Genomic DNA, 57,671 nt, shown 5'->3' with positions numbered 1-57,671 from the left:
GCGCTGCGCTCGGTCAGGCGGTGGCCCGCGGCGAGAGCGAGCCGACCGCCCCGCTGTCCGCGGAGGACGCTGCGGTGCTGGCCGCCGCGTGGGCCGACGTCCTCGCCGACGTCGGCACCGCCCTGGTCTTCCGCACCGACGTCGAGCGCGCGTAGGCACGCGCGCTCCGGAACGGCCAACGGCCGGCCCCCGCGATGCGGGAGCCGGCCGTTGCCGTTCGTGCCCCGTCCCTGCGGACGGGGCCCTGCTCAGTAGGAGCGGGCCGGGCGCGGAGGACGGCCGCCGGAGCGTCCGTCGCTCGAGCCGCGGTAGCCACCGGACCGTCGGTCACCGCCGCGATCCCGATCGCCGTAGGAGCGCTCGCCCGAGGGGCGGTCGCCGTACGAGCGCTCGCGGTCGCCGGAGGGCCGGCCGGCCGAGCTGCGATCCCGATCGCCGTAGGAGCGCTCGCCCGAGGGGCGGTCGCCGTACGTGCGGTCGCGGTCGCCGGAGGGACGGCGCGGGCCGCCACGGTAGCCACCGGGGCGCTCACCGGAGTGCCGGCGCCCACCGGAGCTGCCGGCCGGACGGCGCGACTCGCGCACCGGGCGGACGATCGGCTCCACGAACGTGCCGCCGGCGACGAGCTCCGCGATCGGGGCGTCGCCCGGGCGGATCCGCGACACCTGCGGGTCGAGCTTGGCCTGGCGGAAGCGGCGCTTGGCCTGGCCCACCTGGTCGGGCAGGAGCAGCGAGACCACGACGCCCGCGGCACCGGCGCGCGCGGTGCGGCCGGAACGGTGCAGGTAGGTCTTGTGGTCTGCCGGCGGGTCGTAGTGCAGGACCAGCGACACGTCGTCGACGTGGATGCCACGCGCGGCGACGTCGGTGGCCACCAGCACCGGGCTGCGGGCGTCGGTGAACGCCTCCAGCGCGCGGCGCCGGGCGGCCTGCGGGAGCCCACCGTGGATGGGCTCGGCCGCGATGCCGACCTGCTGCAGGTTGCCGGCCAGCCGGTCGGCACCGTGCTGGGTGCGCACGAAGATGATGATCCGGCCCGGACGGGCGGCCATCGCCTCGGTGACCTTCAGCTTGTCCGGGAAGGACACGCTGTAGGCCAGGTGCTCGGCCTTCGGGCCGTTGTCCTCGGCCTTGACGACCTCGTGGCGGGCCGGGTCCTTGAGGTAGCGGCGCACCAGGGTGTCGACCTCGCCGTCCAGCGTGGCCGAGAACAGCAGCCGCTGGCCGTCGTTCCGGGTCTGGTCGAGCAGCTCCTTGACCACCGGCAGGAAGCCGAGGTCGGACATGAAGTCGGCCTCGTCGATGACCGAGACGACGACCTCGGAGAGGGTCGCCTCGCCCTGGTTGATCAGGTCCTGCAGCCGCCCGGGGGTGGCGATGAGCACGTCGACGCCGCGACGCAGCTGCTGGATCTGGCGGTACATCGAGGCACCGCCGTAGACGGCGGCCAGCTGGACGCCGTTGGCCTGCCCCAGCGGGGCCAGGTTGTCGTGCACCTGCTGGGCCAGCTCGCGGGTCGGCACCAGGATCAGGCCACGCGGTGCGCGGCGACCCTGCTGGGCGTCGGCACCGAGCCGGGCCAGCAGCGGGAGGCCGAAGGCCAGCGTCTTGCCCGAGCCGGTGGCGGCCTTGCCGAGCACGTCGCGCCCGGCGAGGGCGTCCGGCAGGGCGGAGGTCTGGATGGCGAAGGGGTGACGGATGCCCCGGCGCTCGAGCGCGGTGACCAGCGGCTGGGGCAGGCCCAGCTGGGCGAAGGTCGGGCCGGTGGGCTCGGGCGCCGCCTCGGCCGCGGGGGCCTCGGTGGCGGGCGTGTCGAGGACGGCGGCCGCGGCCGGGGCGTCCTGGAGAGCGGGGGTGTTCTGAGCGTCGACAGAGTCGAACGAGGACAAGCGGGGACTCCGATACAGATCGGCGCGCGTCCCGTGGTGATGCTGATCGCCGGATGCCCGGCGTCCACACTGGTGATCGGCGGCGTCTGCGGTGACGCGTGATCTGCACGGATGCGCTGTGCCCGGGCAGGACCGCCCGGGAGGATGACCGGCGTTCACCGGCACGATCAGGTTAGCAGCGACGGCGTCCGGATGATTCCCGCGAGCGGGTGACCCTCCTCGCCAAGGGCCTCCGGCCCCCGTGCCGGGGCCGGAGGGTGGGGGCCGGATCAGCCGCGGAGGGCCTCGAAACGGGGACGGAGCACGTCGGTGAACACCCGGGCGCGCACCGCGTCGTCGGCGAACCCGGCACGCAGCGCCCGCTCCGCGACCGCCTGCACGTCGTCCCAGCCCCACCCGAACGTGTCGACGACGGCGGTCAGCTCGCTGCTCGCCGACACCCCGCTCATCAGCCGGTTGTCGGTGTTGAGGGTCACCGTGAAGCCGGCCCGGTGCAGCCGGTCGACCGGGTGGTCGGCCAGCGTCGGGTAGGCGCCGGTCTGCACGTTCGACGACGGCGCGACCTCCAGCGGCACCTGCTCGTCCCGCACCCGCTCGGCCAGCGCGCCCAGCGGGCCGTCGGCGGGCACCTCGTCGGCGATCCGCACCCCGTGGCCGAGCCGCTCGGCACCGGCGCCGTCCAGCGCCGCCCGGATCGACTCGATGCCGGCGGCCTCCCCGGCGTGCACCGTGCGGTGCGCACCGGCGCGGTCCAGCAGCTCGATCGCCGCGGGGATGCGGTCCGGCGGGAAGCCGTCCTCCGGCCCGGCCAGGTCGAAGCCGACCACCCCGGCGTCCCGGTGCCGCACGACCTGCTCGGCGACCTCCACCCAGCGGTCGGCCTGGCGCATCGCGCACAGCAGCGTGCCCACGACGATCGGGTGCCCGGCAGTCGCGGCCTCCCGGCTGCCCTGGGCGTAGCCGTCGAGCATCGCCTCCACGACCTCGTCCAGCGACATGCCGCCGGCGGTCAGCAGCTCCGGCGCCATCCGCACCTCGGCGTAGACCACCCCGTCGGCCGCCAGGTCCAGCGCGCACTCGCGGGCCACCCGCTGCACCGCCTCCGGGCGCTGCATCACCGCGACGGTGTGCGCGAACGTCAGCAGGTAGCGCTCCAGCGACCCGGAGTCGGCGGCCTCGCGGAACCAGCGGCCCAGCGCCTCGGGCTCGTCGGCGGGCAGCTCGCGGTAGCCGATCTCCCCGGCCAGCTCGATGACCGTCTGCGGCCGCAGCCCGCCGTCCAGGTGGTCGTGCAGCAGCACCTTCGGGGCGCGGGCGAGGGTCTCGGCGTTCAGCGGTGCGGCGGGCATCCCGGCAGGTTACCGACGCCGGCCCACCCGGCTCCGCGGTGTCCGGACCGGTCCGGCGGCTACCGGTCGATGCGGTCCTGCCAGCGGAAGGTGCGCACGCACAGCAGCAGGCCGACGACGCACCAGATGCCCAGCACCAGGGCGACCCGGCCCAGCTCCCAGGTCCCGGCCGGCTCCTGCGCGGCCAGCGCGTCGGGGAGGAACACCGAGCGCAGCCCCTGCGCCATCCACTTCAGCGGGAAGACCGCGGCGACCGTCTGCAGCCAGGTCGGCACCTCGCTGAACTGGAAGAACACCCCGGAGATGAACTGCAGGACCAGCGCCACCGGGGTGACCGTCGCCGAGGCGGAGCGGCCGTTGCGGGCCAGGCTGGAGACCGCGATGCCCAGCAGCGTGCAGGCCGCCGAGCCCAGCGCGGCGACCCAGGCGAAGGTCAGCCACTCCGTCCCCGACGGGAGGTCGACGTCGTAGAAGACCACCCCGATCACCAGCAGGATCGCCACGATCGCCACCGTGACGACGAAGACCTGCACGACCTTGCCGACGAAGTAGGCGCTCTTCGGCATCGGGGTGCCGGCCAGGCCCTTAAGGGTGCCGTCGCTGCGCTCGGTCGCGATCCCGATGGCCATGTTCTGCAGGCTGGCGCCGAGGATCCCGGCGGCGATCACCCCGGCCATGAAGTACTGGGTGAAGCTGACGCCGGAGCCCAGCTCGTAGTCCAGCACGGCGCCGAACACCAGCAGCAGGATCACCGGGAACATCAGCGTGAAGACGACGGACTCCCGCTGCCGGAAGAACTCCTTGAGCTCCACCTCGGCGCGGGTCCGGCAGACGCCGGCGATCGAGGGCAGTGAGCGCTCCGTGGGAACGGTCATGCGACCGGCCATGACGTGCCTCCTCGCTCCGCTCGGCCGTTCGCTCCGCTCCTCGCTCGCTGGCGCTCGCTGCGATGCTCACTCACGGACGGTCTCCGATCATCTTCAGGTAGACGTCCTCGAGGGTGGGACGGGCGACGGCCAGGTCGGGCACCTCACCGGGGAAGCGGCCGGCCAGCTCCGCGACGAGCGCCGTCGGGGCGGCGGTCTCGACGGTGCGCCGGACGCCGTCCTCGGTCCAGCTGACGACGGCCGGGGCGTCCCCGCGCCCGCCCAGCGCCGACGGGACGGCGACCTCCACCAGCCGGCCCTGGGTGATGACCCCCACCCGGTCGGCCAGCTCCTCGGCCTCGTCCAGGTAGTGCGTGGTGAGCAGCATCGTGGTGCCCAGGTCACGCAGCGAGCGGATCAGCGACCAGAACTGCCGGCGGGCCTCGGGGTCGAAGCCGGTGGTGGGCTCGTCGAGGAAGAGCAGCCGCGGCCGGCCGACGATGCCGAGCGCGACGTCCAGCCGGCGGCGCTGCCCGCCGGACAGCGTGCGCCCGCGCGACCCGGCCTTCTCGGTGAGCCCGACCAGCTCCAGCACCTCGGCCGGGTCCCGCGGGTCGGGGTAGTAGGCGGCCTGGGCGCGCAGCAGCTCCAGGCAGGTCAGCTGGCTGTCCCCCGCGCCGGACTGCAGCACGATGCCGAGCTCGGCCTTCCAGCGCCGTCCCCCGGTCGCCGGGTCGACCCCGAGCACCCGGACCTCGCCGCCGTCCCGCGCGCGGTAGCCCTCCAGCACCTCGACGGTGGTGGTCTTCCCCGCGCCGTTGGGGCCGAGCAGGGCGAAGATCTCCCCGCGCCGGATGTCCAGGTCGACGCCGTCGACGGCGTTGCGGTCGCCGTACCGCTTCACCAGGCCACGGATGCTGATGGCGGCGTCGGGATCGAGCGGGCTGGCCGGCTGGACCGCTCCGGGCGCTGGTGCGGCGGGCGTTCGGGTCACGAACGGTCAGTGTCCTCTCCCCGGCTGAACGGCCACGCCACCCCTCCCCCGATGATCATGGAGCCGGCGGGACGACCCGCCGTCCCCCGGCGGCGCGTCGCCACGCCCGCTCCATGACCACGGGTGCAGCCGGTGGGTCAGGCGGTGATGCGGTCCAGGAGGAGGGGCAGGGGCTCGTCGGCGGTGTCGACGCCGATCGCCCCCTCCAGGGCCTCCAGTGCACGCGGGATGCGGGCGGCGTCGTCGGTCTGCAGCTCGAGCAGCGGCTGGCCGGCGGTCACCTGCTCCCCCACACCCGCGGTCCAGGTGATCCCGGCCGCGGCGGACACCGGGTCCTCCTTGCGGGCCCGGCCGGCGCCCAGCCGCCAGGCCGCCACCCCGAGGGAGTACGCGTCCAGCCGCGTCAGCGTGCCGGTGGCCGGAGCGGTCACCACGTGCCGTTCGGCCGGCTGCGGCAGCGGGGCGTCGGGGTCGCCGCCCTGCGCGGCCACCATCCGGCGCCAGACGTCCATCGCCCGGCCGTCGGCCAGGACGTCGGCGGGGTCGACGTCGTCCCGGCCCACGCCGGCGAGCATCTCCCGGGCCAGGGCGAGGGTCAGCTCGACCACGTCGGCCGGCCCGCCGCCGGCCAGCACCTCCACCGACTCGGCGACCTCGACCGCGTTGCCCGCCGACCGGCCCAGCGGCCGGTCCATCGCCGTCACCAGGGCCACCGTGCGCACCCCGGCGGCCTCGCCCAGCCCGACCATCGTGCGGGCCAGGGTGCGGGCGTCGGCCGGGTCCCGCATGAACGCGCCGGACCCGGTCTTCACGTCGAGCACCAGCGCATCGGCGCCCTCGGCGATCTTCTTGCTCATGATCGAGCTGGCGATCAGCGGGATCGACTCGACGGTGCCGGTGACGTCCCGGAGGGCGTAGAGCACCTTGTCCGCCGGCGCGAGGTCCGAGCCCGCGGCGCAGATGACCGCGCCGACGTCCCGGAGCTGCGCCAGGTAGGCCTCCTCGCCGACGTCGGCCCGCCACCCGGGGACCGACTCCAGCTTGTCCAGCGTGCCGCCGGTGTGGCCGAGCCCGCGGCCGGACAGCTGCGGCACGGCCACCCCGCAGGCGGCGACCAGCGGGGCCAGCGGCAGCGTGATCTTGTCGCCGACGCCGCCGGTGGAGTGCTTGTCGGCGGTCGGGCAGCCCAGCGAGGAGAGGTCCTTGCGGACGCCGGAGTCGATCATCGCCTGGGTCCAGGCCGCGAGCTCGTCGGCGGACATGCCGCGGAAGAAGACCGCCATGAGCAGCGCGCTCATCTGCTCGTCGGGCACCACCCGGTCGGTGTAGGCGCCGACGACCCAGCGGATCTGCTCCGGGGTCAGCGGCCGGCCGTCACGCTTGGCCCGGATGACGTCGATGGCGTCGAACGGCTGCGTCACGCCGACCACCCCTGGCGTGCCGCGGCAGCCGTGAGGTCCTCGGGACCGAACGCGTCGGGCAGCACCTCGCGCATCGGCACGATCCCCAGCGACACCGTCTCGATCATCATCTCCGCTCCCCCGTGCTCCCAGAGCAGCTGCCGGCACCGGCCGCAGGGCATCAGCGGCTGCCCGTCCCCGCCCACGCAGGCCACCGCGACCAGCCGGCCACCGCCGGAGCGGGCCAGGTCGCTGACCATGCCGCACTCGGCGCACAGCCCGAGCCCGTAGGAGGCGTTCTCCACGTTGCAGCCGGTGACCACGCGCCCGTCGTCGACCAGGCCGGCGACCCCCACCGGGAACTGCGAGTAGGGGGCGTAGGCGTGGCGCATCGCCTCCCGGGCCGACCCGCGCAGGGCGTCCCAGTCGATCTCGGGCACTAGTGCTCTCCTCGTCGGTAGACCAGCCCGTCGGCCTTCGGCGGCCGTAGCCGTTGCGAGGCGAGCGACAGGACCAGCAGCGTGGTCAGGTGCGGGGTGAAGGAGACGATGCCGTCGGGCAGCTCCTCGATGGTCAGGAAGGCGGCCAGCGCGGCGGCGGCGAAGGCAGCCGCGATGACCGCCTGGGTCCACTTCCCGCGGACGGCCTGCCAGACGGCGACCGCGGCCAGCAGGAACGCCACCAGCAGCAGCAGGGCCACGACCGCGGTCTGGCTGCGCAGCTGCAGCGCGTCGGCGAAGCCGAACAGCCCGGCGCCGGCGGCGAGGCCACCCGGACGCCAGTTGCCGAAGATCAGCGCGGCCAGGCCGATGAAGCCGCGGCCGTTGGTCTGTCCCTCGCGGTAGATGTTCGCGATGAAGACCAGGAAGACGCCGCCCAGGCCGGCCAGCGTGCCGGAGATGACCACGGCGATGTACTTGAGCCGGTAGACCGGGACGCCGAGGGAGTCCGCGGCCGCCGGGTTCTCCCCGCAGGAGCGCAGCCGCAGGCCGAAGGCCGTCCGCCAGAGCAGCAGGTAGGCCGCCGGGACCATCAGCACGGCCAGCACGGTGAGCACGCCGACGCCGCTGCTCACCCCGCGGAGCAGCCCGGCGAGGTCGCTGACCAGGAACCAGTGCCGGGACTCCAGGTCACCGAGCAGGTCGGGCCCGGAAGAGAGCACCGGCAGCGAGAAGCTCGGTGGCCGGCTGGACAGCGCGGGTGACTGGGTGACGCCGCCGCCCGCGGCGTTGTCGGTGTAGAGCAGCTCGGAGAGGAAGCGGACGACGCCGGCGGCGAGGATGTTGATCGCCACGCCGGACACGACGTGGTCGACGCCGAAGGTGACGGTGGCGACCGCGTGCAGCAGGCCACCGAGTGCCCCGAAGAGCGCGCCGCCGACCAGTGCACCGACCCAGCCCCACTGGTAGCCGGCCCAGCCGGCGCCCCAGGTGCCCAGGATCATCATGCCCTCGAGGCCGATGTTGACCACGCCGGCGCGCTCGGCGAACAGGCCGCCGAGGGCGACCAGCAGGAGCGGTACGGCGAGCAGCAGGGCGGCGCCGAAGGTGGAGGACGACGTCAGCGCCTGCTGACCGGAGATCACCCGGACGGCGGAGAACAGCACCAGCAACCCGACCAGCAGCCAGGTCACCCGGCGCGCCCGGCCACCACCGAGGAACAGCTCGGTCACCGGGCCGCGGCCGGGACCGGCGGTGGGTACGGCGGTCGCGGTGCTCATGCCCCTGCTCCCTGACGGCTGTCGGTGCGGCCGGGCTCACCGGACGCGTTGCGGACCCCGACACCGGTGCCGGTGCCGGTCGTGGGGCCGACGTCCGGTGGCGGCCCGTCGCCGGGCCCCTGCCCGCCGCCGGTGCTGCCGTCACCGGAGGTGGGCGGTGCGACGGCGTTGCCGCGCTCGGCCTGCTGCCGGGTCACCCGGCGGGCGATCTCGTTGGCGATGACGACGGCGAGCACGATCGTGCCCTGGATGATCGTGACGACCGAGGCCGGGATGTCGGCGAACTGGAGCGGGATCGCGGCCCGGTCCAGGAAGGCGAACAGCAGCGCCCCGAAGGCGATCCCCAGGGGGGAGTTGCGGCCCAGCAGCGCCACGGCGATGCCCAGGAAGCCCAGGCCGGCGGTGAACTCGGTGTTGTAGTCGTGCGCGTCGCCGAGCAGTTCGGGCAGGCCGATCAGCCCGGCGATGGCACCGGAGATGAGCATCGCCTTGAGCACCATGCCGCGGGCGTCGACCCCGCTGGCGGTGGCCGCGGACGCCGACATGCCGGTGGCCCGCAGGTCGAAGCCGAACCGGGTGCGCTTGATCAGCACGGCCACGGCGATGCCGACCACCAGGGCCACGACCAGGAAGCCGTAGAGCTCCGAGCGCGGTTCGGCCAGGCCCAGCCCGGTGAGCACGCCGTTGAGGCCGGGGAACCAGCCGGACTCGGGGATCTCGCTGGTGGTGATGATCGAGGCGCCCTCCGGGGAGCCCCGCAGCGGCCCGGTGAGCAGGTAGGACGCCAGCCCCAGGGCGATGAAGTTGAGCATGATCGAGCTGATCACCTCGCTCACGCCCCGGGTCACCTTCAGCACCGCGACGATGCCGGCCCAGAAGGCCCCGACCGCCATCGCGACGACGATGATGAACAGCAGGTGCAGGGGCCCGGGCAGGGCGACCGCCGCGCCGGCGCCGGCGGCGAGCACCGTGGCGATCCGGTACTGGCCCTCCACGCCGATGTTGAACAGCCCCATCCGGAAGGCCACCGAGACGGCCAGCCCGGCCAGGAAGAGCGGCACCGCCCGGTTGAGCACGAGGACGATCGCCTGGGTCTGCTGGGCGGGCGAGTCGCCGAAGTCGAACATGACGCCGACCGCGGTGGCCGGGTTCTGGCCGATCAGCACGATGACGGCGGCGGAGAGGGCGAGCGCCACGACCAGCGCGATGGCCGGGGCCATCAGCGACAGGCCCAGCCGGCGGAGGGCGGTCACGCCGCACCCACCGCGTCGTCGCCGCGGACCGCGCCGGTCATGTGCCCACCGAGTTCCTCCGGGGTGACCCGGCGGGGGTCCAGGGTCGCGACCAGCGCCCCGCGGAGCATGACGTGCAACGTGTCGGACAAGCTGATCAGCTCGTCCAGGTCGGCCGAGACCAGCAGGATCCCCATCCCCTCCGCGCGGGCGTCCTTGAGCAGTTCCCAGATCACCGACTGGGCGCCGACGTCGACACCGCGGGTCGGGTGGGCGGCGACCAGCAGCCGTGGGTGGGCGCTCATCTCCCGCCCGACGATGAGCTTCTGCTGGTTGCCCCCGGACAGCGCCACCGCCGCGGTGTCCGGCCCGGGTGCCCGGACGTCGTACTCGGCCATGATGCGGGCGGTGTCCGCGCGGGCAGCCCGCCGGTCGATGAACGCACCCTTCACCGCCGGTGGCCGGGTCTGGTGCCCGAGGATCCGGTTCTCCCACAGCGGCGCGTCCAGCAGCATCCCCTGGCGGTGCCGGTCCTCGGGGATGAAGCCGATGCCGCCCTCGCGTCGTCGGCGGGTGCTCCAGTGCGCGATGTCCTCGTCGCCGAGCCAGAGCTCACCGGCGGCCAGCGGCCGCAGCCCCATGATCGCGTCGACGAGCTCCGCCTGGCCGTTGCCCTCGACGCCGGCGATGCCGACGACCTCGCCCTCCCGGACGGAGAGGGTCACGTCGTCGACCACCGACCGGCCGCCGGCGACGGCGGCGACGGTGACGCCGCGCATCCGGAGCACGGGGGTCTCCCGCACCGTGGACTCGCGGACGGCCGCGGCGGGCAGCTCGGCACCGACCATCATCTCGGCCAGCTCCTTGGCCGTCGTCGTCCGCGGGTCGGCGGTGCCCACGGTCGTACCCCGGCGGATGACGGTGATCGAGTCGGCCACCTTGCGCACCTCGTCGAGCTTGTGGGAGATGAAGATGACGGTGAGGCCCTCGCGCTTGAGCTCGGCGAGGTTGCCGAACAGCTCGTCGACCTCCTGCGGGACCAGGACGGCGGTCGGCTCGTCGAGGATCAGGGTGGTGGCACCCCGGTAGAGGACCTTGGCGATCTCCACCCGCTGCCGGTCACCGACGCCGAGGTCCTCGACCAGGGTGTCGGGGTCCAGGCCCAGCGCGTAGCTGTCGGAGATCTCCTGGATCCGGCGGCGGGCCGCGCCGCGGTCGAGCCGGCCGCCCTTGGTCGGCTCGCTGCCGAGCACGACGTTCTCCAGCACGGTGAAGTTGTCGGCCAGCATGAAGTGCTGGTGGACCATCCCGATGCCCGCGGCGATCGCGTCCGCCGGGCTCCGGAAGGTCACCGGCTCCCCGTCGAGCAGGATCTGCCCCTCGTCGGGGCGGTGCATGCCATACAGGGTCTTCATCAGCGTCGACTTGCCGGCGCCGTTCTCCCCCACGATGGCGTGCACCTCACCGCGCCGGACGCGCAGCTCGATGTCCTTGTTGGCCACGACGCCGGGGAAGCGCTTGGTGATGCCGCGCAGCTCGACCGCCAGTGGTGCCGACTCGTTCAACGGGATCTCCATGGTGGGCGCGGGACCGGGGCTGGTGACCGGAGGTCTTCCGGCCAGGAGCGCGTCGGACGACGTCCGGTCCGACGCGGAGACGGTACACACGGAAAACGGCGGGCTCGGGAGCGTGTACCGCCCCCGAGCCCGCCGCGTCCGTGTCGCTCAGGACGAGCGCGTCACGGGATCGCCGGGACCTCGATCTCGCCGTCGATGATCTGCTGCTTGAACTCGTCGATCTGGGCCTGGATGTCGTCGATCTGCCCGCCGGACGTGGACAGGCCCACGCCGTCGGTGGACAGGTCGTTGACGATGTCCGTGCCACCCTCGACGGCGTCCTCGGAGTAGTCGGTGATGAAGGACTCGACCGCGTTGTCGACCCGCTTCAGCATCGAGGTCATGATCACCGCCTGCAGCGCCGGGTCACCGACCGTCTCGTACTGGTCGGAGTCGACCCCGATGGCCCGGCCACCGGAGGCGGCCGCCGCCTCGAAGACGCCCTGACCGGAGCCGCCCGCCGCGTGGTAGACGATGTCGGCGCCGGCGTCGAACATGCCCTGGGCGACGATCTGCCCGCGGGCCGGGTCACCGAAGCCGGAGAAGTCACCGGCCGGGGAGATGTACTGGGTGTCGATGATGATGTCCGGCTTCACCGCCTGGGCCCCCGCCACGTAGCCCGCCTCGAACTTCTGGATCAGCGGGTTCTCCACGCCGCCGACGAAGCCGATGTGGCCCGTCTCGGACTTGAGCGCGGCAGCCGCGCCGGCGAGGAAGGAACCCTCCTCCTCGGCGAAGAGCAGACCGGTCAGGTTGTCGGCACCCAGCTCGGTCACCGACGAGTCGACGACGGCGAACGTGGTCTCGGGGTACTCGGCGGCGATGTCGCCGATGATCTCGCCGTAGGCGAAGCCGACCCCGATGACCGGGTCGTAGCCCTGCTCGGCCAGCTGGGTGAGCAGCTCGGCGCGGTCGGAGCCGTCGTCGTTGGGCGAGAGCTCCTGCACCTCGCCGCCGAGCTCCTCGATCGCGGCCTCGACGCCGGCGTAGGCCGAGTCGTTGAACGACTTGTCGCCGCGACCGCCGGTGTCGTAGGCGAGCCCGACCATCAGCTCCTCGCCGGCGGCGCTGCCGCCGTCACCGGAACCGCTGCCGGAACCGGCGTCGGTCTCGTCGCTGGCGCAGGCCGCCAGGGCCATGCTGCCGGCCAGCAGCAGTGCTGCGGCCTTCATCCCACGCACTCGGCGCAAGACGGTCTCCTCTCTCAGAGGGCTCCGCCGACCAGCGGTCGGCCGGGCCCCGGTGCGGTGTGTTCCAGGCCTGCTCCGCCGGCCGGCTCACGCGTACGAGGCGGTGCTCGGGCGTACGAGGCGGTCCAGCGGCGACGTGCGCACGCTAACCGCGGCTCGGCCACCGGAGACCCCCGGGCGAACGGATAGAGACCCGATCGTTGCCAACGGGCAACACCCGGCACACACGACGGGGCCGTCCGGGGCACACCGTCGGCCCACCGTCTCCCCGGTCGCGGGGCCCCCGCGGGTTAACGTCGGGCATGCGCCGACCCCTGCTGCTGCGCCGGCTGGTCGCCGGGCTGGTGGTGGCCGGGGTGCTGCTGACCCCGGCCGGCCCGGCCCTGGCCGAGAGCCCCCGGCCGACCGTCGACCCGTCGGCGCCGACCCCCACCGCCCCGCACCCGGACGGGCCGCCGCAGGGCAGCGCGCCGGACGGCAGCACGGTCGGCGGCGAGCGGCTGGACACCCGCGGCGTGGTGACCGCGGCCGGTGCCCCACCGCTCCCCGAGGGCATCGACGCGCACGGCTGGCTGGTCGCCGACGCCGGCACCGGCGCGGTGCTGGGGGCCCGCGACCCGCACGGCCGCTACTACCCGGCCAGCACGCTCAAGGCGCTGACGCTGCTCACCCTGGCGCCGGTCCTGGACCCCGCCCTGGTCGTCGAGGGCACCGTCGAGGACGAGGCGGTCGAGGGCAGCCGGGTGGGCCTGGTGCGCGGCGGTCAGTACCCCGTCGACCTGCTCTTCCGCGCGCTGGTCATGCAGTCGGGCAACGACGTGGCCAACGCCCTCGCCCGCGCCGCCGGCGGGGTGGGCCCGACCCTCGCCGCGATGAACGAGACCGCCGCGCAGCTGGGCGCCTACGACACCGTGGCCGGCACCCCCTCCGGGCTCGACGTCGCCGGGCAGTCCTCCTCGCCCTACGACCTGGCGCTGGTCCTGCGCCAGCTGGTCACCGACCCCTACAGCCTGGACGTGCTGCAGACCCGCACGGCGCAGATGCCGACCGTCGGCGCCTACGAGGGCTACCAGATCCAGAACCAGAACACCCTGCTGAGCAGCTACCCGGGCACGCTCGCCGGGAAGACCGGGTTCACCGACGCGGCCCGGCACACCTTCGTGGTGGCCGCCGAGCGCGACGGCCGGCGCCTCGTGGTCAGCGTCATGCAGGCCGAACGCCGCCCGGTGCACGAGCTCGAGCAGGCCCGGCGGCTGCTGGACTGGGGCTTCGCCGTCCCCGCCGGTGCCGAGGCCGTCGGCCGGCTGGTGGAGCCCGGCGAGGTCGCCGCGCAGCTGGCGGCCGCGGAGACCGCCGAGCAGATGGCGGCGGAGAAGACGGCGGCGCAGGCGGCCGCCCCCGCCGTGACCGCGGCCGCCCCGGACAGCCCGGTGGCAGCTGCCGGCTCCACCACGGACACGGCCCCCCTCGTGCCCGCCGGGCTGGCGGCCGGCGCGCTGGTCATCGTGGCGGCCACGGTCCTCGGCCGGCGCCGGGCGGTGCGCCGGGTGGCACCGCACGAGCCCTCCCCCGGTCCCCCCGGCGGCCGGTGAGCCGGGGCAGCAGCCGGCCGGCAGCCACCCCGGCGAGCGCACCGGCGCCGAGCAGGGCGAGGGCGAGCCGGCCCGGCGCCGGACCCGCCGCCCGCTCGTCGACCCGGGCCACCTCCGGCAGCGGCGTCGGCGCCGGCGGCCCGTCCGGGACGGGGGCCTGCGCCTGCTCGATGGCCGGCAGCGTCGCCGTCCAGCACGCGGTGAAGAACCAGAACCGGCACACCACGTTGATCCACACGATCAGGCCGACGAGGCCGCCGAACGTCGAGGCGGTCACGTTGCCCCCGATGACCGCCAGGTACAGGCTGCCGACCAGCTTCAGCGCCTCGAAGCCCACCGCGCCGAAGAGCGCGCCGGGCAGCACCTGCCGGTAGCCGAACGGGGTGCCCGGCACCCCCTTGAGCAGCCACAGGAACAGCAGGGTGGACCCGGCCACCGCCAGCACGATCGGCAGCGCACGGCTGAGCAGGAAGAAGCCGGGCACCTCGTCGACCTCGGTGAGCCCGAGCAGCTGGTCGGCGACGCTCGTCGCGCCGGCGGTGAGCGCGATGCTGAGGGTGCCCGCGACGCCGAGCCCGAACAGCGAGACGAGGTCCCTGGCCCGGTCGGCCAGGAACTCCGGCGGGTCGGCCCGGCCCCGCCAGACGATGTCCATGCCGATGCGCAGCTTGTCCATCGCGGCCAGCCCGATGAACACCACGCCGAGCAGGCCGAGCAGGCCGAACGTGGTGGCGCTCTCCACGGCCGTGGTGACGGTCTCGGCCAGGCTGTCCCCCGTCTCCCCGGGCACGGCGTCCCGGAGCGCGTCGAGGAGCTCGTCCTGCAGCAACGGGTCACCGCGCAGGACGAGACCGGCCACCGCGACGAGCAGCAGGGTCACCGGCGCCAGGGCGAGGAAGACGTAGTACGTCACCCCCGAGGCCATCAGGGTGGCGTGCACCCGGAGGTAGCGAGCGCCGGCGCGGACCAGGTGGTCCAGCCAGGGCCAGGCGGCGCGCCGGCGCCGCAGCAGACCCTTCGCCGCCCCGGCTGCACGGCTGACGGGGCTGGTCACCGGAGTCAGTGTGGGTGGTGCCCGGCCACCCCGCGCGACGGCGGCTGGGACCGCCCGCAGCCGCTGGTCAGTGCGGCGGGCCGGAGAGCGGGTACTCGGAGGAGACGGCCCACGCCCCGCCGGGCAGCTGCTCGAACTCGGTGAAGCCGTCGACCCGGAACTCCGCCTGCACGTCGGCCAGGCCGGCGTAGGCCATGTCCAGCATGTCGGCGGGCACGTCGTGGGCCACGGTGACGTGCGGGTGGTACGGGAAGTTCAACTGGCGGGCCAGCGGCCCGGTCCGGACGTCGTTCGCGATCAGCTCGCAGTCGGCGATGCCCCGCGCGACCGCGACGAAGACCACCTCGGAGATCGGGCGGAAGGTGCCCGTGCCCGACAGGTGCATGTCGAACGGCGGGTGCTGGGTGGCCACCCGGGACAGGTGCTCGGTGATCGCCGGCCGCATCGCGATCGGCACCTCGGTCGGCGGCAGCAGCGTCACGTGCGGGGGCACGAGGGTGGCCTGCGGGTCACCGCACTTGCCCCGCCACTCGACCAGCAGCTGCGCCCAGGGCTCGGGGACCGACACCACGACGCCGAGGACGACGGTGTCCGGCGACGACTCCGCGCCGGCGTCGAACCGGTGCACGAAGGTGTCGTCGGCGCGGAGCGGCCGGTCCGTCACGTCGGTGCCCCGACGGCGGGCAGGAAGCCGACCCGCTCGTACACCGTCGCCAGGGTGGGAGCCGCGACGGCACGGGCCCGGGCCGCCCCGGCGGCGAGCATGCGCTCGAGCTCGGCGGGGTCGGCCAGCAGCTCGGCGGTGCGCTGCTGGACGGGGGCCAGGGCGTCGGCCACGACCTCGGCGACCTCCTTCTTCAGGTCCCCGTAGCCGCGGCCGGCGAAGTGCTCCTCCAGCTGGGCGACGCCCTGCCCGGAGAGCGCCGAGTGGATGGCCAGCAGGTTGGTCACCCCGGGCTTGCCCACCGGGTCGGCGACGACCTCCCGGCCGGTGTCGGTGACCGCCGAGCGGATCTTCTTCGCCGTCACCTTCGGGTCGTCCAGCAGGTTGACGCACCCGGCCGGCGGGAGGCTCTTGCTCATCTTCTTGTCCGGCGACTGGAGGTCCAGCACCTTGGCCGCCCCCGGCGGCACGTAGGTCTCGGGGACGGTGAACGTGTCGCCGTACCGGCCGTTGAACCGGGTGGCCAGGTCGCGGGTGAGCTCCAGGTGCTGGCGCTGGTCCTCGCCCACCGGCACCCGGGCGGCCTGGTAGAGCAGGATGTCGGCGGCCTGGAGCACCGGGTAGGTGAACAGCCCCACCGACGTCGTCCCGGCGCCCTCGCGGGAGCTCTTGTCCTTGAACTGGGTCATCCGGCTGGCCTCACCGAACCCGGTCAGGCACTGGAGCACCCAGGCCAGCTGCGCGTGCTCGGGGACGTGGCTCTGCACGAACAGCGTGCTGCGGTCCGGGTCGACACCGAGCGCGATCGTCTGCGCGGCAGACACCAGCGTGCGTCGGCGGAGCACGGCCGGATCGGGTTGCTCCGCGGTGATCGCGTGCAGGTCCACGACGCAGTAGAAGGCGTCGTGGTCCTCCTGCAGGGCGACCCACTGCCGCAGCGCACCCAGGAAGTTGCCGAGGTGGAAGGAGTCCGCCGTCGGCTGGATGCCGGACAGCACGCGGGGAGCAGGCACGCCCTCCATCGAACCACGCGCCCCAGCCGGGCTCGCTCAGGCTCCGGCAGCACCCGCCGGAGCGCTGGTCAGGACGTCGTCCAGCGCGCCGAGGAAGACGTCGTCCTCCTCGGGGGTGCCCACCGTCACCCGGATCCCCTCGCCGGCGAACGGCCGGGTGATCACCGCGCGGGCCTCCAGGGCGGCGGCGACCTCGGCGGCCCGCTCCCCCAGCGGCAGCCAGACGAAGTTGGCCTGGCTGTCGGCCACCGGCAGGCCGCGCTCCCGCAGGGCGCCGGTGAGCCGGTCCCGCTCGGCGACGACGGCGGCGCAGCGCTCCCGCACCTCGTCCTCGCTCGCCAGTGCTGCGACCGCCGCGGCCTGGGCGAGGGAGGAGACGCTGAACGGCACGTGCGTGCGCCGGACGGCGTCGGCCACCGCCGGGTCCTCGGCGAGCAGGTAGCCGACCCGCAGGCCGGCCAGCCCCCACGCCTTGGAGAACGTGCGCAGCACCGCGACGTTGGGCCGCCCGCGCATCAGCTCGACCCCGTCGGGGACGTCGGGGTCGGTGACGAACTCCCGGTAGGCCTCGTCCAGCACGACCGGCGTCTCCGCCGGGACGGCGTCCAGGAAGCGCTCCAGCTCCGGGCGCCGCACCGCCGTCCCGGTGGGGTTGTTCGGGTTGCAGACGAAGACCAGCCGGGTCGTGTCGTCGATCGCCGCGGCCAGCCCCTCGAGGTCGTGGGTGTCCGCGGCGCCGCCGGGGGTGCCCGGGACGAGCGGCACCTGCTGGGCCCGGGCGCCGGCCACCTGGGCGAGCAGCGGGTACATCTCGAAGGAGCGCCAGGCGAAGGCGATGCTCGTGCCCGGGTCATTGTAGGCCTGGGCCAGCTGCTGGCAGACGGTGACCGCGCCGCAGCCGGTGGCCACCTGCGCCGGCTCGACGCCGTACCGCTCGGCCAGCGCCCGGGTGAGGACGACGGCGCCGTTGTCCGGGTACCGGTTGGTCTCCCCCGCGGTCGCGGCGATCGCCTGGACGACGGCCGGCAGCGGCGGGAAGGCGACCTCGTTGCTGGCCAGCTTCACGGCGCGGTCGACGCCGATCTCGCGGGCCAGGTCGGCGGGGTTGCGGCCGGGTCGGTAGACCGGCATGGCGGCCACGGCAGGGCGGGCGCTGACCACGGGCTCCTCCTCCTCGGTCGGACCGGAGGTCGTCCGGGCCACTCACTAGGGTTGGCGGCATGCGCGTACTCGTCACCGGTGGGGCCGGCTACATCGGCAGCGTAGTCACGGCCGCGTTGCTCGAGGGCGGCCACGAGGTGACGGTGCTCGACGACCTGTCGACCGGCCACGAGGACGCCGTCCCGGCCGGCGCCCGGTTCGTCCGGGCCTCGCTGCACGACTCGGCCCCGGTGCTGGCCGACGTGCGGCCCGAGGCGGTGCTGCACTTCGCGGCCAAGAGCCTGGTCGCGCAGAGCCAGGAGGCCCCCGAGCTCTACTGGGAGAACAACGTCGGCGGCTCCCTGGCCCTGCTGGAGGCGATGCGCGCGGTCGACTGCCGGCGGATCGTCTTCTCCTCGACCGCGGCCACCTACGGTGAGCCGGACCAGGTGCCGATCCCCGAGGACGCCCCGACCCGGCCGACCAACACCTACGGCGCGAGCAAGCTGGCCGTGGACGCCATGCTCACCTCCTACGCCGTGGCCCACTCCTTCGCCGCGGTGAGCCTGCGGTACTTCAACGTCGGCGGCGCCGCGTACGGCGTCGGTGAGCGGCACGCCACCGAGACCCACCTCATCCCCATCGCGCTGCAGGTCGCCGCCGGCAGCCGCGAGGCGCTCACCGTCTTCGGCACCGACTACCCGACCCCCGACGGCACCTGCATCCGCGACTACGTCCACGTGACGGACCTCGCCGCGGCCCACCTGCTGGCGCTGCCCGCCCCGGCCCCAGGTGAGCACCGCATCTACAACCTGGGCAGCGGCACCGGCTTCTCGGTGCAGGAGATGGTCGACGCGGTCCGCGAGGTCACCGGGCACGAGCTGCCGGTCGTCGTCGGCGACCGCCGGCCCGGCGACCCGGCGCGGCTGGTGGCCAGCTCCGCCCGGATCCGGGACGAGCTGGGCTGGGCACCGGAGCACACCGACCTGCGCGAGATCGTCACCGACGCCTGGGCCTTCGCGCAGTCGCGCCGCGACTGAGCCCCTCCCTCAGCCGGCCGCGGACTCCGCCTCGGCGTCGCTGCCGTCGCCCTGCTGCGGTGCGGCGCTGACGCTGATCCGGGAGATCCGGCGTCCGTCGAGCTCCAGCACCGTGAGGGTGCGCTCCTCGACCGTCACGGTGTCCCCGAGCACCGGCAGGCGCCCCAGCTCGGCCAGCACGTACCCGGCGACCGTCTCGTACGGGCCCTCGGGGAGCCGCAGCCCCGTCGCGCCCGCGAAGTCGTCGAGGTTGAGCAGCCCGTCGACCTCGTGCGGCCCCTCGGCCGGCTCCTCGGAGTCGGGCGTGACGTCCTCGTCGTACTCGTCGTAGATGTCCCCGATGACCTCCTCGATGAGGTCCTCCAGGGTGACGATGCCGTCGGTGCCGCCGTACTCGTCGACCACGATCGCGAAGTGCCGGTTCTCCTTGCGCATCCCGGACAACGCGGTCAGGACGCCGGCGGTGCCCGGGAGCTGCTTCACCTCTCGGGCCAGGTCGCCGACGGTCGCCGCCCGCCCGGCCGGGTGGGTGGGGAGGAACAGGTCGCGCACGTGCACGAAGCCCACGACGTCGTCCTCGTTGCGGCCCACGACCGGGTACCGCGACCAGCTGGACTCCGCGACCTGCTTGGCCGCGCGGCTGGCGGTCATGCTGGCCTCCAGGAAGTGCACCTCGGTGCGCGGGGTCATCACCTCACGCACCTCGCGGTCGCCGGCCCGGAAGACCTCGTCGATCAGCCGGCGCTCGTCGCTGGACAGCGACTCGTGGGCGGCGACCAGGTCGCGCAGCTCCTCCTGGCTGATCGACTCACCGCTGACCCGCGGGTCGCCACCGAGCAGGCGGACCAGCAGGTCGGTGGAGCGCGACAGCAGCCAGATGATCGGCCGGAACAGCTTCGCGATGGCGTTGAGCGGGGCCGCGACCACCAGCGCGAAGCCCTCGGCCCGCTGCAGCGCCAGCCGCTTGGGGGTCAGCTCACCGACGACCAGCGACAGGTAGCTGATCGCGATGGTGACGGCGACGAAGGACAGCGGGTCGGCCAGGCTGCGGGACAGCCCCAGCCCGTCGACGCCCCAGTCGGCCAGCGGCGCGGAGAGCGTGCTGGCACCGAAGGCCGCCGAGAAGAACCCGGCCAGGGTGACCCCGACCTGGACGGCGGCGAGGAACTGGTTGGGGTTGCTGACCAGCTTGTTGAGGGCCTGCCCGCGCCGGCCGGTTTCGGCGAGCGCCCGCACCTGGGACTCGCGGAGGGAGACCAGCGCGATCTCGGCGCCGGCGAAGGCCCCGCCGACCAGCACGAAGGCGAAGACCATGATGATGTTGAGCCAGACGTCGCTCACGAGCGGCGTGCTCCTCCAGAGGTGGGGGTGTGCCGGGGACACCCGGAGCCGCCCACGGTAGTGGCTGGGCGACGACAGGATCCCGGCCTCCCCGCCGGAGCCACCCCGGCGGCGGCTCCGGCCGGTGACTCTCTGCATGCGGTTACCCTCGCCTGGGTGACTGGTCGGGCTCGCCGGGGTGACGACGCCGTGCTGCACCGCCGCACCCGGCGCGCACGGTCGCTGCGGGCGCTCCTGCTGCTCGTCGCCGTCGTCGCCGCGGTGGCGCTGGGCGCGGTGCTGAGCGGCCGCACCCTGCCCGGCCTGGACGACGCGGCCAGCACCGCCGTCGTCGAGCCGGGGGTGGTCGCCGGGCCGTCGGCCGCCGGGACCACCCCGACGTCCGGCGCCGTCCCCACCCCGGCGACCACGGGCGCCGGTGAGCCGGCTGCGCAGCCCCCGTCCGCCGTCCCGCCGGGGATGACGACGCCCGACCCGACGGTCGTTGCCCAAGTGCCCGTCCCGCCGCCGGTCGTCGCGCCGTCGCCGAGCACCGCGGCGTCGTCGGCGCGACCCGCTTCTGCCCCGGCACCTGCTCCGGCTCCCGCACCGGCACCGGCACCCGCACCCGCACCCGCACCCGCTCCGGCTCCTGCGCCGGCACCGGCACCGGCAGCGGCGGTCGCCCCCGCGGCGTCCGGGTCCGAGGGGCAGGTGCTGGCCCTGGTCAACACCGAGCGGGCCACGGCCGGCTGCGCCCCGGTCAGCGCGGACGCCGGACTGGCGACGGTGGCCCGGGCGCACAGCGCCGACATGCGCGACCGCGGCTACTTCTCGCACGTCACGCCCGAGGGTCTCGACCCCTTCGCCCGCGCCCGCGCCGCCGGGTTCGGCCACGCACGGGCGGAGAACATCGCGTCCGGGCAGCCGGACGCGGCTGCGGTGATGGCCGCCTGGATGGCCAGCCCGGGGCACCGGCAGAACATCCTTGACTGCGACCTGCGCACGCTGGGCGTCGGTGTCGCCACCGGGGCCGGCGGCCCGTGGTGGACCCAGCTCTTCGGCGTCTGAGCCTCCGCCGTCCTGCCGAGGACGGGCTGGTGGCTGCCTCGACCACCGGGAGGCAGCCACCAGCCCGGGGTGATCACTGCAGCGCCGCGCGCAGCCGAGCGATCAGCAGCTCCGGGGCGCGCAGGTCGGCCGCGGTGATGACCAGGACGCGCCACCCGGCGGCCGCCAGTGCGCTGAGCCGCTGCCGGTCGCGCACGAACTGCCCGGGGCCGTCGTGCCAGACCCCGTCGTACTCCAGCGCCACCCGGCGCTCTGGCCAGCCGAAGTCGACGCGGGCCAGGAAGCGCCCACCGCTGCGCACCTCGTGCTGCGCCACCGGCACGGGGAGCCCATGAGCCGCGAGCAGCAGCCGCACCCTGGTCTCCTGTGGCGACTCCGCCCGCCCGTCCGCGGCCGCAGCAGCCCGGCGGGCCCGCGCCGAGCCGCGGCAGGTGGGCAGGGCGCCCACCGCCGCCCGGACCTGAGCGAGGTCCACGACCCGCGCGTGCACGAGCTGGTCGAGGAGGACGACCGCCTCCTCCGCCGGCGCGAACCGGGCCATGTCGACCGCCGTGCGCAGGCCGGTCGTCCAGCGGAGGAAGGACCCCTGGGCGAGCACGTCCCCCTGGAGCCGTGCGGTGCGGACGACGATGCCCGGCTCGGGGTCCCACCGGGTGCCCGGCGGTACCACCACCTCCACCGGATCGGCCGGCCCGGCCACCTCGGGCACCCCGAGGAGGTCGGCGGCGCTCCGCCCACCCAGGGCAGCGCCCCGAGGCATCCGCAGCGCTGCGCCGCGGGCGTGCAGCCGATGGGTGTCTGCCGCGGTGGCGTCGGCGTAGACGTCCTCGCGCAACCGGCGCCAGGCCGAGCTCCGCAGCTGTGCACGGGTCAGCAGCCCGCTGCCGATCGCCCAGGTGCCCCGGAAGACCCGCCCGCGGAGCACAGCGGGGCGGTACGGCGGGATCGGCACCGGGGCAGCCTGCCGCGACCGACCCACCCGGCGCGGGCGTCGTCCACAGGGACGGTGATCACCTCGGGCTGCTGGCTGTCTCCACCCGATCGAGCCAGCCACCACCCCGATCTCGGCACCACCCTCGGACGCAGAACGGCCCCCGCGACCGGTGGTCGCGGGGGCCGTTCCTGCTACAGCTGCTGCGTCAGGCCGTCGCTACGACTGCTGTCGTCAGGCCGCTGCTACGACGGCTGTCGTCAGGCCGTCGCTACGACTGCTGTCGTCAGGCCATGGCCTTCTGCAGGTTGGTGTCGATCGCCGCCAGGAAGTCCTGGGTGGTCAGCCACGGGCTGTCCTTGGAGATCAGCAGCGCGAGGTCCTTGGTCATCTGACCGCCCTCGACGGTCTCGATGCAGACCCGCTCGAGGGTCTCGGCGAACCGGGTGACCTCGGGGGTGCCGTCGAGCACGCCGCGGTGGGCCAGGCCCCGGGTCCAGGCGAAGATCGACGCGATCGGGTTCGTCGAGGTCTCCTTGCCCTGCTGGTGCTGGCGGTAGTGCCGGGTGACCGTGCCGTGCGCGGCCTCGGCCTCGACGGTCTTGCCGTCCGGGGTGGCCAGCACCGAGGTCATCAGGCCGAGCGAGCCGAAGCCCTGGGCCACGGTGTCGGACTGCACGTCACCGTCGTAGTTCTTGCACGCCCAGACGTAGCCGCCCTCCCACTTGAGGGACGCCGCGACCATGTCGTCGATGAGCCGGTGCTCGTAGGTGATCCCGGCCGCGTCGAACTCCTCCTTGAACTCGGCCTGGAAGACCTCCTCGAAGATGTCCTTGAACCGGCCGTCGTAGGCCTTGAGGATCGTGTTCTTCGTGGAGAGGTAGACCGGGTAGCCACGGTTGAGCCCGTAGTTCAGCGAGGCGCGGGCGAAGTCGCGGATCGAGTCGTCGAGGTTGTACATCGACAGCGAGACACCGGCGCCGGGGGCCTGGAAGACCTCGCGCTCGATCGGCTCGCCGCCGTCCTCGGGGGTGAAGACGACCTTCAGGGTGCCCGCGGAGGGGAACGTGAAGTCGGTGGCCCGGTACTGGTCGCCGTAGGCGTGGCGGCCGATGATGATCGGCTTGGTCCAGCCCGGCACCAGGCGCGGGACGTTCTGCATGATGATCGGCTCGCGGAAGATGACGCCGCCGAGGATGTTGCGGATCGTCCCGTTCGGGGAGCGCCACATCTTCTTCAGGCCGAACTCCTCGACCCGCGCCTCGTCCGGGGTGATGGTGGCGCACTTGACGCCCACGCCGTGCTGCTTGATGGCGTTGGCGGCGTCGACGGTGACCTGGTCGTCGGTCGCGTCGCGGTTCTCCATGCCCAGGTCGTAGTACTCGAGGTCGACGTCCAGGTACGGGAGGATCAGCTGGTCCTTGATGAACTGCCAGATGATCCGGGTCATCTCGTCGCCGTCGAGCTCGACGACCTTGCCCTTGACCTTGATCTTGTCCACGGTGTCTCTCCTTTTACGCTCATGGCCCCGCTGCAGGGCCCCGCCGCGGCGTGCGAGCGGTGGGGGGCAGTGGGGTCCTTCTTCAGAGGTCGGCTACGTCAGCCTGCTTGGCGCGTACCGCTTCGGCGGCCTCGCGCAGACCGGCCAGCTCACTGTCGGACAGGTCGCCCTCGACGACCTTCCGCACTCCTCCTCGGCCGATCTCGGCCTCGACCCCCAGGTAGACCCCGGAGATCCCGTACTCACCGTCGACCCAGGCGCACACCGGCATCACGGCGCCGCTGTCCTCGATCACGGCGCGGGCCATCCGGGCGGCCGCGGCGGAGGGCGCGTAGTAGGCGGAGCCGGTCTTGAGCAGCGCCACGACCTCCGCCCCGCCGTTGCGGGTGCGGTCGACCAGGTGCGCGATGCGGTCGGCGGGCAGCACGTCGGACAGCGGCTTGCCGTCGACGGTGCAGCGCGAGGGCACCGGGACCATCGTGTCGCCGTGCGACCCGAGGGTCAGCGTGCGCACGGAGGCGACGGGTACGCCGAGCTCCTCGGCGACGTTGTTGCTGAAGCGCGCGGTGTCCAGCATCCCGGCCTGGCCCATGACCCGGGCCTTCGGGAAGCCGGTGGCCAGCTGCGCCAGGGCGGTCATCTCGTCCAGCGGGTTGGAGACCACGATGACGACGGCGTCCGGGGAGGTCTGCGCGACGTTCTCGGCCACGGAGCGGACGATGCCGGCGTTGGTTTCGATGAGGTCCATCCGGCTCATCCCGGGCTTGCGCGGCAGCCCCGCGGTGATGACCACGACGTCGGAGCCCTCGGTGCCCTCGTACGAGCCGCCGCCGACCCCCACGACCCGGGTCTCGAACCCCTCGATCGGGCGCGACTGGTTGATGTCCAGCGCCAGCCCCTCGGGCTTGCCCTCCACGATGTCGGTGAGCACGACCGTCTCGAACAGGTCGTACTCCGCCAGCCGCAACGCGGTGGTCGAGCCGTAGAAACCGGCGCCGACCACGGTGACCTTGCCGTTCCGGGCCCGCTCTGCCATGCCCGCCAACCTAGCCCCGAGCGGCGTCGTCCGGCCATGCGGGGGCCGCTCCGGGCCGGTCAGGACGGCGGGATGCTCAGTGCCATCGCCACCAGCGCCACGCCGGCGGTCCCCGTCAGGGCGACGTCGACGCGCAGGCTGCGGACGGCGAGGAAGCCGGTGCGGCGCAACGGGAGCAGCAGCCGCAGCGCGGCGGCGGTCACCAGGGCGAGCCCCATCACGACCAGCCCCTGGCGCCACCGGTCGCCGGCGACGAGCAGCATGCCCACCCCGGCGACGACGATCACCAGCAGCAGCGGCCACTGCCGGAGGAAGCCGGCCAGCAGCGGTCGGCGCAGGTAGAGCGGCGGCCGGTCGGTCGCCGGCCCGCCGGCGCGCGGGCTCATGCCGTCAGCACCTCGAGCCCGGCCGCCTGCTCGGCGGCGAGGACGACGTTGGCCAGCAGCATCGCCCGGGTCATCGGCCCGACGCCGCCGGGGTTGGGGGCCACGAAGCCGGCGACCTCGCGCACGTCGGCGGCGACGTCACCGGCGATCTTGCCGTCGACCCGGCTGACGCCGACGTCGAGCACGGCCGCCCCGGGCTTGACCATGTCGCCGGTGATCAGCCCCGGCACGCCGGCCGCCGCGACGACGACGTCGGCCGCCCGGGTGTGGGCGGCCAGGTCCCGGGTGCCGGTGTGGCAGAGCGTCACGGTGGCGTTCTCGGTGCGCCGGGTGAGCAGCAGGCCCAGCGGCCGGCCGACGGTGATGCCGCGGCCGACCACGACCACCTCCGCACCGGCCAGCGGGACGTCGAAGCGGCGGAGCAGCTCCACGATCCCGACCGGCGTGCAGGGCAGCGCCCCGGGGACGTTGAGCACGAGCCGGCCGAGGTTCACCGGGTGGAGGCCGTCGGCGTCCTTCGCCGGGTCGATCCGCTCGAGGACGACGCTCTCGTCGATGCCGCGCGGCAGGGGCAGCTGCACGATGTAGCCGGTGCAGGCCGGGTCGGCGTTGAGCTCGTCGACGACGGCGAGCACCTCGGCGAGGTCGGCGGTGGCCGGCAGCTCCCGCTGGATGCTGGCGATGCCGACCTGGGCGCAGTCGGAGTGCTTGGCGCCGACGTACCAGCGGCTGCCCGGGTCGTCACCGACCAGCAGGGTGCCCAGGCCCGGGCGTCGTCCGGCGGCGGCCAGGGCGGCCACCCGCTCGGTCAGCTCCGCCCGGATCGTCGCCGCGGTCGCCTTGCCGTCGAGAGTCGTCGCTGCCACGTGCCCAGTCTGCCCGACGCGGCCCGGCGTGACCGGCCACCGGACCGGTCGCCCGGGTGGCGACGCACCGGCCGGCCGCACGGCTCAGTCGGCCACCGGGGTCAGTCGGCCACCACGGCGCCGTGGGCGCGGGCGAACAGCACTGCCTGCACCAGGTCCAGCCGCGCCCCGGTGGGGTCGAACCCCCGCCAGTCGACGCCGTCGGTCTCGGCCCCGCGCAGGTCTGCCCCGCGCAGCACGGTGGACTGCAGCCGCGCCCGCCGGAGGTCGGCCCGGCTCAGGTCGGCGCCGGAGAGGTCGGCGTCGGTGAGGTCGGCCTCGGCCAGCCGCTGCCCGGCCAGGTCGACGCCGGACAGGTCGACGCCGCGCAGCGACACGTAGGACCAGTCGGACTCCTCCGAGGTCATCGGCCGCAGCGTGGCGCCGGGGAACTGCGAACCGGTCAGCTTGCAGCCGGTCCAGGTGACGCCGGACAGCTTCGCCCGGTCGAACCGGCAGGAGAGGAACGCCGTCCCCTCGTGCCGGGAGCCCGACAGCGCGGCACCGGTGAGGACGCAGCGCTCGAAGACGCACCGGGTGGTGACCAGCTCGGCCATGGCGGCGTCGTCGAACCGGCAGTCGACGAACGTGACCCGCTCCAGCCGGGCCCAGTCCCACTCGACCCGGGCCAGGTCCTCCCCTTCCCAGACGGTGTCCGGCGCCGGCGGCTGCGGCCCCGTGCAGGGGCCCGGCACGAGCTTGCGAGTGGTGGGGGGCACGGGGTCCTTCCTCAGTGGGCGAAGTGGCGGGTGCCGGTGAGGTACAGCGTCACCCCGGCGGCGGCCGCGGCGGCGATGACCTCCTCGTCCCGCACCGACCCGCCCGGCTGCACCACGGCCCGCACCCCGGCGTCCAGCAGCACCTGCAACCCGTCGGCGAAGGGGAAGAACGCGTCGGAGGCGGCGACCGAGCCGGTCGCCCGCTCCCCGGCCCGGGCCACCGCCAGCCGGGCGGAGTCCACCCGGTTGACCTGGCCCATGCCGACGCCGACGGTGGCCTTGTCGGCGGCGAGCAGGATGGCGTTGCTCTTCACCGCACGCACCGCCCGCCAGGCGAACACCAGGTCGTCCAGCCCGGCGGCGTCCAGCGGGGCACCTGCGGCCAGCGTCCAGCTGGTCGGGTCGTCGCCCGGGGCGTCGATCCGGTCGGCGGTCTGCAGCAGCAGCCCGCCGCTGATGGCACGCAGCTCCACCGACAGCCGGGGGGCCTCCGGCATGCGCAGCAGCCGGATGTTCTTCTTCGCGGTCAGCACGCCGAGCGCGTCGTCGGTGAACGACGGGGCGACGACGACCTCGGTGAAGACCTCGGAGATCTGCTCGGCCAGGGTCAGGTCGACCTCGCGGTTGGCCGCGATCACACCACCGAAGGCCGAGACCGGGTCGCAGGCGTGCGCCTTGCGGTGGGCGGCGGCGATGTCGGCGCCGACGGCGATGCCGCAGGGGTTGGCGTGCTTGATGATCGCCACGCACGGGTCGGCGTGGTCGTGCGCGGCCCGCCAGGCGGCGTCGGTGTCGACGTAGTTGTTGTAGGACATCTGCTTGCCGTGCAGCTGCTCGGCGTCGGCCAGGCCCGACTGCCCGCTGCGGTACAGCGCCGCGCCCTGGTGCGGGTTCTCGCCGTAGCGCAGGACGTCGGTGCGCTCCCAGCTCCCACCGACCCACTCCGGGAAGCCGCTGGCGTCGTCCGGGGCGAGCACGTTGCCCATCCAGGAGGCGACGGCGACGTCGTAGGCGGCGGTGTGCCGGAACGCCTCGGCCGCCAGCTCCCGGCGCTGGGCGAGGGTGAAGCCGCCGGCGGCGACCGCCTCGACCACCTCGTCGTAGCGGCCCGGGTCGACGACGACGGCGACGGAGGGGTGGTTCTTCGCCGCGGCGCGCACCATCGCCGGGCCGCCGATGTCGATCTGCTCGATGCACTCGTCGGGCGAGGCACCGGAGGCCACCGTGTCGCTGAACGGGTAGAGGTTCACCACGACCAGGTCGAAGGCGGCGATGCCCAGCTCGTCGAGCTGGGCGACGTGCTCGGGGCGGCGCCGGTCGGCGAGGATGCCGGCGTGCACCGCCGGGTGCAGCGTCTTGACCCGGCCGTCGAGGGTCTCGGGGAAGCCGGTGACCTGCTCGACCGGGGTGACCGGCAGTCCGGCGGCGGCGATCCGGGCGGCGGTGGCGCCGGTGCTGACCAGCTCCACCCCGGCGTTGACCAGCCCGCGGGCCAGCTCCTCGACGCCGTTCTTGTCGTAGACCCCGAGCAGGGCGCGGCGGACGGGGGTGCGGTCGCTCATCGGGGTTCTCCTGAGGTCGGTGCGTCGGTGGCGGGCAGTCCGGCGGCCTGGACCACGAGGCCGGCCAGGGTCTGCACCAGGAGCTCCCGCTCCACGTCCTTGATCCGTTCGTGCAGGCGCTGCTCGTCGTCGCCGGGCAGCACCGGCACCGGCCGCTGGGCCAGCACCGGGCCGGTGTCCACGCCGGCGTCGACGAGGTGGACGGTCGCGCCGGTCGTGGGGACGCCGGCGGCCAGGGCGTCCCGCACGGCGTGGGCGCCGGGGAAGGCCGGCAGCAGCGCGGGGTGGGTGTTGACCACCCGGCCACCGAACGCACCGAGGACGGCGGGGCCCAGCAGCTTCATGAAGCCGGCGCAGACGACCCAGTCGGGCCGGTGGCGGGCCAGCTCGGCGGCCAGCGCCGCGTCCCAGCTGGCCCGGTCGGGGGCGTCGCGCAGCGCGGTCACGAAGGTGGGGACGCCGGCGTCGCGCGCGTGCGCCAGCCCGGGGGCATCGGCGCGGTCGGAGCCGACGGCGACGACCTCGGCGGGGTAGCCGGGCGTGGCGGTGGCGGCCAGCAGTGCGGCACACAGCGTGCCGGCCCCGGACAGCAGGACCAAGACGCGGGGCCGAGGTGTGTCGGGCGCGACGGCGGGCACGTCTGCCAACCCTAGCGGCCGCCCCGGAGCAGGCAGCGCGGCCGGCTCCGACCTCGCGCCGCTCAGCGGGCGCGGCTCCCCGGTACTGCCGACGGGTCCGTCACCAGCCGACCGGTCAGGTGTTGCTCGACACGGCGTCGTCCACCGTCACGGGACCAGCCGGAGCGCGTCGGCCTCCGCGACCATGGTCGCGGCGTCCTCCGGTCGCAGGTGGCCGTCGGCGACCAGTGCGTCGGCGGCCCGGGAGAACTGGTGCACGTAGTCGGCGTAGTTGCGGTAGCGCTCGGTGATCGACGTCCGCGGGTCCCCGGTGTCCAGCCGTTGCGACCTCGTCTCGGGCAGCGGGATGAAGGAGCCTGCCCCGGGGCACATCTCCCCCTCTGCGTGACCGGCGGCACGCAGGTTCCAGCCGGTGTAGGTGGCGAGCGGCGCCTCGATCGCCGGCAGGCGGATGCCGGCGAGGGCGTTGCCGTCCTCGTCCACCCGGGGGACGAGGACCCCGTACTCGGCACCGGTGATCGGTGGCACCGCGTCGTAGTCGGTGACCGCCAGGTGGTTGTAGAGACCGTTGTAGGTCACGCCGGGGATCTCCGGGAACCCGGTGCTCTCCTGGCCTGCCGGCACCAGCAGCCGCCCGTCCACGGAGCCGTACCGGCTCGCGGGGGGCTCGACCCCCTCCGCGACCCAGCCGTCGAGCCGGAGGAGGAGTGCACGGACGACCGCGCTGTTGCCCAACGGGCTGTTCACCTGCTGGCAGATGCCCCGGTCCTCGGTCTCCGGGAGGATGCGGTCCGCCCCGCCGTGCGGGGTGCCGGCGACCAGGTACAGGCGGACGGCGGCGGGCTGTTCGAGGTCCCGAGGGCCCGCCGGGTCCCCGTCGGTGACGAGCAGCGACCCTCGGGCACCCCACAGCTCGTACTCACCGTCGACGTGCACGACCTTGGGGCAGGTGTCCGTCTCGGTGCAGTCGTCGAGGATGCCGTCCTCTCGGCCGGTGAGCGGGTCCCGCACCGTGCCGTAGGCGAAGGGGAACTGATCGCCTTCCTGCAGGTGCTGCTCGTGCTGCTTGGACCACCAGCCGACCTGGGCGAACCGGTCGTTCAGCCAGATCTTCCGCGAGCCCGCGATGATCGGCATCACCCCGTCGAAGACCCTGCTCCCCGCGATGTCCTCGTTGAATCCCTGGTAGACGAAGTCACGGAGGAAACGACCACTCTGCGATATCCCGAGCGCAATGGTGTCGTCGATGGACCCCACGCCCAGTGGATTGGGGTTCCCCGCACTGTCCCGGTCCCCCGAACGCAGATAGGAGTTGATGTCGCGGGTGGCGGCGAACCCCATTCCCAGCACGATCGGGTCCTTCGCCGGGTAGATGAACTCGAAGATCGCGCCACTGCTGTAGGGCTCCCCGGGGGACGTGACCTCGATCCGGCGGTCGTCCAGGTAGCGCCATGACTCGATCGGCCGCCGCGGGTCGGACTCCCGCTCGCGCACCGACAGACCCGTCACTGCCCGGTCCAGGGTGGCGGCGGGGTAGGGCAGGTCACCCGTCCAGGTCCCGGTGCCCTGATCGACGAACTCGGCGCGGACCAGCTCCACGATCGGCTCGCCGGCGTCCGTGGCGATCGGGAAGTCGCCGACCAACGTCGTCTCGGTGCCCGGGATGTCGCCCTGCCACCCGGTCCAGACGACGGTGAAGCCCTCCTCGTACAGCAGGGAGTCCGCTCCGTTGACGGAGCCGAGCATCAGCTGGCGGCCGCGGTTCACCGCCTCGTACAGCAAGGTGCCGTTGCCCTTGTCCGCGTCGACCGGCTTGTGGATCTCGATGTCCACGCTGTACTCGACCATGCCGTCGTCGTTGACCGGCGCCTTGTCCAGGTCGACGATGCCGGCGTTCGCCGGTGCGTCGGGGTCGAGCTCCCCCAGGACGTGCCCGCGGAGGCGCTCGTAAGCGCCCGACTCACCGAAGAGCTCGCCGTCCTGCAGTGGTTCGCGCGTCTCGATGACCAGTTCCACCGAGGGGTCGGCCACAGGCCGGGACGGGTGCTCGTTGACGGCAGGCGCAGCCCATGCCGTGGTGGGGATCGCAACCGACACGCACACCACGGTGGCCAGCAGTGTGGCCTTTTGCGGGAAAGGCGAACGCAAGGACCTCATGCCTGATCATTCCCATCGTCGCGTCGTTGCGGGAGAAGGGCAGTGATTATGGATCAGCAGAGGAGGCGAGAAATGCAATGCGCCCGCTCGACCGGGGGAACGTAACCCCCGCCGGAATGGCGGTCAAGGCGACGCAGGAACGCGGCTCGGGTGTGCGGCCGGTTCAGCCCCGGGAACGCCAGCGGCTGACGGCGGCGGCCACGGCGGCGGCGAGGGCCGCCTGCGCGGCGATCGCCAGCCCGGTCGCCAGCGCCGGGGCACCCACCTCGGCCAGCGCCGCGTCGCCGAGCCGGCCGCCGGCGACCAGCACCCACAGCCCGGCGCAGATCCCGACGCCCAGCCCGGCGACCAGGCCCCACAGCGCGGCGATCACGGTGCCGCCGTCGTCGTCCCCGAGCCGGCGGCCCAGCACTGCGCCGGCGACCAGGCCGGCCAGCGCGGGCAGCGCCTGGGAGAGGAAGGCCAGCAGCGGCACCGCCTGCGTGTCGGGCAGGGCGGCGAGCAGCGGCAGGGCCGGCACGCTGCCCAGCGTCACGCCGCTGGTGGACACGAACGTCCCGGCGCCCACGAGAAAGCCGGGGCCCGCGGCCAGGCCCATCACCGCGGCGACGGCGTTGGGCAGCAGGAGCAGGCTCAGCCCCACCTGACCGGCGGCCCCGGCGCCGGCGCCGCCGAGGCCGGTGATGACCCGGGCGAGCCCGGCCACGTCGTGGACGAGCGCGACGGCGACCACCGCGGTGCAGCAGGCGGCCAGGGCCAGGGTGCCGGCGGCGACCGCGCGCAGGACCACCCGACCGGGGCCGGGGAACCGGTCGACCAGCTCCGCACCCAGGCCCGAGTCGCGCAGCACCCCGAGACCGCCGGCGACGAGCGCGACGACGCCCGCGCCCAGCACCGCACGGGGCAGCGCGATCGAGGCATCGGAGGCGTCGACGAGCAGCACCAGGCCCGCGCTGAGGGCGACGTGGACGGCGACGACGACCGCCAGCACCGCCGCCGCCCCCCGGGCGGTGCCCGACTGACGCAGGCTCACGACCGAGCCGGCCGCCCGGCTGAGCCCCCAGGCGATCCCCGCCGTCACCGCCAGCGGCGCGAGCCGCACCGGACCCGAGGAGAGCTGGAGCTCGGCGCCCTGCCCGAGCAGCCACAGCTGGCCGGCCACCCGCGCGGAGGCCGTCAGCGGCAGCCCGCCGTCGGGGTCCAGGGTCTGGACGACGACGACGGCGAGGGTGAGCCCGGCCAGTCCCAGGACCGACACGGCCAGTGCGGCGGCCGCGGCCAGGACGCCGGTCAGCCGGGTGCGGTGCTCCCCCGGCCCGACGGTGGGCAGGCGCGTCCGCAGGGAGGTCACGCCCCCACTGTCGCAAGGCGCACGGGAGCTGGGTGGGCGCACGCGCCGGGGCGATTCAAGTCACGGTCCCGGCCGTGGCAGGGGGTCAGCGGTCGGACGCGGGCCGTGGTCGGTCCGGGCCGATCGGCGGCTGCCAGGGGGTGGCCGGCCGGCCGTAGCGCGGCTCCCCGTACTGCGGTTGCCCGTACTGCGGGTCCCCGTACTGGGGCTGTCCGTACTGCGTCGGCCCGTGGGGAGGCTGCCCGTACGGCAGCTGACCGTGGCTCGGCGGCTGCTCGTGGTGCGGCCGGCCGTCCGGGAGCGGCTGCCCGCCGGCGGGCCGGCCCCCGGTGGGCCGGCCGGCCTGCGGACCGACCCGCTCCCGGAGCTCGGGCAGCAGGGACGAGGCCGCCAGCACGGTAACGGCGGCGGCGACGAGGACGCCCAGCAGGGCCGGGACTGAGAACCCGTAGTCGAGGCTCCGCAGCCACGCGATGAGCGTGCACAGCAGCGCCACCGCGGCCAGCGCGACGGTGGGCGCGGCCCGCAGGAAGCCGTCCGGGGTGGCCCGGAGGGCAGGCAGCACCGCCCACGCTGCCGCGCCGAGCAACAGGAGTGCGCCCAGCACGACCAGCGCGGAGAACTCGTAGCCGCTGGCGGTGATCCGGCCGACGAAGTCGAAGGTGACCGAGGCCCACGGCAGGAGCCCGACGAGCAGGTACAGGAGGGCTCCCCCGGCCACCAGCAGGTCCGCGGTCGTCAGCCGGCTCCGGTCGTACCGGGGGCCGGCAGCCCGGACGCCGGCGGGCGGGGGCGGCGCCGACCGGGCCTGCTCGGGACCACTCGACGTCATCGTGCGCTCCTCGTGGAACGGGTCGGGCAGTGGGATCGGTGGACCGGGCACCCGGGAGTCTCCGCCGTCCCACCGACGACGGGCACCCCCGGGCATGCGACTGCCCGGCCCCTCCGGAGAGGGACCGGGCAGCAGCGGTGCAGACGGGGCGTCGGTCAGCCGCCGACGATCTCCCGCATGAGGCGAGCGGCCTCCGACGGGGTCTTGCCGACCTTCACGCCGGCGGCCTCGAGGGCCTCCTGCTTGGCGGCGGCCGTGCCGGCCGAGCCGGAGACGATGGCGCCCGCGTGGCCCATCGTCTTGCCCTCGGGGGCGGTGAAGCCGGCGACGTAGCCGACGACCGGCTTGGTCACGTTGGCCTTGATGAAGTCCGCGGCGCGCTCCTCGGCGTCGCCACCGATCTCACCGATCATCACGATCGCCTCGGTCTCCGGGTCGTCCTGGAACGCCTGGAGGCAGTCGATGTGCGTGGTGCCGATGACCGGGTCACCGCCGATGCCGACCGCGGTGGAGAAGCCGATGTCCCGCAGCTCGTACATCATCTGGTAGGTCAGCGTTCCGGACTTGCTGACCAGGCCGATCTTGCCGGCCTGGGTGATGTTCGCCGGGATGATGCCGGCGTTGGACCGCCCGGGGCTGATCAGCCCGGGGCAGTTCGGGCCGATGATCCGGGTCGAGCCACCCTGGGCGTGCGCCCAGAAGTAGGTCGAGTCGTGCACCGGGATGCCCTCGGTGATGACCACGGCCATCCCGATCTGCGCGTCCACGGCCTCCAGGACGGCGTCCTTGGCGAACTTCGGCGGCACGAAGACGACGGTGACGTCGGCCCCGGTCTCCTTCATCGCGTCGGCGACCGAGCCGAAGACGGGGACCGACGTGCCGTCGAAGTCCACGGTCTGGCCGGCCTTGCTGGGGTTCACGCCACCGACGACGGCGGTGCCGGAGGCGAGCATCCGGGCGGTGTGCTTGCGCCCCTCGGACCCGGTGATGCCCTGGACGATGACCTTGCTGTTCTCGGTGAGGAAGATCGACATCTCAGTATCCGTTCTGGAACGGCCCCCTTCAGGGGCCGCGCCGAGCTTGCGAGGTGTGGGGGGAAGGGGGTCCTTCGTCAGGCTGCGGCGAGCTCGGCGGCGCGGCGGGCGGCGCCGTCCATGGTGTCGACCACGGTCACCAGGGGGTGGGCGGCCTCGGCGAGGATCCGCCGGCCCTCCTCCACGTTGTTACCGTCCAGCCGCACGACCAGCGGCTTGGTGGCCTCGTCGCCGAGCAGGCCCAGCGCCGAGACGATGCCGTCGGCGACGGCGTCGCAGGCGGTGATCCCGCCGAAGACGTTGACGAAGACGCTCTTCACGGCCGGGTCGGAGAGGATGACGCCCAGCCCGTCGGCCATCACCTGGGCGGACGCGCCACCGCCGATGTCGAGGAAGTTGGCCGGGCGCACGCCGCCGAACTCCTCACCGGCGTAGGCGACGACGTCCAGGGTGCTCATGACCAGGCCGGCGCCGTTGCCGATGATCCCGACCTGCCCGTCGAGCTTGACGTAGTTCAGGCCCTTCTCCTTGGCCGCGGCCTCCAGCGGGTCGGCGGCGGCGACGTCCTCGAGGGCGTCGTGCTCGCCGTGCCGGAAGGAGGCGTTCTCGTCCAGGGTCACCTTGGCGTCCAGGGCGAGCACGGTGCCGTCGGGCGCCTTGGCCAGCGGGTTGACCTCGACCAGGGTGGCGTCCTCCTTGCTGAAGACGTCCCACAGCTGGACGGCGATGGCGATCACCTGGTCGCGGACCTCGGCCGGGAAGCCGGCGGCATCGACGATCTCGGCGGCCTTCTGCGCGTCGACGCCGACCGAGGCGTCGACGGGGATGCGGGCCAGCGCCTCCGGGCGCTCGACGGCGAGCTGCTCGATCTCCATGCCGCCCTCCTTCGAGGCCATGGCCAGGAAGGTCCGGTTGGAGCGGTCGAGCAGGTAGGAGAAGTAGTACTCCTCGGCGATGTCGCTGGCCTGGGCGACCATCACCTTGCGGGTGACGTGCCCCTTGATGTCCAGGCCGAGGATGTCCTCGGCCCGGGCCTTGGCGGTCTCGGGGTCGTCGGCCAGCTTCACGCCGCCGGCCTTGCCGCGGCCGCCGACCTTCACCTGCGCCTTCACGACGACCGGGGCGGAGATCTCGCGCGCGATCGCCTCCGCCTCCTCGGGCGTCTCGGCGACGCCGCCGGGGAGCACGGGCACGCCGTGCGAGGCCAACAGGTCACGGGCCTGGTACTCGAAGAGATCCACGAGCAGGCACCGTAGCCCGCCCCGGGACCCGTCGCGTCAGGTGCCCTCCCACCGAGGGGGACGTCTCACCCGTCTCTTCCGCCCAGCGGACGCCGGGCGAGGTGGTCAGGCCTCGGCGCCCGCGCCCACGTGGTCCCGGACCCAGCCCACGATCTCCTCGGTGCTCGCACCCGGGGTGAAGACCCGGGCCACCCCCAGCTCGGCCAGTTCCGGCAGGTCGGCCTCGGGGATGATCCCGCCGCCGAAGACGACGACGTCGTCGACGTCCCGCTCGCGGAGCAGCTCGGCGAGCCGCCGGAACAGCGTCATGTGGGCGCCGGAGAGCACCGAGAGCCCGACCGCGTCGGCGTCCTCCTGGACGACGGTGTCCACGATCTGCTCGGGCGTCTGGTGGAGCCCGGTGTAGACGACCTCCATGCCCGCGTCGCGCAGCGCCCGGGCCACGATCTTCGCGCCCCGGTCGTGGCCGTCCAGGCCCGGCTTGGCGATCACCACACGAATGCGCTCAGCTGCCACGACCGCGACTCTAGGGGCGCGGGGGTGTCCTGCGTCACCCCCGAGCGGTCACCCCCGCGCGGGAGCGCGCCGCCCGCGCCAGGCCAGCAGGGTGAGCCCCAGCGCGCCGAGCGCCAGCACCAGCAGCGCGGCGCCCGGCACGGTCCACTCCAGGTCGGGGCTGGACCAGGCGTCCCGGAGCCCGGTCAGCGCGCTGTCCAGCAGGAAGACGGCGACGGCCAGCAGCCCGCCGACGGCAGCGAGCCGGGGACGCAGCGACGGGGCGACGGCGGCGGCCAGCAGGAGCGCACCGGCCAGCAGCAGCCCACCCAGCAGGGCCAGCCCGGGCCGCTCCAGCAGCGCCTGCGGCCCCTCCTGGTCCACGACGACCTCCAGCCCGGTCAGCGGGTCGGTCACCACCTGGTCCGGGACGTCGGCCGCCGGCAGCGCGAGGGACAGCACCGCGCCCACGCCGAGGAGCACCGCCGCGCCGGCGAGCACCGGACGCAGCGGGTCCAGCGCCCCGCCGTCCTCCATCACGGTGCGGCCCCAGGCGGCGAAGGCGGCCAGCCCGGCGAGGACGGCGAGGCCCAGGGCCACGACCCCGAACACCCAGCCGACGCCGATCTCCACCGAGCTGGTCAGCACCAGGTCGCCGGCCAGCACCTCGACCGCGGGCCGGGTGGTCGACCCCTGCCCGCGGTGCAGCTCGATCAGCAGCCGGCCCACGGCCAGCGCGCCGGTGACCGCCGCGTACGCCAGGCCGAGCCGGGGCACCCGGCCGAGGGCCAGCCCCGCGCCCACCGCGACCGAGGCGACCGGCGCCACGAGGCTGAGGACGGCGTCCACCGGCCCCTGCACCGGGCTCACCGCCACCCCGCCGACCGCGAGGTAGGTCGGGAACGCCGCCGCCGCGCCGGCCAGCCCGGCGAGCAGGAGGAGCACCCCGCAGACCCGGGCCAGCACCGGGACCGACCCGACGACGAGGTCGTCCTGGGTGGCCGGCGAGGTGGCACCGGACCGGGGCCCCCCGGAGCGGCGGGCCGCGGAGGCCGGCCGGTCGGGTCCCCCGGTGCGGGAGGGGTCGCGGTCACGGGCGGGCACTGGGGTTCTCCTCCGGATCGGGCTCTCTGGCGGCGAGCGCGTGTCGCATGTCGGGTGTGTGACGTTCACCACAACGGGGCATTACGTTCCCCTGAACCGAGCACACCACTGCTCATGGCGCGCCGCCCGGCGGTGCCGAGGCGGACGGGAGGGAGAACGGCGTGCACGAGCCCGTTCTGCCCTCTGCACCAGCCTGGCATGCCCCCGGCGCCGGAGCGCGGAGCGACGTCCCCGCGACGCCGCCGCCCGCGCGGCGCACCGGCCTCCGGCGGCTGGTCTCCCCGGCCGCGCTCACCGGCAGCCTCACCGAGCTGGCCTGGGTGGGCGCCCACACCCTGCTCTACCCCCTGGGCACCCGCACCGAGCGGCTGCGCCCGGACGGGAGCTACCGCCCCGGCGAGCAGCCCGCCGCGGTCCGCGCCCTGTTCGCCGCCGACCCCCTCGCCGCCCGGATCCCCGTCGTGCTGGTCCACGGGCTGATCGACAACCGCTCGGTGTTCACCGTGATGCGCCGCGGCCTGCGCCGGCGGGGCTTCGCCCAGGTCTGCACCTGGAACTACAGCCCGCTGCTGCGCGACGTGGAGAGCGCGGCCGAGGCGCTGGGCCAGCACATCGAGGAGATCTGCCGGGCGACCGGCCACGACCGGGTGCACGTGGTCGGCCACAGTCTCGGCGGGCTGGTCGCCCGGTACCTCGTGCAGCGCCTGGGGGGCGACGCACGCGTGGAGTCGCTGGTGACCCTCGGGACGCCCCACGGCGGGAGCCGCTGGGCGCACGTCCTGCCCACCCGCCTGGTGCGCCAGCTGCGCCCGGGGTCGGCCCTGTTCCAGGAGCTCGCCGCCCCGGCACCGGAGTGCCGCACCCGGGTCACGGCGGTCTACAGCGACCTGGACCAGATGGTCGTGCCGTCGTCGGCCGGCCGGTGCGACCACCCCGATCTGCAGGCCCGCAACGTGCTCGTGCCGGGCGTGGGGCACATGTCCCTGCCCATCCACCGCGGCGTCGTGGACGAGGTCGCCGCGACCCTGGCGGGCCTGCGCACCCCCGCCGTCGACACCTCCGCCGCTGCCGCCTGAGACCTCCGCCGTCGCGATCCGAGCGCGACGACAACACCTGCCAACGACGGGTGTCGTCACTCATCGCTTCTGGTGTCGACACGCGCAGTCAGGTCGTTGAGGCCCCTCCACGCCCTCCGTAGCGTCGCGAATGACACCGATGGGATTCCTCGCCGGCGTTCCCAACCGCAGTGCCAGCACCAGCCGCAGCCCTGCGGCCGGCTGGTGCCCGACGACGCCCGGCTCCCCCGCGGCGTGCTGCCCGGAGAGGTGCCCGTTGTCCCCTCTGCGAGAACTCGTGGGCCGCACCCGGTCCTCGAACGGTCCGGCCGCCGCCCCTGCCGGTGCGCCCGGCGACTGGTCCGACGAGTTCGACGACGACTGGGACTGGGACCGCGAGTGGGCCGCCACCCAGGACGCCGCCCCCGGCGCTCCCGGAGACGACCAGCCCGAGGACGACCAGCCCGGGGACGCGCTGTCCAGCGACGCCCAGCCCTCCTCCTCCTCCTCCTCCTCCTCCTCCTCCTCCTCCTCCGGCGACACGATCGCGCCGAGCGCGCGGCGTGCCGCCGTGCGCCGCGCGGTCTCCCGCCCGCCGCGCCGTCGGGCCCCCCTGCTGCTCGCCGTCGCCGTCGCCGGCGCCCTGGCCACCTCGCTGCTGGGCGGCCTCAACGAACCGGAGCCCGCCCCGGTGGCCTCCGGGAGCGACTACGGGCTGGGCCTGGCCGACGCCAGCTTCGCCGGCGGCGTGGACGTCGAGGGCGCGCGCGGGGAGATCAGCCAGGCGGAGGCCCAGGCCCGGCTGAGCGAGATCGCCGCCTCCCGGGCCGCCCGCGAGCCGGACTTCGTCGTGCCCACCGCCGGCCGGCTGACCACGTGCTTCTGCCAGCGCTGGGGGACCATGCACTGGGGTCTGGACCTCGCCGCCCCGCTCGGCACCCCGATCCTCGCGGCCGCCGACGGCGTCGTGCTGCGGGCCGGCCCCGCATCGGGCTACGGCAACGCCGTGTACATCCAGGACGCCGACGGGAACGTGCAGATCTACGGCCACATGCGCTACTACGACGTGGCAGCCGGGGACGTCGTCTCGGCCGGTGAGCAGATCGCCAAGGTCGGCAACCAGGGCCAGTCGACCGGGCCGCACCTGCACTTCGAGATCCACCGGGGCGGGATGAACGGCAAGCCGATCGACCCGGAGGCGTGGCTCGCCGAGCGGGGCCTCTCCGTCGGCTGACCCACCGCCGGCACCGCCACCCTCGTGGTCAGGACCGGTCGGATGCCGCGCGTCCGACGGCCCGGTCGTCGGCCGTTCCGGCGTCGACCGGGTGGCCGGCTCCCGGTCGACGACCAGCCCTGACCGCCCGGCCCCCGCTGGCGCGGGGGCCGGGCCTCAGAGCTTGACGAGCGGGGCGTAGCGCAGCACGAGCCGCTTGGTGCCGCCGGAACCGAAGTCGACCGTGGCCTGGGCCTTGTCACCGGCGCCGTTGATCTCGACCACCGTGCCGAGACCGAACGCGTCGTGGCTGACCCGGTCGCCGACGTCGACGCTGATCACCGCCCGGTTGCCCGCACCGCCACGGAGACCCCCGGTGGAGAGCCCGGTCGAGGCGACCCGCGTCTGGGCCGAGCCCATCGGCTTGCTGGGCGCCGGCTCCAGCCGCTCCCAGTGGACGGCGTCGGACGGCAGCTCGTCGAGGAACCGGGACGGCGGGTTGTAGGCCGGCTGCCCCCAGCTGGTGCGCACCGTCGCGCGGGAGAGGAACAGCCGCTGCCGCGCCCGCGTGATGCCCACGTAGGCCAGCCGCCGCTCCTCCTCCAGCTCCCGCGGGTCACCGAGGGCCCGCAGGTGCGGGAAGACGCCGTCCTCCAGGCCGGTGAGGAAGACCACCGGGAACTCCAGGCCCTTGGCGGTGTGCAGGGTCATCAGCGTGACCACCCCGGCCTCGTCGCCGCTGACCGGGATCTGGTCGGCGTCGGCGACCAGCGAGACCTGCTCGAGGAACTCGGTGACGGTGCCGCCGGGGTTGGCCGCCTCGAACTCGGCGGCCACCGAGATGAGCTCGTTGAGGTTGTCCACCCGCCCCTCGTCCTGCGGGTCGGTGCTGGCCTCCAGCTCGGCCAGGTACCCGGTGCGGTCCAGCACGCTCTCCAGCAGCGCCGCCGGGCCGGACCCGGTCTCGACCAGCTGCTCGAACTCCTCCAGCAGGGCGACGAACTCCTGGATCGCCTTCAGCGACCGGGTGGCCAGGTCGCCGACCTCCGAGCACCGGCGCAGCGCGCTGGCGAACGGGATCCGCTCGCGGTCGGCGAACCGCTCGACGCACGCCTCGGCCCGCTCGCCGATCCCGCGCTTGGGGGTGTTCAGCACCCGCCGCAGGCTGACCACGTCGGCCGGGTTCGCGATGACCTTCAGGTAGGCGACCGCGTCCCGGACCTCCCGGCGCTCGTAGAAGCGCACCCCGCCGACCACCTTGTAGGGCATGCCGACCCGGATGAACACCTCCTCGAACACCCGGGAGGCGTTGTTGGTGCGGTAGAAGATCGCGATGTCCGCAGGCCTCGCTGTGCCCTCGTCGGTCAGCGCGTCGATCTGCTCGGCGACCCAGGCCGCCTCGTCGTGCTCGTTGTCGGCGACGTAGCCCTCGATCAGCTCGCCGTCGCCGGCGTCGGACCAGAGGTTCTTCGGCCGGCGGGCGGTGTTGCGGGCGATCACCTGGTTGGCCGCGCGCAGGATGCGCTGGGTGGAGCGGTAGTTCTGCTCCAGCACGATGGTGGTGGCGTCGGGGTAGTCGCGCTCGAACTCGTCGATGTTGCGGATCGTCGCGCCGCGGAAGGCGTAGATCGACTGGTCGGCGTCGCCGACCACGCACAGCTCGGCGGGCGGCACCGGGCCGCCGTGCCCACCGACCAGCTCGCGGACCAGCACGTACTGGGCGTGGTTGGTGTCCTGGTACTCGTCGACCAGCACGTGCCGGAACCGGCGGCGGTAGTGCTCGGCCACGTCGGGGAAGGCCTGGAGCAGGTGGACCGTGGTCATGATCAGGTCGTCGAAGTCCATGGCGTGCGCCTCGCGCAGCCGCCGCTGGTAGAGGGTGTACGCCTCCTTCAGCACCTTCTCCGGCGCCGTCTGGGGGGCGTAGGACTCCTCGTCGACCAGCTCGTTCTTCAGGTTCGACACCTGGTTGGCCAGGCTGCGGCCCGGATACCGCTTGGCGTCGAGGTCCAGGTCGCGGGCGACCATCGTCATCAGCCGGACCGAGTCGCCCTGGTCGTAGATGGTGAACGAGCTCTTCATGCCGAGCTTGGCGGCCTCGGCCCGCAGGATGCGCACGCACATCGAGTGGAACGTCGACACCCACATGGCCCGGGCCCGGGGACCGACCAGCGCGGCGACGCGCTCCTTCATCTCCCCGGCGGCCTTGTTGGTGAAGGTGATCGCCAGGATCTCCCCGGGCGAGGTGCCGCGGGCGCCGAGCAGGTAGGAGATCCGGTGGGTGAGCACCCGCGTCTTCCCCGAACCGGCGCCGGCGACGATGAGCAGCGGGCTGCCCTCGTGGACCACCGCGTCGCGCTGCGGGCCGTTGAGGCCGGCGAGCATCCGGTCCAGCTCACGGCCGGTCTGGCCGGAGGTCTGCCGAGGGAGCGCGGCGGTGCCCGGGAGGGTGTGCTGGGGGCTGCTCACTCCGGGGCTCCTGCGCGAGCGTGGAGCGCCGGCGGAGCGGCGTCGTGGGGTGGGTTCATGACCCCGCCACTCTAAGCCGGGACACCGACAGCTCCGGTTCTCCGCGTGTCGCCGGGGACGGTCGGGCCTGGCCCGGCACCGTGGGCTGTGGCACAATCCCCGTCGTGCTGACGCATCGCGAGTTCCCCTACGGCCACCGGGTCCCGGTGTCCGTACTCGCTGGCTGATCAGCCACCGCACACGACGCCCCGGGCCCACGGCCCCGGGGCGTTTCTCGTCTCTCCGGGTCCGACGGCCTCCTGCCCGCCCCGGAGGACACGATGAGCACGACCCTCTCCCCCAGCGCCGCCGTTCCGGTCGAGGACCCCACGGCGCGGATCGACGCACTGCGCGGTGAGATCGACGCCTGTGACGCCGAGATCATCGCGCTCGTGCAGCGCCGGCTGTCCATCTCCCAGGAGATCGGCTCGCTGCGCACGGCGACCGGCGGCATGCGGCTGTCGCTGTCCCGCGAGCAGCGGGTGCTGTCCCGCTTCCGCGCCGCCCTCGGGCCGGACGGCGCGAGCCTCGGCATGCTGCTGCTGCGCCAGGGCCGCGGCCGGCTCTGATGCCGCCCCTCCCCCGAAAGGGGGCCGGGACGACGACGTCCTCAACGAACGGTGGCGCACGACCGATCCAGGTGGGGTGAGCTCTCCTGGCGCCGGGTCCCGAGCGATGCGCTGGCTGCGCGGCGGCGCGCGGGACCGCACCCGGTTCGCCGACATGTGCCTGCGCTTCCGTCGCCCGTACGTGTTCGGCGGTGCAGTCACGGTGGCCAAGCTCGCCGGCGTCCCCTGGGTCGGGCTGCCGCTGGTCCTGCTGCTCGTGGCGGGAGGGCTGACGATGGCCGGTGGGGTGCTGCTGCAGCGCCGGCTGCGACGCCCGTCCGAGCCGGTGGTCGCCGCCACCTTCGTGCTCCTCCAGCTGAACCTCGCCGTCGTCGTCCTGCTCACCGGCGGGGCCACCAGCCCCTACCTGGTCCTGCTCACCATCCCGCTGTTCAGCCAGGCGGTGTGCTTCCGCCCACCGGTGCTGGTCACCGGTGCGGCCCTCACCTTCCTGTTCGCCGGCCTCGCCGTGCTGGCCGCCGACGCCCTGCCGGCCGTGCCCCCGCTCCCCGGACCGGTCGGTCTGGTCGCGCTCGCGGCCGTGCTCACCTGCCTGACCGTGGCGGCGCGCTACCTGGCGTCGGCGGACCTGCACTCCCGCGACGAGGCCGTGCTCGACCCGATGACCGGGCTGTACAACCGGCTGACCCTCGCCGACCGGTTCACCCAGGCCCAGGAGGAGGCGGCCGACGACGGCGGGTCGCTGGCCCTGGTCATGTGCGACGTCGACCACTTCAAGTCGATCAACGACACCCACGGGCACGACCGCGGCGACCAGGTGCTCATCGAGCTCGCCCGGCGCCTGCGGCGCAGCCTGCGCGCCGGGGACGTCGCCTTCCGGGTCGGTGGCGAGGAGTTCGTCGTGCTGCTGCCCGGCCGGGACGGTGCCGCCGCCGTGCAGATCGCCGAGCGGATGCGGCTCGCGGTGTCCGCCGAGCCCCTGGCCGGGCTGCCGGTCACCATCTCCTCCGGGGTCGTCGTCGCCACCGGCGGGGACGGCACGCTCGGCGGCCTGCTGCGTTCCTGCGACGCGGCCCTGTACGCGGCGAAGGCCGCGGGTCGTGACCGGGTCGTCGCCGCCGCGCCCAGCAGCGCCGGGCCCGACCGGCCGCTGCCGGCGCCCCGGCCGGTCACCCTAGGCTCCGCCGGGTGATGCCACTCCCGTCCGGTCCTGCCGAGCACGTCGAGCGCGCCCTGTGCGTGCTCGCCCACCCCGACGACGTCGACTTCGGCAGCGCGGGCACCGTGGCGGGCTGGACGGCGACCGGCACCGAGGTCACCTACTGCATCGTCACCGACGGGGACGCCGGGGGCTTCGACGACACCCCGCGGGACCAGATGGGGCCGCTGCGCCGGGCCGAGCAGCGGGCCGCCGCGGCCGCGGTGGGGGTCACCGACGTCCGGTTCCTCGGCTACCCGGACGGGCGGCTGGAGCTGACCCTGGACCTGCGTCGCGACATCAGCCGGGTCATCCGGCAGGTGCGGCCGCAGCGGGTGCTCACCAGCTCACCCGAGCGCCTGTGGGAGCGGATCGGCGCCAGCCACCCCGACCACATGACCGTGGGCGAGTCGACGCTGCGCGCCGTCTACCCCGACGCCCGCAACCCCTTCGCCTTCCCCGAGCTGCTCGCCGACGAGGGGCTGGACGCCTGGACCGTCGCCGAGGTCTGGATGGGCGCCAGCCCGCGCGCCGACCACGCCGTCGACGTCACCGACGTGGTCGACCGGAAGCTCGCCGCGCTGGCGCACCACGTCACCCAGGTCAGCCACCTGCCCGCGGGGCAGCTGGCGGAGTTCGTGACCGGCTGGATGCGGCAGACGGCGCGCACCCACGGCCTGCCGGACGGCCGCCTGGCCGAAGCGTTCCATGTCGTGCACACAGCGTGAGGGACAGGCGCTCGGACACCGGCCCGGAACGCACCGGTCGTCCGGCCGCACAGCCGTAACACAGCTCACGTAGACCTCTCCGGGCCGCCCACCCAGCCCCGGGGAGAACACCATGACCGACGCACGCCACGAGAGCCCGGAACCCGCGACCGCCGCGAGCCTGCTGGAACGCGGGCTCGGCCGCCGCGCCTTCGTCCAGGCGGCCCTGGCCACCAGCGCCGTCATGGCCGCCGGGGTCGCCACCGCCGCGCCGGCCGCGGCCGGCGGTGGGCACCGGACCCGGCTGCCCGGCCAGGTCCTCCAGCCCGGCACCGGTCCCATCGACGGTGACGTGTACCTGCCCTCCCGGCCGGACGAGGTGCTGTGGGGCTACCTGCCGCGCACCACCGACGCACCGGTCGCCCGGATGCGCTCCGGGCAGACGATCACCATCGACACGGTGAGCCACGAGGGGCTGCTCGAGGACCAGGGCCGCGACCCGGCGGGCTGGTTCGCCGGTCGCGGCGTGCCCCGCGACCAGGTGCTCGACGACGCCGTCGCGATCGCGGCCGGCTACAGCCGGCACCCGCGCGACTTCGACGCCGACGGCCCGCACGTCGTCACCGGCCCGGTCCACGTCGAGGGCGCCCGACCCGGCGACGTGCTGAAGATCGAGCCCCTCTCGGCGATGCCCCGGGTCCCGTACGGCGTCATCTCCAGCCGGCACGGCAAGGGGGCGCTCGCCGTCCAGTTCTCCCCCGACGCCGGGATCAGCCCGGCCGAGGCGATGCCCCGGACGCCGGACGGCCGGGCCACCGGGGACCCGCTGCAGTACGGCAACGTCTCGGTCTTCACCCCGGTCCGCCGTGGTCGCCGCGGAGTGCCCACCGCGCACCTCCCGGTCGGCACGAAGGGCGAGGTCAGCTGGCCGCTGGACCCCTTCGCCGGGTTGATGGCGGTCGCCACGGTCGGCGATGCCGCCACGCTGAACGACCCGCTGGTCAACTCGATCCCGCCGACCGTCGGCGGCGGCAACATCGACGTCAAGCACCTCAACGTGGGGTCCGCCTTCTACGTGCCGGTCGTCGCCGAGGGCGCCCTGTTCTCCACCGGCGACCCGCACATGTCGATGGGCAACGGCGAGGTCGCCCTGACCGCGATGGAGGGGTCGCTCCGGATCAGCTACCGGCTCACCGTGTGCCGCCCGGGGTCGGGTGACGCACCGTCGGTCGCCTTCCGGTACCCGTTCGGGGAGACGCCGGACGCCTGGGTGCCGATCGGGCTGTCCGACCCCGACGGGGCCCGCAACGGGCAGGGCAGCGACCTCGACGTCGCCAGCCGGCGGGCGGTCGTCAACGCGCTGGACTTCCTGGAGGCAGACCTGGGCATGGACCGCGCGGTCGCCTACGCCTACCTCTCGGCGGCCGCCGACTTCGAGGTCTCCCAGGTGGTGGACCGCACGGTCGGGGTGCACGGCGTCATCCCGAAGGCGCACTTCTGCTGACGGCCCGCCCCAGCGGGCGCGCGGCCTCCCGGGGCCGACCCAGCGGCGGCCAGTCCGACGTCCTCCTGGAGGCGCAGACCGCCTGACCGGACCGACGAACCTGACCGAGCCCGACGCCTGCGCAGGGTCGCCCACAGCCAGGAGGCGACCTGTGCGGCCGGGCGACGGAGTCTTCGGCAGTCGCACAGTCCACAGTCCGTCCCCGGCCGGCAGTGCAGGTGCGCCGCGGACTGGTGAGCGCACGCCGCACAGGTCGTCGGTCGCGGTTCTGCCATACGGGTCAGCATGCGCAGAGTGGAGGGCGGCAGGACGTCGTCCAGGTGAGCACCTGCTGAACGGCTGATGCTCTGCAGTGCGTCGCCCGCATCTGCTTGCTCATGCGCAACAGGAGGAGCAGGTGGCCACGCCTGACCCGCCCGTGACGGACCGTTCCGGGATGCGGATCTCCGCCGACCTATGGTCGGGCGGTGTCCTCCCTCCGTAACGTCGCGGTGGTCTTGGCAGGCGGTACGGGTTCCCGAGTCGGCCTGTCGATCCCCAAGCAGCTGATCAAGGTCGCCGGCAAGCCGATCATCGAGCACACCATCGGGGTCCTGCAGGCCTCGCCGCACGTCGACGAGATCGTCGTCATGATGACGCCGGGTCACCTCGACGCCGTCCAGGCGATCCTCCGCCCAGGCACCTACCCGAAGGTGACCCGCGTCCTGGAAGGCGCCGAGACGCGGAACGCCACCACGCGCCGGGCGCTGGACGCCCTCGGCGACGAGGAGTGCAACGTGCTGCTGCACGACGCGGTCCGGCCACTGCTGAGCCAGCGGGTCATCGCGGACTGCGTCGCCGCGCTGGCCGAGTACGAGGCGGTGGACACCGCCATCCCGTCGGCCGACACGATCATCCAGGTCGACGGCGGAGCCGGCGACACCATCGAGGACGTCCTGCGCCGGCCGCTGCTCCGTCGTGGTCAGACGCCGCAGTGCTTCCGGCTCTCGGTGATCCGCCGGGCCTACTCCGTCGCCACCGAGGACCCGGACTTCGAGGCCACGGACGACTGCACCGTCGTCCTCCGGTATGCGCCCGAGGTGCCGATCGCCGTCGTCCGCGGTGAAGAACGGAACATGAAGGTCACCGAGCCGATCGACGTGTACCTGGCCGACAAGCTCTTCCAGCTCGACAGCCACGACGCCCCCGGTCCCCGCTCGGACGCCGAGTACCGCGCCGCACTGGACGGCAAGACCGTCGTCGTCTTCGGGGGGTCCTACGGCATCGGCCAGGACATCGTCCGGTTGGCCGAGGGGTACGGCGCGACCGCGATGACGTTCAGCCGGTCGTCGACGGGCACCCACGTCGAGCGGCGAGCGGACATCGTCGCCGCCTGCGAGCAGGTGCTCGCCACCACCGGCCGGGTGGACTTCGTCGTCAACACCGCCGGGGTCCTGCCACGCGGCGAGCTCTCGGACACCAGCGAGGAGACCATCTACCTCGCCACCGACGTGAACTACCTGGCCCCCATCCACATCGCCCAGGTATTCCAGCCCCACCTGCAGGTCACCCGGGGGTCGCTGCTGCTGTTCACGTCCAGCTCGTACACCCGTGGCCGGAGTGGGTACAGCCTCTACTCCTCCGCGAAGGCAGCCGTCGTGAACCTGACGCAGGCCCTGGCCGACGAGTGGGCCTGTGACGGCGTCCGGGTCAACTGCGTCAACCCCGAGCGCACCGGCACCCCGATGCGCACGAAGGCCTTCGGCCAGGAGCCGGCCAGTTCCCTGCTGGCCTCCGACGCGGTCGCTGCCATCTCCCTGGAGGTCCTGGTCTCGGGGTGGACCGGGCACGTCGTCGACGTGCGTCGGGAGGACAAGCTGGCCTCGCACCTCGACGCGGCCATCGCGGCTGCGGTCATCCACGAGGAGGAACCGGGCGACGTCCTCCCCGAGGGCGTCGAACTGGACGACGTCACCGTTGGCTGACCGCGTGCCGGACAGCGAGCGCCCGGTCGTGGGCGTGGTGGTCCTCACCCAGGGACGGCGCCCCGCCGACCTCACCCGCGCCCTCGCCTCGCTCTCCTGGCAGCAGGAGGTGGAGACGGACGTCCTCGTGGTCGGCAACGGGTGGCAGCCGACCGGGCTCCCGACGTGGACCCGGGGACTGACCCTGCGCGAGAACGTCGGCATCCCCGCCGGGCGGAACGCCGGCGTGCCCCAGGTCGCCGGCGACCTGCTCCTCTTCCTCGACGACGACGCCACCCTGCCCGATCCGCACTTCCTGGCCGCCGCCGCCCGGCGCTTCGCCGCGGACGACCGGCTCGGGGTGCTGCAGCCGCGGGTCGACGTCCTGGGCGGAGGCGTGGCCCCGCGCCGCTGGACGCCCCGGCTGCGGGCCGCTGACCGGCACCGCTCGAGCCCGGCCTTCTCCGTGTGGGAAGGCGCCCTGGTCGTCCGCCGGTCGGCCTTCGAGTCCGCCGGCGGCTGGCCGGCACCGTTCTTCTACGCCCACGAGGGCATCGAGCTGGCCTGGCGGGTCTGGGACGCCGGGTTCTCCGTCTGGTACGCGGGGGACCTCGCGGCAGAGCACCCGCTCACCTCCCAGACCCGGCACGTCGACTACCTCCGGCTCAACGCCCGCAATCGGGTCTGGCTCGCCCGGCGCAACCTGCCCTGGGTCTGCGGCATCCCCTACGTGCTCAGCTGGACCGCCCTGCAGGTGGTCCGCTCCGCACGCAACCCGGCCGCGCTGTCCAGCTGGTCCCGCGGGTGGCTGGAAGGATGGCGGGTCCCGGCGGGCCCCCGGAGACCTCTGCGGTGGGCCACTGTCCGCCGCATGACACGGCACGGGCGTCCGCCGGTCCTCTGACCACCACGTCCGAACGGCCCGATCGTCTGGAGTTCCTCGGTGCACCTCTCCCTTCCCGCCTCCGCCAGGCGTCTCCGCGCGCGGGGCGGGCGCCTCCTCCGGCGCCGGTTGCTGCCGGGGGGCGAGCCCGACGCCATCGGCGAGGACGCGCAGCTCACCGGCCGGGTTCTCGACCAGCGCGTCGTCGTCTTCTTCCCGGAGCCACCGCGCAACGCCTACCAGCTCGAACAGTGGCTCCGCCCGCTGGAACACCTGGACCGCCGGCAGGGCGTCGTGCTGATCACCCAGGACAGCCGGACCACCGCACAGCTGCGGGCCGGGACCACCCTGCCGGTGCACTGCGTGGCGCGCACCGCGACGCTCGACGGCCTGGTCTCCCGCGGCCGGCTCGCGCTGGCGCTCTACGTGAGCCACCACCCCCGCAACTTCCAGCTGCTGCGCTACCCCTCGCTCGCGCACGTGTACCTGGGTCACGGGGAGAGCGACAAGGCGGTCTCGGCCTCCAACCAGCTGAAGGCCTACGACCGGTCCTTCGTCGCCGGGCAGGCCGCCGTGGACCGGATCGCCGGCGAGCTGATGTGGTTCGACCTCGACCGGCTGGTCCGGATCGGTCGGCCCCAGGTCTCGATCGCGGAGCGTCACCGACCCGCCGGTCAACGGCCGACCGTCCTGTACGCACCCACCTGGGAGGGCGGGCAGCCGTCGATGGCCTACAGCTCGGTGCCGACCCACGGGGAGGCGCTGGTGCGTTCCCTGACCGGTGCGGGACTGCGGGTGGTCTACCGGCCGCACCCGCGCACCGGCGCGAACCGGCGGGACGTGGCCGAGGCCGACGCCGCCCTCCGCCGGGTGTTCGACGAACCCGCCGTCCAGGCCACCGGCAGCGTCCTCGACCCAGGAGGGCCGTTGACCGAGGCGTTCAGTGACGCGGACCTGCTGATCACCGACGTGTCCTCGGTCGCGGTGGAGTGGCTGCCCACGGGCCGACCCCTGGTGGTCACGGAGCCGGCCGAGGCCGGTGCCGTGGTGCCACCCTCCCCGCTGCTGGCGGCCACCCCGCGGCTCGCGCAGACAGCGGCCGCGGACACGGCCGAGCTGGTGCGCCGGTGCCTGGAGGACGACCCGGAGCGGGCAGCGCGGGGCGCCCTCGTCGAGCACTACCTGGGTGGCGGTGACCCCGCGGCGGCACTGGGCCGGTTCCTGGACGCCTGCCAGGACGTGCTGACCGCCCGGGACGACGATCGGATCCGCGCGAAGGAGGCCCTGCAGTGACGGCTCCGCGGCCGGCCTGGCCCAGCATCGCGCAGCTCCGCGAGGTCACCCAGCCACCGGCGATCCGGGGACGGCGCAGCGCCGAGCACTGGACGGGCGACCTGTACATGCGGCAGATCTCGCCCTACCTCACCCGGGCGCTCGTCCGGGCCGGGCTGTCGGCCAACGCCGTGACGGCGCTGATGATCGTGACCGGCTTCGCGGCCGGCCCAGCCCTGCTGCTGCCGGGATTGGGTGGCGCGGTGCTCGCCGTGCTGCTGACCCAGATGCAGATGCTCTGGGACGCCAGCGACGGCGAGGTCGCGCGGTGGCGCGGCACGTCCAGCCCGCTGGGCGTCTTCCTGGACCGGGTCGGCCACTACGGCACCGAGTCGCTGATCCCCCTCGCCCTGGGGGCACGCGCCGCGGGTGGTCTGGACGAGCTGTCCGACGGGCAGGGCTACGGCTGGACGACCCTGGGGGCGCTGCTGGCCGTGGTCATCGTGCTCAACAAGTCGCTCAACGACATGGTGCACGTCTCCCGCGCCGCAGCCGGGCTCCCCCGCGCCGCGGACGACGAGGCGACGACGGCCCCGCGGACCAGCGGACTGGCCCGGCTGCGCCGGCTGGCCCGGTTCGTCCCGTTCCACCGGCTGTACCACTCGATCGAGCTGAGCATCATCATCCTGGTCGCCGCCGTCGTCGACCTGGTGGTCGGCGACCTGACCGGCACCCAGGTGCTTCTCCTGGTGCTCATCCCAGCCTCGCTGCTGGCCGTCGCCGGTCACTTCCTGGCGATCGTCACCTCGTCCCGGCTCCGCCCCGGCCCGGCGGCCTGAGCGCCCGGGGTGGCTGCGTCCGGCGTCGCAGCGGGCACCGGTCGGCGCCGTGACAGCAGGTCGCGGGGGTCCAGGGTCATCGCGCCGGACGTCAGCCGGACCTTCAGCCAGCGGGCCAGCGGCTTCTCGGCGAGGCGGTGGACCAGCCAAGCCAGGACCAGCATGGCCGTCACCGTCACGGGCAGCACCGCGTAGGCCGAGACCCCGACGCGGTCGTAGAGCCAGTTGATCAGGGCGAAGCCGATGTAGTCGTGCAGCAGGTAGAAGGGGTACGTCAGGGCGCCCGCGTAGCTCACCCACCGCCAGCGCACCCAGCCGAGGTGCCCCCGGGCGATCGCCGCCACCAGGGCGATCCCCCCGAACAGCACCAGCCCGACGATCAGCCGGCTCAGCGGCTGGTGGACGACGTCCTCCGCCTGGTGGTCCATGCGCAGGACCGCGTAGTGGTAGCTCAGGATCGCGTTGACCCCGATGACCAGCCAGCTCAGCAGGTGGTCGCCGAACCGGTGGACCAGGTAGATCCCGATGCCCACGAGGAAGTAGGGCGCGTACTTCGGCATGGCGACCAGGGTCAGCAACTCGCTGTCGGCGGTACGCGCGAGCGCAGCCACGACCGTCCAGATGAGCGAGAAGGCCAGCACCCGGCGGAAGGTGAGCCCGCCCCAGACCAGCAGCGCGAACAGCAGGTAGAACCGCAGCTCGACCCACAGGGTCCAGTAGACGCCGTCGACACGGTCCGCCCCCACCGCGTCCTGCAACATCGTGAGGTTCACCAGCACATCGGTGAACGGGATGTCCTGACCGATCGCGGGCGTCACGGTGACCACGACGGTCGTCAGCACCACCGCGGCCCAGTACGCCGGGTAGAGCCGGGTGACGCGGGACCGGAAGAAGTCGCCGAGGGAGCGTCCCCAGCAGCTCATGCAGATGACGAACCCGCTGATGACGAAGAACACCTCGACGCCGAGCCACCCGTAGGCCGCGGCCCCCGACCACTGGGGGAAGAGGCTGCTCGGCGCCTGGCCCCAGGCCGGAGCCGCACCTTCGTAGGCGAGGTAGTGGTAGACCGCCACGGACAGGGCGGCCAGCAGCCGGAGGCCGTCCAGGGCACGCAGTCGGCTCGGCCCGGCCTGCTGCGGCCGCCCGCGGTTCAGAACACCCCGGTCGGGGGTCTCCGAGTGCGGTCGAGCAGGGGCTTGCTGGAGGACCATGCCGCGAGTATCACCGGACGGACGCCGCACCCGGGCCCGCTACGGGAGAGGCGGGTCGGACGAGACGGACGTGACGACTGTTCCCGCCATCAGGGCCGAGGCACGCGCGTCAGGGCGTGGTGGTGAGCGCCCGGAAGCGGCCCCACCGACTGGGTCCGACGTCGGAGTCCGCGCGCACCGTCACCTGGTAGGTCGTGCCGGGACGCAGCCCGTCCCATCGGTACGTCCGCACGTTCCCGGGCACGGTCACGTAGCTCCAGGCGGTCCAGCCGGTGGCCTTCTGACGGCGGATCGCCGCGGTGTACGAGGTGATCGGCGCTCCCTGTGCGGTGCCGTTCCACCAGCCGAACCGGACGTAGCTCCGCCCGGCGGTCAGCTGCCGATCCGTTCCAGGAGCCACCGGGACGGTGGCCGGCACTGCTTCCACGAACCTCGTCCACGCACTGTTGCCGACGCTCGTGTGGGACAGCACTCGATAGCGGTACCGGCGGCCGTTGTCCAGCCCGCGGAAGTTGGTGGCCAGCTGCCCGGCCGGGACCGAGCGATAGGTCGCTGGGTGCCAGCCCTGGAAGCTCGGCCCCCAGAGCTCCTGGGAGATCACGTACCGGTCCACGGCAACAGCTCGCGAGGCGGGCGGCGTCCAGGCCACCCGGGCGGTCCTGTCGCCTCGCCGGACTGCGACGGCGGCCGGTTCGCTGGAGGTGACGGTGCTGGTCGGGAGGCAGCCGTTGTCCAGTGCCGGGGTCGACCGGGTGACCTTGGGGATGTCGTTCCAGGAGGCGTGCCCCCAGACGGTCGGGAAGGCGCGTCGGGTCGTGCCCTCGCAGCCCCACAGCGGCCCCGGGTCCACCCGCTTGCCCTTGATGCCCCCGGTGCGCACCTCGAAGTGCAGGTAGTTGGTCGTGCACGGCAGCACGTCGCCGCTGTGCCCCATCGTGCCGATCCGGGTGGACGGTGTGACCAGCTGACCCTCACGCGCCGTGACCGTGTCGAGGTGGGTGTACTTCGTGACGACGCCGCCCCCGTGGTCGATCCAGACCCACGTCCCGGCGGCTTCCGCCGTGCTGGTCCGGCAGGAGGTGTCCAGGGAGCCGATGTGGAAGATCCCCGCGCCGGCCGCGTGGATCGGGTCGCCCTGGTCACCGAGCAGGTCCAACGCCCAGTAGCCGTGGTAGGGCCCGGGGCAGTTGGTGTAGGTGCAGGACACCCGCGCCGGCTCACGGAGTGGCAACCACACCGGGTCGCTGAAGGGCCGCGCGGCGCTGGGCACCCAGGTGACCTGGGTCGCGGCCGCAGTGGTCGTTTCGGCGCGAGCCGCCGCCGCGCCGGGGACCGCCTCCGGTGCGGCGATCACAGCGACCAGCGACACGGCCAGCGCGGCCATCGAGCGGCGCGACAGGTGCAGCGCGAACATGCGGTGTCCTCTCCAGAAAGGTCAGGGGAGAGTTCGGCCGATGAGGAGCGGTCTTGAGCTGGACCGGTGGCGCCCTCCTCTTCCGGCCAGCTGTCGAGCCGAGCGGATCGAGACTGCTCAGCGCGTCGCCGCCGTCCCACAGCCGCGCACCAGCCCGAGTGCCCGCAGTGCAATCCGGATGTGCATACGACTGACGCAGCAACTGTCTACGAGACCGGGACGGCGGGGCCGTGGCGGGTCGTGGCTCCGGCGCCGGAGCATCCGGGCTGAGCGGCTCGCCGCCCCACCGGATCTCGGTGGCGTCGTCCACTCGTGGGTACCATCCCGGCTCGACGTCGGGGGAGGCTGGTCAAGATCGTAAGACGGATGGCTCGAGAGGCACGACGCAGAGTGCTGTGTCGTGCGAGGGCACGGCTTAAGACCTCGGAGACCCCGGCGCCGCGTGAGATCACCTACTTGGCGGTGATCAACGGAGACGACCTGTGGATCTCCGCCGACGTGCCGGCCTGGCCGGGGGCTGAGCTCGTGGCAGTTCGCCGCAAGCACCGGGATGTCCGACCTCTGCCCGCACCGACGCTCGCCGACATGATCGGGCAGCAGGCGCGACCGAGTGCCCTGCTCGCCGCTGGATCGCTCGCGGACCTCCTGACCGCTCAAGACGAGGGCATCTGGGACCTGGCGGTGAGGGCGCCGGGCCACTCGCCCGTGCGTTTGCGACTGGGCGAGCGCGCACAGCTGTACCCGGTCCCCCCCGCCAGCCCCGTGGCCGGGAGCAGCGGCTTAATCATCACCCCATACCGCACCGCGGATGGGCTGGCGGCCTTGCGGGTGGCCGCCGCGCCCACGAGCGTCGAGGTATCGGAGCTCGTGAGCGAGCCGGGGCGGCTGGCACTGACGGTTGAGCTCGTCCGGTGGTCCGGGCCAGAACCCACCGCACTGGTCCTCGCCCAGCGTGGCGGTACGGGCCGGGTCTCCGTCCCGCTCGCCCTGACCGACCGGACCGCGGCAGTGACCGTGCCCTTGGACCAGGTCGCCCAGGAGGCGGTGAGCACGCCCACGTCGGTTTGGGACGTCTTCGTACAGAGCTCCGATGGACTTACTCGATGCGGGCGCACCGCTCGGGACGTCAGCGATCCGCGGCGGGTCTACCGGTACGTCACCTCCAGCTACCAACCTCCGGCGACCGGCCCCGTCCTGGTGTTCCGCCCCTACTTCACGAAGGACCGGTACCTAGCAGTGGAGATCGACACGAACCAGCAGGCAGCGCCGCGAGGATGAAGATCGTCTACCTGCTCACCTGGCCGTTCGAGATGGGCGGCACCGAACGAAGCATCATCACGCAGGCCGAGGCCATGGCCCACCGCCACCAGGTAGAGATCGTCGGGGTGATCTCGTCGCGGCCAGAGCCGTTCTTCCCCATACCGACGGCCGTGGCCCATCGGGTCCTCGTTCGAACGGACGCCGAGGGCCTGCCGTCAGCGGTCGAGGGAGTCGACCTGCCGCCCAGGAGGCTGGAGGAGCTTCATGCAGCTCCGTCCAGGTTGATCCCCGGCGGTTGGGAGTCTGCCTTCAGCCAGCTCACGGACCTCGCGATGACTCGCTGGCTGAGGGAGCTGGACTGCGACGTGCTGGTGACCACCACGCCTGCCCTGCTGGCGATCGGTTCGGAGCTGGCACCTCATCGGGTCGTGGTGGTACACCAGGAGCACCGGACGTCCGAACGCCGAGGGGCGACGCTGGCACCCCTGATGAGCCATGGTCCACGCGTCGACGCGGTCGCCTTCCTCACGACTCCTTCCGTGGAGCACTTCCGTGATGCCTGGGGCTCTGCAGCCCCCACCCTGATCCAGGTGCTCAACCCCCTGACGCCCGATCTGCGGCCGGTCAGCGGCCACAAGCGCCCGCTCATCGTCGCTGCAGGCCGGTTGACAGCTGAGAAGCGGTTCGACCACCTGATCGATGCGTTCGCGCCCATAGCTGAGGCCCATCCGCAGTGGACGCTGCGGTTGTTCGGCAGCGGTCCCCAGGAGCCCGCCCTGCGACGGCAGATCTCACGCAAACAGCTCACCGATCAGGTGGAGATCATGGGTCCGAGCTCCGTCATGAGCGCGGAGTGGGCGGCCGCGAGCATTGCGGCTCTGTCCTCACGCAACGAGGGCCTTTCCTTGGTGATCCAAGAGGCCATGGCGGCTGGCACACCCGTCGTCAGCTACGCATGCCCGAACGGCCCCGCCCAGCTCATCACTCACGGCGTCGACGGACTGCTCGTCGAGAACGGTAACGTCGGCGAACTGACGACGGCTCTGATCTCGCTCGTCCGGGACGGCGAGCGGCGGCAGGCACTCGGCGAGGCAGCGAGACTCCGTGCCCGTGCCTTCGCCGCCGAGACGATCGCCGAGACTTGGGAGGGGCACTTCCTCGACCTGTTGGCCGACGTCCGTGACGGCGAGACGCGTCTCGAGCGGGTGATCCGCCGAACGCTCGACCCGCCGCGCCATCGTCCGTCTCGACGGGACGCAGCCGACGACGTGGTCATCGACACACCGCTTGTCCCGCCGGCGGCTCCCAGCGGGACCACGGGCACCGACACTGTGGATCAGCCACTCAGACCGTCATCCCGGGAGAAGATACTGCTCCTAGCCGGTTCCGAGGTCGCGGCGAACACCGCACTGCTCCCTGAGGACGCCCGGCAGGAGAACCTGCGAATCGCCGTAGAGGCCATCGCCGTCACCGGGTCGCCCGGTTTCCGGCTGCCCGGGCCTGGGGCCCGGACGACCATAGTCGTTCCGGATCGCGACCGCCGCCGGATCGCCGAGGCCCTGTCCCGGGCCGCAGACGTCGGCGGGCTGTACGTCGCTGCGGTGGATCAGAATGGTAGGGCCAGCCGAGGAGTGCTGACCGACGAGGCCTACGACTTCTGGCGCTCCGAACCCACACGAGTACGCCTCTTCCGGCGGTGGGCCGACCCTCAGCGCACCCTCCTCTACGGGGCCGAATTGGGATGCGATCTGGCGTTCTGGCATGACGAGGGTGATCACTTGGTCGGCCACGGGGAGGGGATCGTGTCAGAGATACCGTGGGAGTGGCTGACCGAGCGGACCACGGTCACACACGGTGGAGTTCCCGTGGCCGAGTTGTCCCGGCTGTCCGGGTTCACCTCCGTCGACACCGTCACCTTCGACATCGACGCCGTCTACACCTGGGTCGACGGCAGTGACCCAGCGTGGCTGACCACGAGGCGCAGCCGACGGGCGGAGGCGGGCGGACGTCTCCACCTCGAGGCGGACAGCGAGGCACGCTATCGGTCGCGTGACGAGCTGCGGTATTCGCTGCGATCCCTGGAATACCACGCACCCTGGGTCCGACACGTCTTCCTCGTGACTGCCGGCCAGGTGCCCAGCTGGGTCGCCGAAGACCATCCCGGCCTCACGATCGTCGACCACCGAGATCTGTTCCAACGACCCGCTGACCTGCCCACCTTCAACTCACACGCGATCGAGTCACAGCTCCATCACATCGACGGACTGGCGGACCACTTCCTGTACGTCAACGACGACGTCTTCTTCGGCCGACCCGTCTCGCCCGACATGTTCTTCACGCCGGGCGGCCTTCCCCGGGTCTTTAAGTCACCGACGCTGGTCGGCTTCCCCTCTGGGGAGGCGCCGCCGCACGTGCGCGCCGCATTGAACAACCGCGCGCTGCTACGGCGGGATTTCGGCCGGACGATCACGAATGGCATGTTGCACGTGGCACACCCCATGCGTCGGTCGCTGCTGACCGAGTTGGAGGAGCGATACCCGGTCGAGTACGCCCTCACAGCCGGGCATCCCTTCCGTCACGACGAGGACCTGTCGGTCACCTCCTCACTGGTCCAGCACTACGGCCTTCTTACAGGTCAAGCCGTGTACGGGAACATCCGAGCGGCATACGTCGGACTGGGCGGCGACGACATCGGCCGACGACTGGGGCAACTCCTCACGGAGCGCAACTTCGACGTCTTCTCCATCGGGGACTTCCACGACACGGGGCTGCCAGAGGAAGAGGTCGACGACATGGTCCGCTCGTTCCTCCAGGCCTACTGGCCCTTTCCGGGCCGCTACGAGAGCTGAGGCGCCTCGCCGCGGGAGTCAGACGGTCTGCGGCGAGGTGCCCGTGACCGGGGTGCCCCCCTTTGAGTGGGACATCCTCTCGAAGCTGCTGGGCAGGGGGAAGTACCGGCTCAGGAACGAGTGCAGCATCTGCTGCTGCACCGCGGGGTCGACACCGGACGTGTCGTGGTCGTTGAGGCAGAAGGTGTCGTAGTTGCGGGAGGC

The 57,671-nt window shown here is 73.6% G+C and carries 50 protein-coding genes (2 of these 50 cut by a window edge); 16 read left to right on the top strand and 34 right to left on the bottom strand.

Features of this window, described 5'->3' with window-relative positions; all coding sequences use genetic code 11:
* Window positions 1–155 carry the final stretch of a hypothetical protein gene (locus tag FB380_RS10570; protein WP_166755011.1) on the top strand. Its footprint begins 1,285 nt before the window's first position, so 155 of the gene's 1,440 nt are visible here — the last part of the coding sequence; the start codon falls outside the window, past its left edge; it ends in the stop codon at window positions 153–155.
* A gap of 93 nt (window positions 156–248) precedes the next feature.
* Here the strand turns inward: FB380_RS10570 and FB380_RS10565 are convergent, their stop codons facing one another.
* The 10 genes from FB380_RS10565 to FB380_RS10520 all read right to left on the bottom strand — a co-directional run bounded on the left by FB380_RS10565 (window position 249) and on the right by FB380_RS10520 (window position 12,247).
* Complete coding sequence (locus FB380_RS10565) at window positions 249–1,889, bottom strand: DEAD/DEAH box helicase (protein WP_166755010.1); 1,641 nt, start codon at window positions 1,887–1,889, stop codon at window positions 249–251.
* Window positions 1,890–2,158: 269 nt separating this feature from the next.
* Window positions 2,159–3,238, bottom strand: coding sequence for an adenosine deaminase (locus FB380_RS10560; RefSeq protein WP_166755009.1), 1,080 nt, complete (start codon window positions 3,236–3,238; stop codon window positions 2,159–2,161).
* Between the two features lie 59 nt (window positions 3,239–3,297).
* Window positions 3,298–4,113, bottom strand: a complete 816-nt coding sequence (locus FB380_RS10555) for an ABC transporter permease (RefSeq protein ID WP_166755008.1) — start codon at window positions 4,111–4,113, stop codon at window positions 3,298–3,300.
* Window positions 4,114–4,195: 82 nt separating this feature from the next.
* Window positions 4,196–5,098 (bottom strand): ABC transporter ATP-binding protein, encoded by a 903-nt coding sequence (locus FB380_RS10550; protein WP_166755007.1) that lies wholly within the window; start codon window positions 5,096–5,098, stop codon window positions 4,196–4,198.
* Window positions 5,099–5,235: 137 nt separating this feature from the next.
* Window positions 5,236–6,519 (bottom strand): thymidine phosphorylase, encoded by a 1,284-nt coding sequence (locus FB380_RS10545; protein ID WP_166755006.1) that lies wholly within the window; start codon window positions 6,517–6,519, stop codon window positions 5,236–5,238.
* The gene (locus tag FB380_RS10540; protein ID WP_166755005.1) at window positions 6,516–6,938 is read right to left on the bottom strand and encodes a cytidine deaminase; all 423 of its coding nucleotides are present in this window, start codon (window positions 6,936–6,938) and stop codon (window positions 6,516–6,518) included. Before FB380_RS10540 ends, FB380_RS10545 begins: the two co-directional genes overlap by 4 nt.
* Window positions 6,938–8,218, bottom strand: coding sequence for an ABC transporter permease (locus FB380_RS10535; RefSeq protein ID WP_166755004.1), 1,281 nt, complete (start codon window positions 8,216–8,218; stop codon window positions 6,938–6,940). Before FB380_RS10535 ends, FB380_RS10540 begins: the two co-directional genes overlap by 1 nt.
* Window positions 8,215–9,471 (bottom strand): ABC transporter permease, encoded by a 1,257-nt coding sequence (locus FB380_RS10530; protein WP_188959612.1) that lies wholly within the window; start codon window positions 9,469–9,471, stop codon window positions 8,215–8,217. Before FB380_RS10530 ends, FB380_RS10535 begins: the two co-directional genes overlap by 4 nt.
* Complete coding sequence (locus tag FB380_RS10525) at window positions 9,468–11,027, bottom strand: ABC transporter ATP-binding protein (RefSeq protein WP_166755003.1); 1,560 nt, start codon at window positions 11,025–11,027, stop codon at window positions 9,468–9,470. Before FB380_RS10525 ends, FB380_RS10530 begins: the two co-directional genes overlap by 4 nt.
* Window positions 11,028–11,188: 161 nt before the next feature.
* Window positions 11,189–12,247, bottom strand: coding sequence for a BMP family lipoprotein (locus FB380_RS10520; protein WP_229682148.1), 1,059 nt, complete (start codon window positions 12,245–12,247; stop codon window positions 11,189–11,191).
* A 311-nt stretch (window positions 12,248–12,558) separates the two neighbouring features.
* Between FB380_RS10520 and FB380_RS10515 the strand changes: the two genes are divergently transcribed.
* Complete coding sequence (locus tag FB380_RS10515; protein WP_166755002.1) at window positions 12,559–13,848, top strand: D-alanyl-D-alanine carboxypeptidase family protein; 1,290 nt, start codon at window positions 12,559–12,561, stop codon at window positions 13,846–13,848.
* Here FB380_RS10515 and FB380_RS10510 read toward each other — a convergent pair.
* From FB380_RS10510 to hisC, 4 genes are all read right to left on the bottom strand, one after another.
* Complete coding sequence (locus tag FB380_RS10510) at window positions 13,757–14,902, bottom strand: YihY/virulence factor BrkB family protein (RefSeq protein WP_166755001.1); 1,146 nt, start codon at window positions 14,900–14,902, stop codon at window positions 13,757–13,759. The two genes, FB380_RS10515 and FB380_RS10510, sit on opposite strands and share 92 nt — an antisense overlap.
* Before the next feature lie 67 nt (window positions 14,903–14,969).
* Complete coding sequence (locus FB380_RS10505; RefSeq protein ID WP_166755000.1) at window positions 14,970–15,566, bottom strand: 2'-5' RNA ligase family protein; 597 nt, start codon at window positions 15,564–15,566, stop codon at window positions 14,970–14,972.
* Entirely contained in the window at window positions 15,563–16,588 is a 1,026-nt protein-coding gene (trpS, locus tag FB380_RS10500; protein WP_166754999.1) for a tryptophan--tRNA ligase, read from the bottom strand. The genes FB380_RS10505 and trpS overlap by 4 nt, the downstream gene beginning before the upstream one ends.
* Window positions 16,589–16,615: 27 nt before the next feature.
* Window positions 16,616–17,740 carry a histidinol-phosphate transaminase gene (gene hisC / locus FB380_RS10495; RefSeq protein ID WP_166754998.1) on the bottom strand — a complete coding sequence of 375 codons (1,125 nt, stop codon included), beginning with the start codon at window positions 17,738–17,740 and terminating at the stop codon, window positions 16,616–16,618.
* 59 nt (window positions 17,741–17,799) lie between these two features.
* Between hisC and galE the strand changes: the two genes are divergently transcribed.
* Window positions 17,800–18,759, top strand: coding sequence for a UDP-glucose 4-epimerase GalE (gene galE / locus FB380_RS10490; RefSeq protein WP_166754997.1), 960 nt, complete (start codon window positions 17,800–17,802; stop codon window positions 18,757–18,759).
* Window positions 18,760–18,768: 9 nt separating this feature from the next.
* Here galE and FB380_RS10485 read toward each other — a convergent pair whose 3' ends face one another.
* Window positions 18,769–20,100, bottom strand: a complete 1,332-nt coding sequence (locus FB380_RS10485) for a hemolysin family protein (protein ID WP_166754996.1) — start codon at window positions 20,098–20,100, stop codon at window positions 18,769–18,771.
* A gap of 156 nt (window positions 20,101–20,256) precedes the next feature.
* On the opposite strand from FB380_RS10485, the gene FB380_RS25455 reads away from it, so the two are divergent.
* On the top strand, window positions 20,257–21,150 hold the full coding sequence (locus FB380_RS25455) for a CAP domain-containing protein (RefSeq protein WP_268237749.1): 894 nt from the start codon (window positions 20,257–20,259) through the stop codon (window positions 21,148–21,150).
* A gap of 73 nt (window positions 21,151–21,223) precedes the next feature.
* Here FB380_RS25455 and FB380_RS10475 read toward each other — a convergent pair whose 3' ends face one another.
* The 15 genes from FB380_RS10475 to FB380_RS10405 all read right to left on the bottom strand — a co-directional run bounded on the left by FB380_RS10475 (window position 21,224) and on the right by FB380_RS10405 (window position 37,042).
* Entirely contained in the window at window positions 21,224–22,102 is an 879-nt protein-coding gene (locus FB380_RS10475) for an endonuclease domain-containing protein (RefSeq protein WP_166754995.1), read from the bottom strand.
* 265 nt (window positions 22,103–22,367) lie between these two features.
* Window positions 22,368–23,582 (bottom strand): NADP-dependent isocitrate dehydrogenase, encoded by a 1,215-nt coding sequence (locus FB380_RS10470; protein ID WP_166754994.1) that lies wholly within the window; start codon window positions 23,580–23,582, stop codon window positions 22,368–22,370.
* An 82-nt stretch (window positions 23,583–23,664) separates the two neighbouring features.
* Window positions 23,665–24,618 carry a malate dehydrogenase gene (mdh, locus tag FB380_RS10465; RefSeq protein ID WP_166754993.1) on the bottom strand — a complete coding sequence of 318 codons (954 nt, stop codon included), beginning with the start codon at window positions 24,616–24,618 and terminating at the stop codon, window positions 23,665–23,667.
* A gap of 59 nt (window positions 24,619–24,677) precedes the next feature.
* Entirely contained in the window at window positions 24,678–25,004 is a 327-nt protein-coding gene (locus FB380_RS10460) for a DUF3017 domain-containing protein (protein WP_166754992.1), read from the bottom strand.
* On the bottom strand, window positions 25,001–25,870 hold the full coding sequence (locus tag FB380_RS10455; RefSeq protein ID WP_166754991.1) for a bifunctional methylenetetrahydrofolate dehydrogenase/methenyltetrahydrofolate cyclohydrolase: 870 nt from the start codon (window positions 25,868–25,870) through the stop codon (window positions 25,001–25,003). Before FB380_RS10455 ends, FB380_RS10460 begins: the two co-directional genes overlap by 4 nt.
* A 101-nt stretch (window positions 25,871–25,971) precedes the next feature.
* Complete coding sequence (locus FB380_RS10450) at window positions 25,972–26,628, bottom strand: pentapeptide repeat-containing protein (RefSeq protein ID WP_229682133.1); 657 nt, start codon at window positions 26,626–26,628, stop codon at window positions 25,972–25,974.
* An 11-nt stretch (window positions 26,629–26,639) separates the two neighbouring features.
* Window positions 26,640–28,190, bottom strand: coding sequence for a bifunctional phosphoribosylaminoimidazolecarboxamide formyltransferase/IMP cyclohydrolase (purH, locus tag FB380_RS10445; RefSeq protein ID WP_166754990.1), 1,551 nt, complete (start codon window positions 28,188–28,190; stop codon window positions 26,640–26,642).
* Window positions 28,187–28,828: a phosphoribosylglycinamide formyltransferase gene (gene purN / locus FB380_RS10440; RefSeq protein WP_229682134.1), complete on the bottom strand. Its 642-nt coding sequence runs from the start codon at window positions 28,826–28,828 to the stop codon at window positions 28,187–28,189. The genes purH and purN overlap by 4 nt, the downstream gene beginning before the upstream one ends.
* A 147-nt stretch (window positions 28,829–28,975) precedes the next feature.
* The gene (locus FB380_RS10435; protein WP_166754988.1) at window positions 28,976–30,925 is read right to left on the bottom strand and encodes an alpha/beta hydrolase domain-containing protein; all 1,950 of its coding nucleotides are present in this window, start codon (window positions 30,923–30,925) and stop codon (window positions 28,976–28,978) included.
* A 223-nt stretch (window positions 30,926–31,148) separates the two neighbouring features.
* Complete coding sequence (locus FB380_RS10430; protein WP_166754987.1) at window positions 31,149–32,336, bottom strand: cell division protein PerM; 1,188 nt, start codon at window positions 32,334–32,336, stop codon at window positions 31,149–31,151.
* Window positions 32,337–32,421: 85 nt separating this feature from the next.
* Complete coding sequence (locus tag FB380_RS10425; protein WP_166754986.1) at window positions 32,422–33,168, bottom strand: hypothetical protein; 747 nt, start codon at window positions 33,166–33,168, stop codon at window positions 32,422–32,424.
* Window positions 33,169–33,323: 155 nt separating this feature from the next.
* A complete protein-coding gene (gene sucD, locus FB380_RS10420) occupies window positions 33,324–34,202 on the bottom strand; it encodes a succinate--CoA ligase subunit alpha (protein WP_166754985.1) in 879 nt (292 codons plus the stop codon).
* A gap of 77 nt (window positions 34,203–34,279) precedes the next feature.
* Window positions 34,280–35,443 (bottom strand): ADP-forming succinate--CoA ligase subunit beta, encoded by a 1,164-nt coding sequence (gene sucC / locus FB380_RS10415; protein ID WP_166754984.1) that lies wholly within the window; start codon window positions 35,441–35,443, stop codon window positions 34,280–34,282.
* A gap of 105 nt (window positions 35,444–35,548) precedes the next feature.
* Window positions 35,549–35,959: a coenzyme B12-dependent isobutyryl CoA mutase small subunit gene (icmB, locus tag FB380_RS10410; protein ID WP_166754983.1), complete on the bottom strand. Its 411-nt coding sequence runs from the start codon at window positions 35,957–35,959 to the stop codon at window positions 35,549–35,551.
* A gap of 48 nt (window positions 35,960–36,007) precedes the next feature.
* Window positions 36,008–37,042 carry a hypothetical protein gene (locus FB380_RS10405; RefSeq protein ID WP_229682135.1) on the bottom strand — a complete coding sequence of 345 codons (1,035 nt, stop codon included), beginning with the start codon at window positions 37,040–37,042 and terminating at the stop codon, window positions 36,008–36,010.
* Between the two features lie 161 nt (window positions 37,043–37,203).
* On the opposite strand from FB380_RS10405, the gene FB380_RS25450 reads away from it, so the two are divergent.
* Together FB380_RS25450 and FB380_RS10395 are read left to right on the top strand one after the other, a co-directional pair.
* Window positions 37,204–38,118 carry an alpha/beta fold hydrolase gene (locus FB380_RS25450; RefSeq protein ID WP_166754982.1) on the top strand — a complete coding sequence of 305 codons (915 nt, stop codon included), beginning with the start codon at window positions 37,204–37,206 and terminating at the stop codon, window positions 38,116–38,118.
* A 256-nt stretch (window positions 38,119–38,374) separates the two neighbouring features.
* Entirely contained in the window at window positions 38,375–39,331 is a 957-nt protein-coding gene (locus FB380_RS10395) for a M23 family metallopeptidase (protein ID WP_229682136.1), read from the top strand.
* A 156-nt stretch (window positions 39,332–39,487) separates the two neighbouring features.
* Here the strand turns inward: FB380_RS10395 and pcrA are convergent, their stop codons facing one another.
* Entirely contained in the window at window positions 39,488–41,779 is a 2,292-nt protein-coding gene (pcrA, locus tag FB380_RS10390; protein ID WP_166754981.1) for a DNA helicase PcrA, read from the bottom strand.
* A gap of 320 nt (window positions 41,780–42,099) precedes the next feature.
* On the opposite strand from pcrA, the gene FB380_RS10385 reads away from it, so the two are divergent.
* The 8 genes from FB380_RS10385 to FB380_RS10350 all read left to right on the top strand — a co-directional run bounded on the left by FB380_RS10385 (window position 42,100) and on the right by FB380_RS10350 (window position 50,733).
* Window positions 42,100–42,387, top strand: a complete 288-nt coding sequence (locus FB380_RS10385) for a chorismate mutase (protein WP_166754980.1) — start codon at window positions 42,100–42,102, stop codon at window positions 42,385–42,387.
* Between the two features lie 76 nt (window positions 42,388–42,463).
* A complete protein-coding gene (locus tag FB380_RS25445) occupies window positions 42,464–43,579 on the top strand; it encodes a GGDEF domain-containing protein (RefSeq protein WP_166754979.1) in 1,116 nt (371 codons plus the stop codon).
* A complete protein-coding gene (locus FB380_RS10375) occupies window positions 43,579–44,313 on the top strand; it encodes a PIG-L deacetylase family protein (RefSeq protein WP_166754978.1) in 735 nt (244 codons plus the stop codon). The genes FB380_RS25445 and FB380_RS10375 overlap by 1 nt, the downstream gene beginning before the upstream one ends.
* Before the next feature lie 112 nt (window positions 44,314–44,425).
* Window positions 44,426–45,796, top strand: coding sequence for an acetamidase/formamidase family protein (locus FB380_RS10370; RefSeq protein ID WP_166754977.1), 1,371 nt, complete (start codon window positions 44,426–44,428; stop codon window positions 45,794–45,796).
* 467 nt (window positions 45,797–46,263) lie between these two features.
* Window positions 46,264–47,760: a bifunctional cytidylyltransferase/SDR family oxidoreductase gene (locus tag FB380_RS10365; RefSeq protein ID WP_166754976.1), complete on the top strand. Its 1,497-nt coding sequence runs from the start codon at window positions 46,264–46,266 to the stop codon at window positions 47,758–47,760.
* A gap of 4 nt (window positions 47,761–47,764) precedes the next feature.
* Window positions 47,765–48,643, top strand: a complete 879-nt coding sequence (locus FB380_RS10360; protein ID WP_166754975.1) for a glycosyltransferase family 2 protein — start codon at window positions 47,765–47,767, stop codon at window positions 48,641–48,643.
* Window positions 48,644–48,682: 39 nt separating this feature from the next.
* Complete coding sequence (locus tag FB380_RS25965; RefSeq protein ID WP_166754974.1) at window positions 48,683–49,915, top strand: CDP-glycerol glycerophosphotransferase family protein; 1,233 nt, start codon at window positions 48,683–48,685, stop codon at window positions 49,913–49,915.
* Window positions 49,912–50,733, top strand: coding sequence for a CDP-alcohol phosphatidyltransferase family protein (locus tag FB380_RS10350; RefSeq protein WP_166754973.1), 822 nt, complete (start codon window positions 49,912–49,914; stop codon window positions 50,731–50,733). Before FB380_RS25965 ends, FB380_RS10350 begins: the two co-directional genes overlap by 4 nt.
* Here FB380_RS10350 and FB380_RS10345 read toward each other — a convergent pair.
* Window positions 50,679–51,944, bottom strand: coding sequence for an acyltransferase family protein (locus FB380_RS10345; protein WP_166754972.1), 1,266 nt, complete (start codon window positions 51,942–51,944; stop codon window positions 50,679–50,681). The two genes, FB380_RS10350 and FB380_RS10345, sit on opposite strands and share 55 nt — an antisense overlap.
* A gap of 109 nt (window positions 51,945–52,053) precedes the next feature.
* Window positions 52,054–53,358 carry a peptidoglycan DD-metalloendopeptidase family protein gene (locus tag FB380_RS10340; protein ID WP_166754971.1) on the bottom strand — a complete coding sequence of 435 codons (1,305 nt, stop codon included), beginning with the start codon at window positions 53,356–53,358 and terminating at the stop codon, window positions 52,054–52,056.
* A gap of 462 nt (window positions 53,359–53,820) precedes the next feature.
* Between FB380_RS10340 and FB380_RS10335 the strand changes: the two genes are divergently transcribed.
* Together FB380_RS10335 and FB380_RS10330 are read left to right on the top strand one after the other, a co-directional pair.
* Entirely contained in the window at window positions 53,821–54,636 is an 816-nt protein-coding gene (locus FB380_RS10335) for a hypothetical protein (RefSeq protein ID WP_166754970.1), read from the top strand.
* A complete protein-coding gene (locus FB380_RS10330) occupies window positions 54,633–57,467 on the top strand; it encodes a stealth conserved region 3 domain-containing protein (RefSeq protein ID WP_166754969.1) in 2,835 nt (944 codons plus the stop codon). Before FB380_RS10335 ends, FB380_RS10330 begins: the two co-directional genes overlap by 4 nt.
* 18 nt (window positions 57,468–57,485) lie before the next feature.
* Here FB380_RS10330 and FB380_RS10325 read toward each other — a convergent pair whose 3' ends face one another.
* A protein-coding gene (locus FB380_RS10325) for a stealth family protein (RefSeq protein ID WP_166754968.1) crosses the window boundary here: on the bottom strand, window positions 57,486–57,671 show its end. The gene runs 1,569 nt beyond the window's last position; 186 of the gene's 1,755 nt are visible here — the last part of the coding sequence; the start codon falls outside the window, past its right edge; it ends in the stop codon at window positions 57,486–57,488.

Source organism: Modestobacter marinus (assembly GCF_011758655.1).
Lineage (GTDB): Bacteria > Actinomycetota > Actinomycetes > Mycobacteriales > Geodermatophilaceae > Modestobacter > Modestobacter marinus.
The sequence above is the reverse complement of the archived record's forward strand: the minus strand, read 5'-3'. Positions and strand labels throughout refer to the sequence as shown.

Excerpts from the sequence above, each read along its gene's own strand:
- FB380_RS10560 (WP_166755009.1), bottom strand. The coding sequence starts at position 3,238 with ATGCCCGCCGCACCGCTGAACGCCGAGACCCTCGCCCGCGCCCCGAAG.
- FB380_RS10555 (WP_166755008.1), bottom strand. The coding sequence starts at position 4,113 with ATGACCGTTCCCACGGAGCGCTCACTGCCCTCGATCGCCGGCGTCTGC.
- FB380_RS10535 (WP_166755004.1), bottom strand. The coding sequence starts at position 8,218 with ATGAGCACCGCGACCGCCGTACCCACCGCCGGTCCCGGCCGCGGCCCG.
- FB380_RS10525 (WP_166755003.1), bottom strand. The coding sequence starts at position 11,027 with ATGGAGATCCCGTTGAACGAGTCGGCACCACTGGCGGTCGAGCTGCGC.
- FB380_RS10515 (WP_166755002.1), top strand. The coding sequence starts at position 12,559 with ATGCGCCGACCCCTGCTGCTGCGCCGGCTGGTCGCCGGGCTGGTGGTG.
- trpS (WP_166754999.1), bottom strand. The coding sequence starts at position 16,588 with ATGGAGGGCGTGCCTGCTCCCCGCGTGCTGTCCGGCATCCAGCCGACG.
- galE (WP_166754997.1), top strand. The coding sequence starts at position 17,800 with ATGCGCGTACTCGTCACCGGTGGGGCCGGCTACATCGGCAGCGTAGTC.
- mdh (WP_166754993.1), bottom strand. The coding sequence starts at position 24,618 with ATGGCAGAGCGGGCCCGGAACGGCAAGGTCACCGTGGTCGGCGCCGGT.
- FB380_RS10460 (WP_166754992.1), bottom strand. The coding sequence starts at position 25,004 with ATGAGCCCGCGCGCCGGCGGGCCGGCGACCGACCGGCCGCCGCTCTAC.
- purH (WP_166754990.1), bottom strand. The coding sequence starts at position 28,190 with ATGAGCGACCGCACCCCCGTCCGCCGCGCCCTGCTCGGGGTCTACGAC.
- FB380_RS10425 (WP_166754986.1), bottom strand. The coding sequence starts at position 33,168 with ATGACGTCGAGTGGTCCCGAGCAGGCCCGGTCGGCGCCGCCCCCGCCC.
- sucD (WP_166754985.1), bottom strand. The coding sequence starts at position 34,202 with ATGTCGATCTTCCTCACCGAGAACAGCAAGGTCATCGTCCAGGGCATC.
- FB380_RS10385 (WP_166754980.1), top strand. The coding sequence starts at position 42,100 with ATGAGCACGACCCTCTCCCCCAGCGCCGCCGTTCCGGTCGAGGACCCC.
- FB380_RS10375 (WP_166754978.1), top strand. The coding sequence starts at position 43,579 with ATGCCACTCCCGTCCGGTCCTGCCGAGCACGTCGAGCGCGCCCTGTGC.
- FB380_RS10370 (WP_166754977.1), top strand. The coding sequence starts at position 44,426 with ATGACCGACGCACGCCACGAGAGCCCGGAACCCGCGACCGCCGCGAGC.
- FB380_RS10345 (WP_166754972.1), bottom strand. The coding sequence starts at position 51,944 with ATGGTCCTCCAGCAAGCCCCTGCTCGACCGCACTCGGAGACCCCCGAC.
- FB380_RS10340 (WP_166754971.1), bottom strand. The coding sequence starts at position 53,358 with ATGTTCGCGCTGCACCTGTCGCGCCGCTCGATGGCCGCGCTGGCCGTG.
- FB380_RS10330 (WP_166754969.1), top strand. The coding sequence starts at position 54,633 with ATGAAGATCGTCTACCTGCTCACCTGGCCGTTCGAGATGGGCGGCACC.